Origin of the sequence: Vibrio ichthyoenteri ATCC 700023, assembly GCF_000222605.1 — a bacterium.
GTDB classification, from domain to species: domain Bacteria; phylum Pseudomonadota; class Gammaproteobacteria; order Enterobacterales; family Vibrionaceae; genus Vibrio; species Vibrio ichthyoenteri.
Window position 1 is genome coordinate 1 of the sequence record NZ_AFWF01000031.1, and the last position, 57,671, is coordinate 57,671.

Genomic DNA, 57,671 nt, shown 5'->3' on the forward strand with positions numbered 1-57,671 from the left:
GGCCTTTAACTCTGAAGAAATAGAGATTCTTCGGAGACTTTGCCGTTTAGAGAATAAGGAATAACGATGGCGACATTAGCATTTACCATCAAAATTAATGGATTAGAAGATAATAGCTTAGTCGTACGCAGCTTTGAAGGGCATGAGACGCTCTCTGACGGTGAGTTTGCTAATCAGTCTTGTTATGGCTTTCGCTACCAAGTTGAGCTTGCCAGTCCTCGTTCAGACTTAACGCCGGATGACATCGTCGATCAACCCGTCGAGTTAACAATGTATCGTAATGGCCAATATGTGCAGCGCGTGCATGGCATTGTACGCAGTTTCTCTCAAGGCTATATCGGCCACCACCACACCTTTTATTCTCTCACGATTGTCCCTGCGCTAGAGCGGTTATCTCTAAGGCAAAACAGCCGTATTTTCCAGTTGCAAACCGTACCTGAAATCATCTCGGTGTTGTTGCAAGAGATGGGTATTCAAGATTATGCCTTCGCTTTAACACGAGAGTGTTTGCCACGAGAGTTCTGCGTTCAATATCGAGAAACTGATTTAGCCTTTATTCAGCGCCTCGCCGCTGAAGAGGGGTTGGTATACAGTTTTGAACATGTTGATGGCAAACACTCGGTAATTTTTAGTGATGCAACTGACTTGTTGCCGAGTTTGGAAATGCCGGTTACCTATAATGCGCAGGCTGGTGGGGTTGCTGACACGCCGTATATCCATGCCCTACAAAGCCACACGCAAGCAGAAGTGGCGCAAGTGACGCTGCATGATCGTAGCTTTAAAAAACCAACCTACCGTTTTGCCCAACATGCCCAAGCAAGCGAGCTGGATTATCAGCGTGATGACTACGAGCACTTTGATTACCCAGGGCGTTATAAACAGGATCAAAGCGGTAAGGCGTTTAGCCAGATTCGATTAGATTACCTGAGAAGAGAAGCGCACACCGCCAATGGACAAAGTAATCAGCCTTTGCTTCGAGCGGGCTACCGATTTGATCTGCAAGATCACCTAAACCCAGAGTTTAACCGCGAGTGGCTGGTGGTTTCAGTGACGCATAAAGGCGAACAACCACAAGCACTCGAAGAAGGGGCTGGCAGCGGCGCAACAACTTATACCAACAGTTTCAAATTGATCCCCGCCACACAAGTATGGCGCGCCGTCCCTCAAGCAAAACCACAAGTGGATGGGTCGATGATTGCCCTTGTAGTGGGGCCAGAAGGTGAAGAAATATACTGTGATGAACATGGGCGCGTAAAACTGCATTTCCCGTGGGATCGCTATTCCAACGGTAATGAACACAGCTCATGTTGGGTACGAGTTTCACAAGGGTGGGCGGGTTCGCAATATGGCATGATGGCAATACCGCGTATTGGCCATGAAGTGATTGTTGAGTTTCTCAATGGCGACCCCGACCAGCCGATTGTGACAGGCCGAACTTATCATGCCACCAACGTTTCCCCCTATACGTTACCTGATCACAAAACCAAAACGGTGCTACGTAGCGAAACCCATCAAGGTGAAGGCTTTAATGAACTCAGTTTTGAAGATCAATCAGATGCAGAAAAAATCTACCTGCATGCGCAAAAAGATTTTGAAGCGGATGTGCTTAACGACAGTACCACCCACATTAAACATGATAAGCACCTCACCATTGATAACGACCGTTTTAGCGAAATAAAAAACAATCATCACCTAACAGTAGCAGGCGAAAGCCGCAGCAAGATCAGCAAAGATCAGACGCTGATTGTTGATGGCTCAATGCACATTAAAACCGGTAAGTTATGGGTCAATGATGTCGGCAGTGAAGTGCACGTCAAAGCCGGGGAAAAAGTCGTCATAGAAGCGGGCAGCGAGATCACCGTCAAAGCAGGTGGCAGCTTTGTAAAAATCGACCCCGCGGGCGTGCACATTGTGGGTGCAGCAATCAATCTAAATTCAGGCGGCAGCGCAAGTAGCGGTAGTGGCTATGCAGGGCAAGTGGCAGCGCTGCCGCTGGGGGTAGCACCATTGGCTCCGCCATTATCGGTTACTCCAGAATTTGGTGCGGCAATTTTGAAAGCGGCGCAAGCTGGCGTTTATATGCTACCCATCTGTGGACAACAAAGTGATGGTTCGTGCACCTTGGGCGAAGAGTGCCGTTGCAAATGATGACAACGACAGACCTATTAACCCGAATTGAACAAGGCGCGTCTTTGTTTGCCATCGTTGACCCGAATCAATACCAAGACTCACTGGCTCTTTTTAAGCTCATCGATGGGATGGAGTTTCGTCGTCTTTTTCGAGGTACGCCTTATCAAGAGTTAATTCCCCACAGCCCTAAGCTCGTTAAATTGACGGAGCAAAGTCGCGCGCTTATTGATGATGTTTTTAAGTGCTTGTCTGGTTGTGTTGTCGCAAGTAATGACGATATAGATCAACTCAACCAAACGTTAGGTGAAATGCTACTCGCTGAGCATGATTCTGAGGGAAAGGTATTTATGCGCTTTTTTGCACCTGCAATGGCACATGTAATATTGAATAGCCCAGAACTTTCCCATTGCTGGCGAGGTTGCAGTCAGGTTTGGTTGCCCTGCTACAAAGGTGAACAATGGCTTGAGTTTGACAAAACAGACTGTATCAAACCATCAACTCTTCGGATTGCACCAGAAGATTCTCAAGCGGTGATCGCCGAACATCTTGCCTATTTGTTGGCAAAAACCAAAGCATGGCAAAACTTAACGTTGGTTGAGGTAAAACTGGCGGCGCAATCATTAGCAAAACTGACGACTCAAGAGACTCTCTCTGCGAAGAAAATGATGCAGTGGGCAGAGTGGCTTGCACTAAATACGTCAATCATGACTGAACCATCATGGCTTTCGCTATTAAACAATCCAATTTCAAATAATGAAAAGTGGCAGAGCGCACAGGCGCTTGTTAGTCAATCTGCGGAGATTACTCATGTCTAACTCTAAAATAGAATTACCTAGTATTGACGTTGCCCCGAGCAGTGGTCCTTTCCCGCTAAACCCCGCTTTACCGATTTCTGTATGTAAACCTGAAAAACAACCGAAGAAATATAAAGATATCGCCTATTTGATGGATGGCGATTATTTCTATTTATTGACTGAAGACGCTTGTGATTTTCTTGATGATGCAGAAAAAAAACTGCAAAGCGTGATAAAGGACAGAGGCAAAGATAATGTTATGTCCGCATTGGCGCAAGCAGGCGTGATAGATGGATTACTAAGCACTGAACCAAGCAGTTTTTTATCCGATCAAGATAAGGCTGATTATTTAGAAAAAAAGCAGTGGCTAGCAGAGGCACCTAAAAACGCCGCGAAGTATCACGAGTCACAAGGTCAATTTGCTACAGGACAAGGATGGCAAGATTTATACATTTATCACACAGAGCAGATTGAACATTATCAAAAAAAAGGCCGAAAAGCCGCAAAAGAGCAAGGTTATGTGTGGGACAAAGAGACTCTTTATTCGCCGAAAGAAACCAAAATCAAACAATTCATCGCACAATATAAACAGGCGCGACATGTCTTTGCTGAAGAGAGAGAAAATACACCGCAAGAGCAAATTAATAATCTAGAACAACGCATCATTCAGACCAAAGCTTTTATTGAAAGCCTTCCTAAAGGCTATGATGTACATAAAGCGGCGGAATTGGCACTGAGTAGAAGTGAATTATCGTTAGCAAAAAAATCACTGATGTTAGAAAAGTTAACCGACGCAATAGAACATTTAGCCTTGGCCGGTATTGCGACGCCAGAATTCGCTTTGGCGAATATATCTGGTGACGATGGCCATAGCTTGCTGGCTGAATACCATCGCTACATGATTGACGCGGATAACTTTGAACAATCACTCCAAAATAGGCTGAAAGCGTTAGACAGTTCGACCAATCATTACGCTATCCCGCCAAAAGACATTTTGCGTGAAGAGTATGAGGTGCTTAAGAGTTTAAGAAGTAAAGCGAAGCAATTGCATCAACAAGCTCAAATAGCGATAGCGAAGATGGGCAACCCTTGTTTTTTGCTTTGGAACCCATCGGATTATAAAACCAAGCCCTCAGATAGAGTGTTTACCGATCAATTTCCGCTACGTGAATATTTACGAGGGACGCCTAACCCAAAAAGTAGAGAGGGGCAGTTCGAACAATTACGTTACTTCAGTTTGGCCTATTTGGCACAGCCTGAAGTGGATGGAACGACAGCAAAACCGGATTGGTCAGCAACGCTTAAAAATGATACCGCTTTTTATACGGCCATGAGGCAGTATGTCGACCGCCTTCCAATAGAGAAGGGCTGGTTTGATGAGCGTGGTCTGTTTCTTTATGATGAATTTAAACACTCGCTCACTAAGAATAATATTCAGATTGAAGCTTTAGGTGAAGACTACGGTCAGGCGAAAGAGTGGCAGGCCACATTAGAACAAGTGCTTTACTCTGATGAGCTGAGAAAAAGGATCGACCCATTTGATGGCTCACTTCAGGGGCAGTTTTTCCGTTTTGTGACCTTAGATGTGAATGCTGGCGCTGAGATAAACACTAAGCTTGAAGTAAAGAGTGATCTTTTTTCAAGCGAGAGTGCTATAGAGAAAAAAATGGAAGTGAAAGGTGAAGTGGTACTTGCGCGCGGAGAAATAAACCTAGTGCAAGCTATGAGCGGCCAAAAATATCTCTACTACCCTTCAGCCGCTGATGTTAAGCCAAACCGTGAACTTGATGTTGACTACATGGACAACGGCGAACAAAAAACAACAATCTTTTGTTTTGGTGCATTACAAAACCGGATTTCTATTAAAGCGTATGGTTTTGCGGGTGCGAACTTGGCTTTAGGAGCGGGCGTTAAATATGGCTCGAATGGTTTGGAGTTTAGTAACGTTTATCAACAGAAAAAGCATCTAGGTAGCGAAGTACTCACAACAGAGCTCGTTGAACTGAAAGCGGAAGCTCAATTGGGTGTTGAGTTGGCCTGCTACATCGACTGGCATTTACCTCAAGGGAAGCACGCGATTCCTGATTATCTTATCGATGATCAATCGCAGCCGATGACGTTAGCGAAAATGGCCGCGAAAGCAGAAGTGTCCAAAGAGATAAAATGGCCGTTTTATTTTCGATTAGCCGATAAAAAAATACTCATTGGTATGCAAGTAGAGAATGTCGGGGCAAAATTTATCGTCGAAGGTGCTATCAACCCAGATGGCCTCAGTGCGTGGGTTTGGCAGTTTCAAAGGTTATTAAGGCAATGCAATTATAAACGTATTGAAATTGCTGACAGCGAAACCTTTAATACCATGAGTATGCTCAGTCGTTCAATGTTGTATAGCCAGTTGCAGATCGGGCTATTTTTAGCCAAAGGCAAAGATACGTTAGATAACATTTTGAGTGTGTTTGATAGTGACCGCGCAGGCGTTGTTGCTTACACACTCTATCAAGGCGATGAAACTTTCTTGAGAGATTGGGTTCGTTTGATGCACCCAGAAGCTCTAGGGCCGTTGATTGGCACGTTGTTGAGAGAGCCGAAGGAAGTCGATATTGAAAGTATGGGTACCATTGTTAACTATAATAAAACAGCTGTTTTAGCAATGCAGCAGATTGCATTGGCGAATATATTACGTTGGCTGGCGACGGATCCTGCAAAGGTAATTATTCATCGTTTGGTGGAAGAAGCGTTTGCGCGCACAGAGCCAAATGAAACCTCAGAATATAAAGAAGGGCGCTTGCTTGATTTTAAAGATGTTACAGAGAACGTTGAGTTATTTTTAATTCGAAAGGTGGCGTTAGATAAAAAATCTTTACTTAATCAAGAGAGAGAAAAGGCTTTAATAACGGCTGAGCGAAATCTAGTTGAGATCACCTCACCTTTGTATAACTATGTTTGTGTACATGAGGACGAGTTTAAAATGAAAGTAGCGGATTACAAGCGAAGCAAAATGAAAACATGGGGAGCGTACTAATGAAATGGTTAAATTGTTATACATTTATTTTAGTAGTTTTTGTGTTTGGTTTCTCATCGCTACTTCATGCAAACCAGCCAATCGACGAACTAACCCCTGAACAGGCTTATCAACAAGGATCATTGTTGTATCAACAGAATAAATACAATCAAGCCAAACCACTATTAAAGTTTGCGGCAGACCATAATCATTCTCCGGCGGCAGCAATGTATGCTTCAATGTTTTTCTCCAATACATTTATCCAGTCAGAAGGAGAACATGAATACACTTTAAAATCTGCGGAACTGGGTAATGTATTTGCGATGGTTGCCGCATCGAGCCGGCGAGCATTGGCAGATAGAGAGTATTGGAGAAATAAAGTAATCCCTATACTAGAACAAAGAGCTGCTCAAGATGATGGATTAGCGATGCGTTTATTTTATGTATTGACTATCTTTCAAGATAAAGCGGAAGCGCTTAGTTGGCTGGAACAAGCAGCAGAGGCTGGAGATGCATTCTCACAGCATGAGCTAGCCAAACGATACGAAAATGGTCATGACTGGTTTCTAATTCCCGGTAAGCGTGAGAAAGAAATTGAACGCCTTTTAAAAACAGCAGCAGATTCAGGTTATCGACCAGCTATGCTTGACTATGCTTACCGGTTAGAAAATCGAGGTGACATTGAAGGGTATCAATACATTATCGATAATCTTGTGGCTATTGGTGATGCGGAGGCTATTCGAGGCCTCGGAGCACATTACCGAATGGCTAAAAAAGCTGAACTATCAGCTTATTATTATAAAATATTCTTAGATACGATGGGTAACGAAGGGCAAAATAATGGTTACGAGACAGTTCAGTTTTTTTATGATGTAGTTATAAAAGAATTGACGCCTTTGCAAGTAAATCAAGTAAAGAAAAAGGTTAATAAGTATCTGAAAAACCACACGGTGCATTTTCAAAAAAGAATCAAAGATTATGAGTATACCGTCGATTCGTTTAAATAGTTCAATGCTCTCTAAGGCCGTATGTAACGGGCTTTTTATCCTTGTATGATTTTTTAAGGAAGAATGAAATGCTTAGGATATGGCGATTATTAATATTGGCACTTTGTATTAGTAGTGCTTCAATGGCATTCCCTAATTCGGCTATTGATGAGCTAACACCTGAGCAAGCTTACCAGCAAGGTATGCTGCTCTATCAACAAAACAAATATACGCAAGCGAGACCACTCTTAAAGCAGGCTGCTAATCGCGGCTATCCAGCAGCAGCATTGATGTATGCCGATACATTTTATGCCAACTTGTTTATTCAAACGGAAGAAGAATCAGAATACATTGTTAAAGCCGCGGAGATGGGCAGCATAATAGGTATGTTAGAGGCAGGAAGCGCACGTTCCATAAATGGTAAGAGTCACTTATGGAGTGCTAAGAGTGATCGTGTACTAAATGACCTTGCAGATAAAGGTAATGCGTTTGCTATGAGTCTTTTATCTGGCAGCTCTGATAGTCATGATGAGAGATTCGATTGGTTAAAAAAAGCAGCAGAAGCGGGGGATGCTTTTGCCCAACATGAGCTAGCGAGGCGTTATGGAAGTGGCGATGACTGGTTTCTTATTCCTGGCAAACGAGAAAAAGAAACCGAACGTTTTTTCAAAGCCGCTGCTGATTCAGGTTATTGGCTAGGTATGCTCGATTATGCAGATCGCCTTAAAAAGCGCGGTAATATTAAAGGCTATCAATCAATCATCGATGAGCTAGTTGAAGCTGGAGACGCATTATCAATTTTGGGGATTTCGGGTAGCTATGTTGATGCCAGGGAATATGAGTTAGCTGCGTATTACAGCAAAATTTATCTCGATTCTATGGGCAATGAAGGCAAGCAAAGTGGATATAAAGCAGCTCAGTCAATCTATGATGAAGCGGCTCTACCTCTTACCCCTGAACAGATTAAACAAGTCGATGTTAGAGTCCAACAATACCTAAAAACTCACACGGTTCGTTATCAAAAACGCATCAAGGATTACGAGTACACGTTAGATTCTTTTCAATGATTCAATCCCCACCAAGGTCGCACATCGCGGCCTCTTTTGTACTTAGCGTCTGACCCCTATGGTTTTTTAGCCAAAGGCAAAGATACGTTAGATAACATATTGAGTGTGTTTGACAGCGACCGCGCAGGCCTTGTTGCTTACACACTCTATCAAGGTGATGAAACATTTTTACGAGATTGGGTTCGATTAATGCATCCAGAAGCTCTAGGGCCGTTGATTGGTACTTTGTTGAGAGAGCCAGAAGAAATTTATGTGAAGTTAGCGAAAGGTCGAGACATTAAATACTTGGAAAACCAAGTATTAGCGATGCAGCAAATAGCACTCGCAAATATATTACATTGGTTGGCGACGGATCCTGCAAAGGTAATTATTCATCGATTGGTTGAAGAGGCGTTTGCACGCACAGAGCCTGATGAGACCTCAGAATATAAAGAAGGACGCTTGCTCGATTTTAAAGAGGTTAAAGAGAAAGTTGAATTATTTTTAAAAAAAGGTGTGAGTCTAACAGCAGACGATAAACTCACCGATGATAGGCAACGAGCATTGATAAAAGTTCAACGATATTTAGATTATATTGTCTTGCCATTGTACTCGAATGTCTGTGCACAAGAGGATGAACTTAAAATGAAAGTAGCAAATCATAAGCGAAGCAAAATGAAAGCATGGGGAACGTACTAATGAAATCGTTAAATTATAGATTTATCTTAGTCGCTTTTGTTTTGGTTTTTCATCGCTACTTCATGCCAACCAGTCAGTTGATGAGCTAACACCAGAGCAAGCTTACCAGCAAGGTACGCTGCTCTATCAACAGAATAAATACAATCAAGCCAAACCACTATTAAAGTTTGCGGCAGACCATAATCATTCTCCGGCCGCAGCAATGTATGCTTCAATGTTGTTCTCCAATACATTTATTCAGTCAGAAGGAGAACATGAATACACTTTAAAATCTGCGGAACTAGGTAATATATTAGCGATGGTTGCCGCATCGAGTCGAAGAGCATTGAGTGGCCGCGAGTATTGGCGAACAAAAGTGACTCCAATACTAGAGCGACAAGCAAATAAAGATGATGCGTTGGCGATGCGCTTGCTTTCAATGCTAACCGCTTTCGAAGATGAATCGGTTTCGTTTGATTGGTTAGTTGAAGCCGCTGAGTCGGGAGACGAATTCTCACAGCATCAACTTGCACGACACTATGAGATGGGCGATGGTTGGTTTCTGATTCCCGGTAAGCGTGAGAAAGAAATTGAACGTCTTTTAAAAACAGCAGCAGATTCAGGTTATTGGCCTGCTATGCGTTCTTATGCTTATCTACTTCAAGACCGAGGGGATATCAAAGGGTATCAGGCTATTATTGATGAGCTTTTGGAAGTCGGTGATGCTGCTGTTATTCGAGCTCTCGGATCATTCTATCGAACCAATAAGAACGAAGAATTGTCAGCCTACTATTATAAAATTTATGTAGATGCTATGGGGCAAGAAGGGAAAGAGAGCAGTCACGAGACTGTTAAGTTTTTTTATGATGAAGTATCGAAAATTTTAACACCCGAGCAGATTAAACAAGTCGATTTAAAAGTCCAACAATACCTAAAAACTCACACGGTTCGTTATCAAAAACGCATCAAAGATTACGAGTACACGTTAGATTCGTTTAAGTAAAACTTAATCCATTGCAAACTAAGGTCGCACATCAGAGGTGGCCTTTTTTTGTGCCTATTTTTGGTAATTAGGCGACCAAAGAACACATTCCTTGGTGTGATATGAACGTAGTGCGGCTTGGAAAATATCGTGTTATGTACTCGCTGAGGGGGTTGTTTTCATGTGAATTTTAGAAGTTCAATGAATAATAAATCGGTCTGCAACATTGTTGGTTTTGTTGACGGTATTTGTTTGAAAATTGGTGTTAATTTGGTGGTTAATTGACCGTGAAACCTTAGTTTTCACCAAAGTATGGATAAAAGGCTTATTTTATGTGATTTGCATCCAAATTAATTGTGTAACAAAGAGCAATTAACGTTAGAATTAAGTGATAAAAATTAAATAGATTGATGTTGTTTTTCATCGCTTATGCTGCCCAAATCTCGAAAAATCACTGGTTTCACCTTAGTTGAGCTGGTGGTGACGATAATTATTCTGTCTATCTTAGGAGCCGTGGCCTACACGAGGCTTCCGTCTATCTCGGGTTTTGCACTGCCTAGTTACTGTCATGTGGCAAAAGCAGCAGTGCGGAGAGTTCAAACCCAAGCGATGAATGATGTCGCGACCAGCTCTGCTTATCAAATTATTGTTATGCCAACTGTGTTGAAGTGGCATAACGCCAATCTGGCTCTTAACGATAATCCTAATTGCACTGGGCCATTTTGCAGCCGTTTGGTGACGATCAGCGATAAAGATCAGCAGCGTGGTATTCGTTTCTCACCACAAACTTTTTCATTTGATTCGATGGGGCGCTTTGTCAGTGCTGCGCATTCCAGCAACAACCAAGCTTTGATTAATCTTTCCTCACCGCAAGAAGCGAGTAAGCAGATCATTGTCTACCAACAAGGATACGTCGATGGCTGTCTATAAATCTCATCGAATGTTATCTGTGAAAAAACAACGCCAAAACGGTTTTAGTTTGATTGAGAACATCATGGCCATTTGTTTGGCCGGATTTTTGATGATTGCTTTTTCTTCATTACTCGCACCTGCTGCGGTACAAGGCGCTGATGCGCTCACGCAACAGCGAGCTTCACAACTGGCAACATGGTTATTGCAAGAAATGTATTCGCGTGAGTTCGACGAGATCAATATCCAACATATCGAGCGCTGTGGAAGTGAATTGCTACCGTGCTCCACTCAATTTGGACTCGATAGTAATGACGTCAATGGATTACGTGATGACTTTGATGATTACGATACGAAAGGCGTGGCTCTACCCATTAATGCTTTTGGGCTTAATGTTGCAGGACCTTTTCAAGGCTTCCTTGTCACTATCACTGTTCGTTATGCCAATGATCAGTTTCAAGCGTTGCCATTGGGGAGTGCGCCGACACCGACCAAGCAAGTTTCACTATCCATCCAGCGTGGTGAAAATGGTCAGCCCTTAACGTTCAATGCGTTTAGGAGTAACTACTGATGAAGAAGCTGCAAGCTTTCACTCTGATCGAAATGGTGGTGAGCATGATCATCATCGGCATTATTAGTATTGGTTTAATGAACTACGGCGTAACCAGTTCAACGCTATATATGGACTCAAAATATCGTTTGTCGGCATTGGAAGAAGCACGTTTTGTGTTGGCGCGTTTCATGCGTGAGCTGCCTAACACTGTGCCGTTAAGCCCAAGAGTTTTAGACCAAGGGCAATGTATTGAATACATTCCGCTGCTGTATGTGGGGGAGTTTATTCCTGAACAACTGGATCTGAATGTTCGTCATACCGATACGGTTATTCCTCTGGCTCACCCGATTCGCCAATCTCTATTGGCACAGTGTTTTACTGATTCGGCACAGCCTTGCTTAGTGAGTATTTATCCTAAGCAGTCTGATGAGTTGTACTTAGGAGCCAACGTTGATAGCCAGATTTACAGTTTGAAATCGGTAAATGCTCAATCACTTACCGTCAGCGAAAGCATTTTTAGAAGGCCGGTCAGCCCATCAAACCGGTTGTTTGTCTATCGGCCGTTTGCACGACAAATGTGTGCTCAGGCCTCGCTATTACGTTACTACCCTGATTATCCGATCGATGTTGCAGGACAAGGCGTTTCAAATGGTCAGGCATGGGTGCCTTTTGCCCGAGGTGTAGACACAAGCCAAGGCGTTTTTTCTTTAGGATTCAATGGAACCTATTCAAGCACCGCTAGCATGAAATTCTCGCTAAAGGTTAATCAAGGCACTGAAACAGTGGAGTTTATGCAAAATGCACAAATCCTCAATGGCCAATAGATCACAGCAAGGGAGCGCGTTGATGGTGATTTTGTTTGTCATGATCATCGCGACCTTTTTTGCAGCGCAATTGTTTCAGCTTAATCAGCGTTCGACGGAGGCCAATACTTATGAAGTATTGAGCACTCGCGCATATTGGGGAGCACGCTCATTAGTTGAGCGCTTGGTATATGAGCTGGTTCCTGTAGATGGCGGTGAAAGGACGGGCGAGTGCTTACCTAGTTATCAACTAGCGGCGTACCCCAATTGCCGTTTTGAGGCGACATGTACGCCAAATGGCGAGGCGACGATAGTCACCTCCACTGCCATATGTTCCGAGCAGGCGTATCGAGTGAGCCGTAAATTTGAAGTAGAGGTTAGACCGTGAAAAAGAAGCTGTACTTGTTGATGTTAGGGTTATTTTTCTCACCGTTTATCTTGGCGAAAAATAACCACAATCAAGGCAATAGCAATCGTCATTATTATGGTTATTCGGTTTCCGGTTTTGTCTTTGAACACTATGATTTCGGTGGCCAATCGCGTGATTTCTATCCTGGTGCTAACGGTATGGTGGCGATGGACAGAATGTCTATCGATGTTAAGTTGGCCAATTATTACAACCAAAATCGAGTTTTTTACGCTCGTACGGATGGTCGCGGCCAATTTTGGTTTAGCGACATTCCTAATGGAACTTACGTTTTAACGTTGCCGAACGTTCGTCCTATGGGCGCTGATAAAGATGGGCAAATTTATTCAGAACGTGGTGACTGTAATGAGTGTCTTCCGGTTCAGGTGTGGCCGTATGTAAGCGATAGCTATCAACGTACAGTCGTGGTTCGTGGCGGAAATGTTTTCGATGCCAATATCGGTTTTAGCTATAGCGTCGTGAGCAATAATCACGACTCAGGCGTGGGCTCATTGCGTCAGTTCTTGCTTAATACTCGTTACTTAACCACAGGGCGCAATCCTACTCGTATAGAAAAAGAAGAGCTGCGTCAAGATTGGCATCCAAGCGGCGTTGATAATGCGATTTTTACCCATCAATTGGGTGAGATTGTCCTGCAATCACCGCTGGAAATTTACGATACTGACGACACTTATGTCGATGCTCGTGTTCGTTTAGGTAGTGGGCGACCACTTACACTCAATAACCGTCGAAACACACCTCAGCAAGGTGATTACGGGATAAAAATTACCAACAGTGAAGATATTCGCATCGCAGGGATGAACTGGAATTATTTCGATGATGCCATCTATCTAGATCGAAGCGAAGAGGTCGAAATTATTGAAAACAGCTTCAACCATACTCGTGACTCGGGAGTGAAGCTGTTACGTAGTGACGAAAACATCATTTCACGCAATATATTTAACGACACTGTGAATGCTGAGCTACATGAAGACCAAGCCGCCGCGGTATACCTGTACGCATCTGATAACAACCAAGTGACTGGCAATGCATTCTTTGATACCGGAAAAAACCACCCCGCTCCGGCACCTGCTAGCTGGCTAGTCTCGGGTGTGCGTGTGTATTACGGTCATAGTAACCGTATTAGCCAAAATACATTTTCTAATACTCGAGGTTTGGCGATCGATCTACGTCTAAATGAGGCTATTGGCCAACATTCGGAAAATGATGGTCACTATTCTTGGGGGGGCGATATCAGTAATGAAGGCATTGACTATCCTATTTTAGAAAATGTGTCGGAATCCGGAATCGTCACAGGGCGAGTTTCTTTAAGTAACATCGGTGAGCATTATCTAAGTTGCAAAAACCAAGATATAACGGATGTGACCGTTGAACTTTATAAAGCTAACGGTCAAGCCAGCAATTCGACGATAGAAGGAAGCGCATTTCTCGGTAACTGCCGTTTAAATGGTCGCGGTGAAATTACCAGCTGTAACCTCGATAATTCGCGCTTTGCTGCTGGAGACCCTGTCACCTCAATTTCTATTGATAAGTGTGGCAATACTTCAGAAATGGGTCAGGTGATCATTGCAGGTGGGGATGGTCACTTTGACTATGGCGATGCGCCCAACGACGATTTACGAACCGGTTGGGGACATGCTCGCTTTGAGGTTTTGAAAGCAGATAACGGCGCGCGCCATGCGATAAAAACGGATACCTGCTTATTACCGGTTGGTGCAAGCAACAGTGCCTGTGCGTTTCATATTGATGAAGAAAGTGATGGTCAACCGTCACGTTACGCGACTGCCGATCAAGAAGACGATGGTGTTGTTATTAATCCGTATAACAACGAAGTCAATCAATCGTCAATGCCTGTGTTGATCACAGGTTACTTGGATAAAAATGGTCATGAGCAGCAAGTTAACAACCAAATTCTAATTAATGCATCAAAAGCCGGCTTTGTTTCTATTTGGTTAGATAAAAATCAAGACGGGAGCTGGCAAGGTTTTGAACGAAATCGCCGCTTTGTATCTGAGCAATTACTTGCTAGTCAGGCTGTGCACGCCGGTTCCAATCTAATCAGTGATCTACACCTTTCCGCCTATGATGTGCATGGCGAAAGTTGGTTGCGAGTACGTTATTCCACCGATGAAGAGACAATTTCTCAGCCTACTGGACCCGCGCCAGATGGTGAAGTGGAAGACTATCGAGTATGGATAGCAGCGCCTTCATTGGAAGTGGCAGGTTGTGAAGCTGGCTTGCAAAATGGTTCTTTTGAACACTTCTTTACGGAAAAAGAGCATAACGGCTGGGATACGCCAGAAAGTTCGGTTGCAGGTTGGTCGATTGAACAACTTGATCCGACACTCAACCCACAAGACTATCTTCCAGTTGAACCGCGCCGGAGCAATATTGAGTTTAACCGTTATGACTATTATGTGAAGCAACCTTCGTCGGATGGTAGCTACAATGTGGCGGAAATGAACGTTTATAACCCAACTATGATGTATCAAGACATTGTAACGAAACCGGGTGACAAAATTCGTTGGTCGTTTGATTACTCTAATCGTACCGTGCCAAATGATCGTAAAAATGATCAAATATCATTGCTGTTTGGCAGTCCTAATAGTCAGTTGGTTGAAGAGAAAGTTATTGATGGCCAAGATCAGTGGGTTAAATATGCCGGTGTTTACACTGTGCCTTCGGGTCAGCATGTCACTCGTATTGCCTTCCGCTCTAACCTCCCGAGTGTCGCGTCATCTGGCAACATTTTAGATAACGCCAAATTTGGTTGTGAAATTGGTTACGATTATGGTGATTTACCTAGCCGATATGGCCAATTAAATCAGGTTCGTTATGAGGTTGCTCCTCATCTGTATATTGGCGAAGAAGCACCTGATACCGAGGTAGCCGCGCAAATCTCTGAATCTGCCAGTGGTGATGATCAATCTGGATTTAATGATGAGCGTACTTTCGCAAGCCCTGTGATTCTGAAAAAGCAGCATCGAGTTGAAGTTACTGATCTGACAGTGGTCAACAACACGGGAAAACCCGCCAAACTCTATGCGTGGATTGATTTTAATCGTGATGGGGTGATGGAAAATAAAGAGCAAGCTGCACCACAAAACATTCCGTCAAAAGCAGGTATTCAAAGTGTTACCTTGACGTGGAATGGCATTAATCCCAACAAATGGACTGCGGAAGACTCATCGTTTATGCGGTTGGTTTTATCGCAAGGCTCGTCGTCGAGTAGCCAATATGGCGAGGTGGAAGATCATCTAGTTTATTTTACCGATGAAGATCTGATGCCTCAACCGGGACGCTGTGATGGCTTTATTCAGGTAAAGGAAGCGGGCAATCAAGGCCGTTATCAATACGCTAAATGGGTTGCAGATGGTGGTCAGTTAGCGATTGAAGATATCAACTCTGCGCTATCTACGGATGAAATCAAAGTGGTGGGGTTAAACCCAATCGATGGTCTCACTTATGGGGTTGGTTCTGATAGCCGTTATGGCTGTGCATCGGGCAGCCGATCTGGGTGTGAGGTGCACCTCTTTGTTGCCGATCAAAGTCGCAATCCAGCCGCCGAGTTTATTCATCTCGTCCCTTTGAGAGCGGCGCATGATGGGGTGATGATTGAGGATAAAAATGGCAATCGTTATACCTTCAGAGCAAATGAAGTCTTTGAAACCAAAAAAATGGCTGATAACAGCAATAGTCGCTTATCTCGACCGAATTCAGGGGATGTGAGTCTTGACGGCCGTTATCTTATTGTTGGCAGAGGTTCGTGGCACACGTTGGTGCGTATTGATTTAGCTACGGGGGTGTTTGACACCATTCCACTCGATATCCCAAGTAAGCAGAATACACCTTGGAGCGCTGACTTTGCTTTCAACCCGCAAAGTAATGATAGCCGCTACGTGTATGCTTTGTCGGCAACATTTAAGCATTTATATCGCATCGCCTTACAAGATATCTCTGCTGCTGAAAAAGCGGGTAGTTACATCAGTTTGCCATTAACGCTGGTGCTGAATTCTGATCATGGTGGCGCAGCTATTTGGCCGAAAAGTTACGATGGAAAACTTGGTGCGGGCGGGATAGGCATTAACAAAGGCGGTATTTTGTTTGCAATGGCCAATGGTGGACTCCATGACTTAAACCAAAATGGCAAATTGGATCAAGTTGAAATTGATACGCCAACCACGGCGCTGTACTCGGTTGACATCGCCAAACAACAAATTCGATTTGAACTGCGCGGGCTTGAGGAGTCAACCACCAGTAACGATGCCGGTGGCTGTGCGATTCACGCCGATTATGGCGATGTTCCGGAAGTCTTAGAAGGTGGCAATCCGGCTAGGCATTTAGGAACCAATGATGCATTGAGGTTAGGACATGCTTGGTCAGCCGATTTAGGCCCTGGTCATGATGTTTATGCGGCTTCAGACCTTTCAGATGACGGTGTAAAAATTAAAGATAAAGCGACAGGTAACGTGATTGATTTACGCAATGAATCACTGATCCCACAACGCAGTTACGCCGTGGAGGTGGATAAGCGTGGTGGAGGGCATGCTTCTGCTTGGATTAACTGGGGTAATGACAATCAATGGCGTCCGATGCGTTTAGAACAAGGTCTGACCGTGCCAAGTAATGCGGGCTCTCGTGGCTATATTCGTGTGCGCTATGCCAATCAACCGGTGAATAGCCCTTATGGCGAAGCACCTGCTGGGGAAGTGGAGGACCACAGCTTCACGATTGGTACGCCAATCAAAGGGATTAAAGTGACGGCACCAGGCTCTCCATTGACTTGTGAAGTCGCGGAGTATCGTATTGCATTGGATGTTGATGGCGGGCAACTGTCTGAAGATGTCAATGTGGAGGTCAGTTTTGAAAATGCGCCGAGTGCATGTTGGTTTGATGCTGCGCCTTTTGGACGAGGGCAAGCAAGTGGTCATAGTCGCTGTTCTGGCAACGGTAAAACGATCTTGTTTAGCAAAAATGGCAGCCTGACTCGTTCAATTTGGGTCGCGACGGATTCAGAGATGGGCCCGGTAACGTTGAATGCGAGTGCAACCAATGTAGGTCAAGACAGCGATTCTGCGCAGTTTAGTAAGACCGGCTTTAAGATCGTTCCAGTTCAAGCGCCACAATTTTACAAGGCAGGGGAAGAATTTAAGCTGCAACTGATGCGTAAAATCGCTTTGGAAGATGAGGCGCGTTGTGGCATTGATACTGATTATCAGGGTGACCAATCCTTTAAATTAAGCTACAACCAAGGCTTAGATCCTTTCCTTGGCAATCTCGTAATGCAAGGAAAGGCGCTAAATGCAGGTGGTGAAACAAGGACTATTTCATTTTCGAATGGGGTGAGTGAAGTTTTACCGGCGAGTTACTCAGAAGCAGGCTCTTTGAATATTGAGGCGAATTACCAGTTACCCGAAGGTTTGCCAAAAGCGGCCGATATCAGCTTAACAGTGAACCCTTATGCATTGGTGGTGAAGCGAAATTATCAAGCGACTAATAGTAAGCTTGAAAGCCAAGGACGCAATCAACCGTTTGTTTCCGCCGGTTCCCCATTTGTGGTTGAAGTCGCGGCGGTTGAAAAAGGGGGGGACGTTACCCGTAACTTCGCTACGGCACTCGCCAGTGGCGAAAAAGGGTTTAGTGACAAGGTGCTAGTGCCAAGTAGTCAAGCGGCGAGTACGGTGAGTTTAAGCTCGCCAAATGGGTTTAATCGAGTGTTTACCCAAGGCGTTTTAAGTAATCAATTTGAATACGATAATGTTGGTAGCATTGAAACTCGTTGGGCAGTAGATAGCTATCATGGGCAAACGGGTTTAAGCCAATTTTTGGATACGCAAAAAGCGCCTGAAACGTTGAAAAATCAGCGAGAAGTTGGCTATTTCTACCCACACTATTTGTCGCTTGCTAGTCACTATTCAGCGCCGATGACACACGATGGTCAGCCATGGACGTACTTTGGTAAACCGGATGTTGATGTTGCCGTTTCAGTGTTGGCAAAAAGCGCCAACAACAAGGTGCTTTCATTCTATGATGCGAGTAAATTAAGCGCGATAGAAAAGCCCCAGCTCGCGACGGTTAGTCTAGATTATGGCGATACTGCCGTGCCAAGTTGTCATCAACTTCTTTTGGTCGATGAAAGTAATCAACCTATGGATATTGATCAGCCTTGGTTACAAGGGCAATGGCAGTTAGCCAATCACGCTTATGCTTTTTATCGAGATGCTGGTTGTAAGCAACCACTTACTGATGTGACGTTACAGGCAAACGTTTCTAGCAATGTCGCGGGACGCTCAGTACCAGTTTATCATACCAGTGATCTCAATCATGATGTTGGTAGTGAACCGATTCCTCTTGGCGAGTCTATCGATGTGCGTTTTGGCCGTTTAGTGATTAAAAATACTGCAGGTCCGATCGAGCAATTATTGCCAATGGCAATTCGAGCCGAATACTGGCATGACAATCGCTTTGCGGTTAATGAATGGGATAAGTGGTCGCAAATCGGTTCTAGCGGTATAGCCTCCTTACCTAAGGTCACTGACATTGAGGTGCACCCTGCCCAAAACGGCGAAGCGACACCCACGATCCTTACCGGCTCGATGGAGGTTGGTGGCATTTCCAGCGGAACCATGACGACCTATATCGGTGGTGATGCACCGGGCTACGCCAAAGTACCATTGATGTTCAGTGAAGGGAGTGAAAAATGGTTGGGTTATTGTTGGCAAATTGATGGTAGTGCATCAAGCAGCGCACCAAGTGAATGTGGTAGTCAATCGAGTTATTGGCAAGCGCCGCAAGCAATGGCAACTTTTGGGGTGTCATCTGGATCGAACAACGTGATCTATTTTATGGAAAAATATCAGTAGTGAGTCATTACTCACGTTGAGAATAAGAGAGCAAAAGCCCCATAAAATGGGGCTTTTTTGTACGTCACATCGCCATTACTGCAGGGCATGATTGTGGCCACGAGTCAGATGGTCAAACGCTCAGATTAAGGGGCGAACGCACGGATGATGGTGGTGACAATCGTTGCGACTTTTTCCTCAAGCTCTTCATCTTTTGGTCGCGGTAAAATATCGAGCACCTGCGGCCAAAATAGTAATCCTTGGAATATGCTGACATAGACACTGGTAATGGTTTGCGCATCGATAGCGACCAATTGTCCACTGGCGAGTGCTTTTTCAAACCATGTGCTGACTGAGCGAGTCCGATAGAGGCGTTGGGTAACACTTTTGGCTAAATCCGGCTGACGGAAAAACTCCATGATGATGGTACGTGATAGAGCAATACCATAGATGTTATACATCACATCAATTTCACGCAGTGTGACTAATCTTAGTTGCTCTTCAAGCGGTGCGTTTGCATCAAAAGGATAGTCAATATTACGCACAACACTCTCCTGTATTTGAACCAGTACCTCTTCAAATAACAGCTCTTTGCTTTCGAAATGGCGATACAAAGTCCGCTTAGATACCTCTGCCGCTGTACAAACATTATTCATGTTGGCGGCTGAAAATCCATATTGAATGAACTCTTCTTTAGCAGCCTCAATGATGGCAAGTCTCTTTTGTTCTGAGCGGGTCATCTTGTTCCTCCCTAAGTGCGATGCGAGCAATGGCTTCAGTCTAACAATATGCATCTCAAAGGTAAACTTTTGAGTTTACTTTGCTTGCGAGCTCAAATAAAATCCAAAAATAAACTCGCGAGTTTACATTTACTGGCTCTAATTCAGAGCAGATGCAATCTTTGCCTCTTAGGAGAACAACGTGAAAAAAGCGCACAATACCGTCACTGCAGCCAAGTTTAAAACGCTCGCATTGGCGATTAGTATCTCTTTATCTGGTGTTATGTTGTCAGGCTGCGGTGCTGAAGCCGAAGTCGCAACGGTTAAGCCTTCGGTCAAACCGGCCTTAACGGAAACGATCACCGCTAGCCGTGGTGACAACCTGAGCTTTAATGGTGTTGTTCGCGCGGCTGAACGAGCGGATTTGTCGTTTCGTATTGGTGGCCGTTTGACAGACATTTTGGTTAAAGAAGGTGATCGCGTTACCCAAGGTCAGCTGTTAGCGCGTTTAGATTCTCGTGATGCAGAGATCGCATTGGCCTCTTCAAAGCTAGAGCTGAATAACGTTGAAGCAGAATATCAGCGTGCAAAAGCCATATATGAAAAGAGTAAAGCGATTTCAAAAAGTAGCTTAGATGAGTTAACCACTCGTTTTAACCTGGCTAAAAACCGTCGCGATGAAGCGCAACGTCAATTAGATTACACCCGCATTGAAGCACCATTTGATGGCATTATTGGCCGTAAGCTCGTCGATAATCATATGCAAATCCAAGCCAATACTCCGGCGTTCACTCTACATGATTTGAACGATATGGAAGTGGTGATCCACATCCCTGATAGCGTGATGCTTTCTGGCTTAAGCAGCACTAAAGCTCAAGCCGAAATTAGTGCTATTCCAAGTCAATTATTTGATTTGAATCTGCGTTCGTATGCCACTCAGGCGGACCCTATTTCACAAACTTACGCTGTGGTTTTAGGTTTTGAAAACCTTAACGGCTACCGCGTACTTCCAGGTATGACGGTGAAAGTGTTACCGGCGGAGCAAGACAATAATCTTGATAACCCTCTGATCACTCTACCAATCACCGCGGTCGTTCCAGATAATCAAGGTAAGCAGTTTGTTTGGCTGGTAGGCGCTGACAACAAGGTGAGTAAACGCTTTGTTGAAGTGGGGGCTTTAAGCCGCGATCGTGTGGTGATCAATAACCACTTAACATTGGGCGAAAAGGTTGTGATTGCGGGTGTCTCAAGCCTGCAAGATGGGATGGAAATCCGCCCGATGAGCAATGATAACCAAGGTAATAACGAGGCTCACTAATGAATATTGCTCGCTATACCATCGCCAAACGCACCAGTGTGTGGGTGATGATTGCCCTGATTTTATTGGGTGGTTACATCAGCTACTTAAAACTGGGCCGCTTTGAAGACCCGGAATTTGTGATTCGCCAAGCGGTCATTAACACGGCTTACTCTGGCGCTACGGCACAAGAGGTGTCTGATGAGGTAACGGACTTAATTGAAGGCGCGGTGCAATCGCTGCAAGAGCTCAAAGAAGTTAAATCCGTTTCTAAGCAGGGCATGTCGGAAGTCACGGTTGAGATCAAGCTGGAATTTGCCAAGAGCTCTGCTGAACTGCAACAAGTTTGGGATAAGCTAAGACGCAAAATTGCCGATGTGCAGCGTCAGTTACCTCCAGGTGCAGGGCCATCAATTGTTAATGACGACTTCTCCGATGTTTACGCGTTGTTCTTTGCGGTAACCGGAGAGGGTTACAGTGACAAGCAGCTGCAAGATTATGTTGATGGCTTGCGCCGCCAACTCGTGCTTGTGCCGGGGGTGGCGAAAACTGCTACATTGGCTGAACGTCAAGAAACGATCTTTGTTGAGATCTCAAGTGAACGCTTAGCCAAATTTGGTGTTTCAGCGCAGCAAGTGTTCCAAGTATTGCAAAAGCAAAATTTGGTGACCGTTGCGGGTGCGATTGAAACCACCGACATGCGTATTCCGGTGATTCCTGATTCAAACATTCGTTCGTTTGATGATCTGCGCAATTTGCAAGTGGGCGTTGGCCAAGGTAATACAGTGATGCGCTTGGGCGACATCGCAACGGTGACCCGTGGCTATCAAGAGCCTGCTAGCATGTTGATGCGCTACAACGGTGAGCGTGCGGTTGGTTTTGGTATCTCCAATGTCACTGGCGGTAACGTAGTGGATATGGGCGATGCGGTTAAAGTGCGCCTTGCTGAACTTGATGACCAACGTCCTCTTGGTATGGAATTGCATGTCATCTCGATGCAGTCTGATTCTGTTCGCGCTTCGGTGGCGAACTTTATCGATAACTTAATTGCGGCGGTTGCGATTGTATTTTTAGTGTTGCTGCTGTTTATGGGCGTTCGCTCTGGTGTGATCATCGGCTTTGTTCTTTTACTGACAGTCGCGGCAACGCTGTGCATCATGTTCATCGAAGATATTGCCATGCAGCGAATCTCTCTGGGAGCACTGATCATTGCGCTCGGCATGCTGGTGGACAATGCGATTGTGGTGACTGATGGTATTTTGGTGCGTTTGCAACAAAATCCAGAAGAAGACAAAGAAACCATAGTGTCCGAAGTCGTTGATGCCACCAAATGGCCACTGCTTGGCGGTACGGTTGTGGGTATCTGTGCGTTTAGTGCCATTGGTTTGTCACCGTCTGATATGGGTGAATATGCGGGTTCGTTATTTTGGGTCATTCTCTACTCGATGTTCTTGAGTTGGGTGTTTGCCGTCACGATTACCCCGATGCTTTGTTTTGACTTTTTGAAGGTGAAAGCCAACAAAGGTGAAGTGAAGGTTGGCCGCATGATGGCGATGTACAAAGTCTTGTTGGCTTGGGTACTGAGACATCGTCTAGCGAGTCTGATGATGCTATTTGGCTTGATGGCTGCGGCAGTATATAGCTTAAAATACGTACCACCTGGTTTTATGCCTGACTCGCAGCGTCCGCAATTTGTGGTTGATGTTTATTTGCCACAAGGGTCGGATATCAGTCGTGTTGAGCGCATGATTGCCAATATTGAGCAAGATGTAAAAGCCAAAGAAGGGGTGACCAACATTGCCAGCTTTATTGGTGGGGGCGGTTTACGTTTCATGCTGACTTACTCTCCAGAAGCGCGCAATACGAGTTATGGTCAGCTGTTGATTGACATCGACGACTACAAAAAAATCGCACCATTACTGGTTGAGTTGCAAGATGAGCTAGCCGTGAAATACCCAGATGCGTCGATCAAAGTGTGGAAATTCATGCTCGGTCGCGGGGGGGGTAAAAAAATTGAGGCGGCGTTCAAAGGCCCAGACAGTCACGTGTTGCGCCAATTAGCTGAGCAGGCTAAAGCGGTCATGCAAGCCGATAACAATTTGATTGCGGTACAAGATGATTGGCGTCAACAAGTACCAGTGCTTCGTCCTGTTTATTCGGCAGAAAAAGCACAGCGCTTCGGTTTAACTACGCAAGAGATTAACCAAGCGATTGCACAGACGTTGTCAGGCCGTAATGTCGGTGTTTACCGTGAAGGGGATGACCTGATCCCTATCGTGGTGCGTTCACCTTTGAATGAACGTAACCACCAACGTGCGGTTGAAAATACCGAAGTGTATAGCGCAACCGTTGGTGGCTACATTCCGGTTAGCCAATTGGTCGATTCCGTCGATGTGGCGTGGCAAGATGCGATTTTACGTCGTGTAAACCGCACTCCTACAATTATGGTGCAAGCAGATCCGGCTCCGGGCGTTCTAACGTCAGATGCCTTTAACACGGTGCGCAGCCAGATTGAAGCGATCGAATTACCAGCAGGTTATGAGTTGGTTTGGTACGGAGAATACAAGGCATCAAAAGATGCTAATGAAGGCTTGGCGATTTCTGCTCCTTACGGTTTTGCGGCGATGATTTTGTCAGTGATCTTTATGTTCAATGCTGTGCGTCAGCCTTTGGTTATTTGGCTAACTGCACCGTTAGCGGTGATTGGCGTAACGGTTGGATTGATAGTATTCCAGACGCCATTTGAGTTTATGGCCATTCTAGGCTTCTTGAGCCTCATCGGCATGATGGTGAAAAATGCCATCGTACTGGTGGACCAAGCTGATGTGGAAATTGCTCAGGGTAAAGCGGCTTACTTTGCGATTATTGATGCCGCAACCAGCCGCGCTCGACCGGTGCTATTGGGCGCATTGACCACGATTCTCGGCGTCGCGCCATTGCTGATTGACCCGTTCTTTAAGAGTATGGCGGTGACCATCATGTTCGGTTTGTTGTTTGCAACCATTCTGACCTTGATTGTTATTCCACTATTCTATGCGTTGTTCTTTAGAGTGAAAGTTGAGCAAGAATAAAACGTATTGAACTGCTCATTGATTGAGAAACAAAAAGCCATCGCAATTGCGATGGCTTTTTATTAGTCGTGGGCACTCGGCAGCTTAGGCGAAATTAGTGATTTTTAATCAGAGAAATAGTGCCGATGTAACAGCTAGAAAGATACTCACCGTAGCCATTACAGTGTGCGTTAAGCTTGGGGAGTTGGTTTTCTTGCAGTTCAATTGCTTTACTAGAACAGTCCTCTTGGCACTCTGCACCGCTGCCGAATAAACGCGCATTGCAACTGTTGCGGCTTTTTTGATCAACTAACATCCAGAAAAATGGATAAAAATAGAGTGTTCAGAGTTATTTATACGAGCTTTATATCGAGTAAAGTAGGCTGGAGCAGAAAGGTGTTTTTGGTGGCGAGAGCCGTAAAGCTTTTAGACGATACTCCCGGCGTAATGATTTGGGAGTATCGCTTTTTCAATTCCTTGAAAGGCTGGTTACAAAACCCAAGAAAGGCTTAGTAACAAAACTACTGCCGAAGTCGCGAGGAACATCGCGGTAAGCGTTAAGATTTCAGCAAAAGTTGAAATTTGTTGCTTACTGCTATTATCGACTTGGGTAGTTTCTTCAGTGTCCAACATTGATTGAGGTGCTGAGTTCATTTTTCACAACCTTATGTAATCATGTTTCAAAAGACAGGTTGAATTCTATCAATTATGTGATCTTCGTCAAACTATTTTGGTAATTTAATTACAAAATATTTTTATCAAACAAGGCCTAAGAGAAATGATTGGCTGACTTGCTAACGTTGATTCGTACGGCCAGCCCGGTGTCGGTTGTACACGAGATGGCTATTTGACTAGTGCACTTAGCTGGCTGAGGAAAGCGGCTTTATTGTGTTCTTGTTCATAATTTAGCTGATATGTGTTGTGAAAGCCGATCGACAATTCCACGCCGTGTCCCTTTAAGTAGACGTTATAGCCGTCATAGTCGGAAAAGGCTTCTATGCCTTGGTAGCGTCTACCTAACTCTGTTGGAATTCCGTTACGCATAACACATTCATACGCCAGTAAAACGGTGTTGGGGTCGAGATCGTTTTTCATCGTACTCTCCTTCCATCGTGGTTTCGCGGTGGAATCAGGATTTGCCGAGTTCTCTATTTAGTATGGTTAACGAGTACTTAATCTGCCAGTGAAGGGTAGGGCTGCAGTTACGAGTATAAGTGAGAGATGACACTTCAGGCTGTGGGAAATTTAGAAACAAAAAAGCCCCCATCTCTGGAGGCTTTTTAATGACTCAATTCAATAGTGAATTAGGCAATAATTATTTGTTCACTTGGTCAGCTTGATCCGCTTGGATAGCCGTTAGAGCTACAGTGTACACGATATCGTCTACTAGAGCGCCACGAGACAAGTCATTTACTGGCTTGCGCATACCTTGAAGCATTGGACCGATAGAAACTAGGTCAGCAGAACGTTGTACAGCTTTGTAAGTCGTGTTACCAGTGTTTAGGTCTGGGAATACGAATACAGTTGCTTTACCCGCTACTGGAGAGTTTGGTGCTTTAGAAGCAGCAACGTTTTCCATGATAGCAGCGTCGTACTGTAGAGGACCGTCGATGATTAGATCAGGACGTTTCTCTTGAGCTAGTTTGGTTGCTTCACGTACTTTATCAACGTCTGCACCCTTACCAGATTCACCAGTAGAGTAAGAGATCATTGCTACGCGTGGTTCGATACCAAATGCCGCTGCAGAGTCAGCAGATTGGATAGCGATTTCAGCAAGCTGTTCAGCAGTTGGATCTGGGTTGATCGCACAGTCACCGTAAACCAATACTTGGTCAGGTAGTAGCATGAAGAACACAGAAGATACGATAGACGCATCTGGCGCTGTTTTGATGATTTGGAACGGAGGAACGATAGTGTTTGCAGTGGTATGAACCGCACCAGAAACTAGACCGTCAACTTCGTTGTTCTCAAGCATCATTGTGCCTAGGAATACTGAATCTTGTAGCTTCTCACGAGCAACAACTTCAGTCATGCCTTTCGCGCCACGTAGCTCAACTAGACGAGCAACATAGTTTTCACGAACTGCATCTGAATCGATGATTGTTACGCCAGCACCTAGTTCAACGCCTTGTTGCGCAGCAACGCGACGGATTTCTTCAGGGTTACCTAGCAGCACACATTCTGCGATACCGCGCTCAGCACAGATTGCAGCAGCTTTCACTGTACGTGGCTCGTCACCTTCAGGAAGAACGATACGCTTACCTGCTTTACGAGCGAACTCAGTAAGTTGGTAACGGAATGCTGGTGGGCTTAGACGACGAGACTTTTGCGTGCCTTCAGTCATAGACTCAATCAAGTTGCCGTCGATGTGACCTGCAACGTGATCGTTGATGAACTCGATACGCTCTTTATCGTCTGCTGGAACTTCAATGCTGAAGCTTTGTAGGTTCAGCGAAGTCTGCCAAGTGTTACCTTGTGCTTTGAAGATCGGCAGGCCAGTATCGAATGCAGGCTTACATAGACCTTCAATTTCTTGAGGGATGTCGTAACCGCCAGTCAATAGGATTGCGCCGATTTCTACGCCGTTCATTGCTGCTAGTGCCGCTGCAACGATAACGTCAGGACGGTCAGCAGAAGTAACAAGTAGAGAACCTGGTTTAAAGTGCTCAATCATGTTTGGTAGTGAACGTGCACAGAACGTGATGCTCTTGATGCGACGAGTGTTGATATCACCAGCGTTGATGATGTCAGCATTCAGGTGTTGAGCCATATCGATCGCGCGAGTTGCGATTAGATCGATTGACCAAGGCACACAACCAAGTACACGAATTGGAGAAGTGTTGAAGATCTCCATCACTTTCATTTGGTTGGTTTGTGCGCTGTCTGCATCGTCAAACATTTCTGATAGATCTGGACGAGTACGGCCAGCTTCATCAACAGGTGCGTTTAGCTTGTTGATGATAACGCCAGAGATGTTTTTGTTCTTAGTACCGCCGAAGTTAGAACATGCTACTTCGATACGCTCTTTAAGTTGCGCAGGGTTATCAAGACCAGGAGTTGCAACCAATACGATTTCAGCACCAAGTGTTGCCGCGATTTCTGCGTTCACTTGGTTAGCGAATGGATGCTTACGAGTTGGTACTAGACCTTCGATTAATGTTACGTCCGCATCTTTGTTGATTTGGTTGTAACGTTCTACGATAGTTTCTAGTAGCTCGTCCATGTTGTCGTTACCGATTAGGCTTTCAGCAACAGACATTTGCATTGGAGTGCCGATCTGCATATCGCTGTTTGCGCCAACGATAGTAGAAGTTAGATCAGGCTGATCGCCGCCAGAACGTGGCTGAGCGATAGGCTTATAGAAAGAAACTTTAACGCCCTTGCGCTCCATAGTGCGAAGAACACCCATGCTAACACTAGTAAGACCAACACCAGCGCTAGTAGGGATAAGCATAATAGTACGAGACATCGACTAATTACCTTACATTATTGGATTAAAAGCTCAATTACGTATTCCATGAAATCTCATGGAATAGGAGTTGAGCCCCTAAATTTCTATTTATAGAAAAAACTGGCCAGCCCGAAGGCTAGCCAGTTGAGTCAATTACAGACCTGCTAGACGTGCAGTGTCTTCAGCGATAACTAGCTCTTCGTTAGTAGAGATAACCATTGCTGGGATGCGGCTGTTTGCAGTAGTGATAGTACCTTCACCACCGAAACGTGCTTTAAGGTTTGCTTCGCTGTCTACTTCGATACCGAAGATAGCTAGACGGTTAAGAACCATTTCACGGATTGGGCCAGAGTTCTCGCCGATACCGCCAGTGAAAGTGATTGCGTCTAGACGACCTTCTAGAGAAGCAGTGTAACCCGCTACGTATTTAGCTAGACGGTGACAGAACACGTCCATTGCGCGAGTTGCTTCTTCTTTCTCACCGTAGTTGTCTTCAACGAAACGACAGTCTGAAGTCACTTCAGTTAGACCTTGTAGGCCAGACTCTTTAGTTAGCATGTTGTTGATTTGCTCAACAGAGTAACCTAGTGCGTCGTGTAGGTGGAAGATGATCGCAGGGTCGATATCGCCACAACGAGTACCCATTACTAGACCTTCAAGAGGAGTTAGACCCATAGAAGTATCTACAGATTGACCGTTCTTGATTGCACATACAGATGCGCCGTTACCTAGGTGACAGTTGATGATGTTAACTTCTTCAACTGGCTTGTTTAGTAGGCCTGCAACTTCACGAGTGATGAATAGGTGTGAAGTACCGTGCATGCCGTAACGACGGATACCGTGCTCTTTGTATAGGTTGTATGGAAGAGCGTATAGGTAAGACTCTTCAGGCATAGTTTGGTGGAACGCAGTGTCGAATACAGCAACGTTTTGTAGCTCAGGGAAGTTGTGTTTAGCAGCTTCGATACCGATAAGGTGAGCAGGGTTGTGAAGAGGTGCAAAAGTTGCAGCGTCTTGGATGCCCTTAAGAACTTGATCACAAATAAGTGCTGATTGAGTGAACTGCTCGCCACCGTGAACGATACGGTGACCGATCGCGCCTAGGTTAGCTTTAAGCTCTGGCTTAGAAGCAAGAATAGTTTCTACCATGAAAGATAGTGCTTCTTCGTGTGCTGCGCCTGCGCCTAGTTGAGCTTCGTGCTTGCCATCAAGTTTCCACTTCATACGAGCTTCTGGAAGACCTAGACACTCAGCAAGACCTGTTAGGTGCTCAGCACCAGTCTCTGCATCAACAATTGCAAACTTAAGAGAAGAACTACCGCAGTTTAAAACTAAAACTAGCTTTGACATGTATGACTACCTGTTAATCGTCTGATAAAAATCAGTTAGGATGAAATTTAACCACAAGAATAGTCGAGTCTAGTATAACTGCGTACCATTCTTGCTTAAAAAGCGCTTAAATCCATGTATAAAAAGAGGTCGCTTTACCATGAAAGCAACTTGTGCAATCCTTGCAGATATCTCTCAACGTTGCCTAAATTGTAAATAAGAGCAACAATGAGATTGAGGGCATGCCAAGGATAGCGATAATAGACAAATATAACAAAAAAAATTTGAAAGAATATTAACTTTCGTCAATTTTTTACGCGTTTAGTTGAAAGTTTCAACTTATTTTGAAGTTAAGTGCCTTGTACCGGAAGTGAGAGAGTAATATGAATAATAAAGTCGGTCTCGTTCACAGCTTACGTGATGGTCAAAAGTACATGGATACTTGGCCTGTGCGCAAAGAACTCGCGCCACTGTTTCCAGAGCAGCGCATTATAAAGGCAACACGTTTTGGTATGAAGGTAATGCCAGCCGTTGCAGCGATTAGTGTACTTACGCAAATGGTCTTTACCAATCACCAAGCACTACCGCAAGCAGTGATCGTGGCTCTGTTCGCGATCAGTATGCCGATTCAAGGCATGTGGTGGTTAGGCAATCGTGCCAATACGCAATTGCCGCCTTCATTGGCTGGGTGGTATCGTGAGTTGCACCAAAAAATTATTGAAAGTGGTTATGCTCTAGAACCACTTAAAGCGAAGCCTCGTTATAAAGAGTTGGCTCGCATTCTAAATCGCGCGTTTCGTCATTTAGATAAAACGTCACTTGAGCGTTGGTTCTAAAAACCGAGCTTTAGAAACACAGCGTTTCGCTTCGTCTCACGTCGAGGGACAAGATCGCTTGGGGATTCGGCAAGGCGGTTGACGATATTTAACTAACAAACGATATTCCGATTAGTGGTCATATAGGTCGTTATACGAACAAAAAGGGTTGGCATTGCGCCAACCCTTTGTCTTTTTAGTCGTTAATGTTTATTGGCCAGTGTTTAGCGGCCAACGTTGAGAAGTCTTACACTCTCGACTCTCTGATCTCTTTTCTCGACTCTTTCACCTCTTTTCTCCAAGCGAAGTGCTCTCACTTCTATTGCCGCTTCTTGATGCTCTTAAATCAGTTAAACATCTCAATCGCTTTCTCTGGCTCAATGAATTCAAGGTTAAATGCTTCTGCCACTTCTTTGCAGGTCACTTTTCCGTGGATTACGTTCAAGCCTTCTAAGAAGCCTTTATCTTCGAGCAGTGCTTGGCGATAGCCTTTATTGGCCAGTTTGACTATATAAGGAAGCGTGGCGTTGTTGAGGGCAAAGGTTGAAGTGCGAGCCACTGCGCCTGGCATGTTGGCGACGCAGTAATGAACCACATCATCGACAATATATGTTGGGTCTGCATGGGTCGTTGCATGTGAGGTTTCAAAGCAGCCACCTTGGTCGATGGCGACATCGACAACCGCCGCACCGGGCTTCATTTTTTTGATATGCGCTTTAGTGACTAATTTGGGAGCGGCGGCGCCGGGGATTAATACCGCACCAATAACAAGATCGGCTGCGACAACGTGTTTTTCGATGGCGTCTTCAGTCGAATACACCATTTTTGCCCTTCCTTGGAACTCTTCGTCTAATTTGCGAAGCGCATCAATGTTTCGATCGAGAATCGTTACATCGGCACGCAGGCCGACGGCCATACGAGCAGCGTTGGCACCGACTACACCCCCACCTATTACTACGATTTTGGCTGGTTCCACTCCAGGAACACCGCCAAGTAATAATCCACTGCCGCCATGGGATTTTTCCAGAGTTTGGGCGCCTGCTTGTATCGACATGCGTCCTGCGACTTCCGACATTGGTGCAAGTAGTGGCAAGCGACCCATATTATCTGTTACAGTCTCATATGCTATACAGACGGCTTTACTCTTGATTAGCTCATCAGTTTGTGGAAAATCTGGGGCTAGGTGTAGATAAGTAAATAATATCTGCCCCTCGCGGAGCATTGAACGCTCGGAAGCTTGAGGTTCTTTTACCTTAACAATCATTTCTGCTGTCGAAAAAACGTCAGCAGCAGTAGGAAGAATGGATGCGCCTACAGCGATGTAATCATCGTCTGAGAATCCGATGCCAGATCCGGCTAGGGTTTCAACAAAAACTTGGTGACCTTGAGACACTAGCTCGCGGACGCTGGCTGGAATCATGCCGACGCGATATTCGTGGTTCTTGATTTCCTTTGGTACGCCAATGATCATCCTGACTCCTCATTTTTTTTTGGTTGTAATAACTGTGTGTAGGGTAGTATTGTCGAATTAATATCTAGTATAAGAGCAAATGTTTAACATTTGATACTAAATATTAAAAAGATGTAGTATATATTTTTGCAAGGAAGTAATAAGGTGGAATAAAAAATGGCAGACAACAATAAGAAGCCGTCCAAGGATCTAGACCGTATCGATCGCAACATTCTTAATGAATTGCAGAAAGATGGTCGAATTTCAAACGTAGAGTTATCAAAGCGTGTGGGCTTGTCACCAACACCATGTTTAGAACGTGTTCGTCGTCTCGAACGCCAAGGATACATCACGGGTTACACTGCGCTACTTAACCCTCAGTATCTTGATGCGTCTCTATTGGTGTTTGTTGAAATCACGTTAAATCGTGGTGCGCCAGATGTGTTTGAACAGTTTAATACCGCAGTACAGAAACTGGATGACATTCAAGAGTGCCACCTAGTATCAGGTGATTTTGACTATCTATTAAAAACGCGAGTTGCTGATATGGGTGCATATCGTAAGCTGCTTGGCGACACATTACTGCGTTTACCGGGTGTGAATGACACACGTACTTACGTAGTAATGGAAGAAGTAAAACAAACTAACCAACTAGTGATCAAAACCCGCTAATTTTGTTTATCAGTGGATAAGGGCCACCCAACAAAGTTTGATTAATAGACGATATGCGTCATTAATTAGTGTCTTTTTTGGTCAGTGTCCACAATTGTTATGCACGTAGAGTGACAGAGGTGGAATACCTTTCGATATTCTGACGTTAGACAATTGGGTTTTTAGCTTCGATATGGTTAAATCTATAGTCCGAGTAGCTTTGCTGCTCGGGCTATTTTTTTCCTAATAAAGATAAGTAAGTTATGTTCAAAAAGAACAGCAGTAAAGTCGAAACAATTATAAAAACCGGGGAAGAGCCTCAGTCTACCCGTTTGTCGGGGCCTGATCGCCTGAAAGAGTGCAGCCTTATTGTCGCTGTACTCGCGTCTATTCTGCTCTATGTTGCTCTGTTAACCTTTAGCCCTGCCGATCCATCATGGTCACAAACGGCGTGGGGAGGGGATATCGCCAATGCCGGAGGCATGTTAGGTGCATGGTTTGCAGACACACTGTTTTTCTCCTTTGGATCATTAGCTTACACCATCCCATTATTAATCGTCGTGACGGCTTGGGTGTGCCTACGCAAGCGTGATGAAGATGACCCTCTTGATTTGATGCTGTGGGGCACGCGTTTTCTTGGCTTTACCATTCTGGTACTTACCAGCTGTGCGCTGGCAGATATCAACTTTGATGATATCTGGTATTTCTCTTCAGGTGGTGTGATTGGCGATGTTCTGACGAGTATTGCGCTGCCAACCCTAAATGCTTTGGGCACGACGTTAGTATTGCTGTTCTTGTGGGGAGCAGGGTTTACGCTGTTAACGGGTATTTCTTGGTTAACTATCGTTGATTGGCTTGGGCATTCAGCGATTAAGGCGTTTACACGTCTATTTAATCGCGTTCGCGGCGAACAAGATGAAGTCATGGAGCCACAACTAAAGCAAGTTGATGACTTCGATTCTGTACCGGTTAAGCCAAGTGCTCAAGTAGACGTGCAAGAGAGCCAAGAGCCGCCACGTCGTTACAACATTCATATGCCAGAGGCAGCAATAGCAGCGGCGACGAGCCAAGCAGTCGCTCAAGCGCCTTCTACGCAACAAGAGAGTGAGTTGGCTCAGCCAGCAACAATAGCGGCTGAAGCGCCGATTGAGACCTACCAGACCATACCTGAGCCTGTTGAAGTGGTTGATGTGCCGCAACAAAGCGTGTTTAACCAGCAAACGACGCCATACCATGCCAATAACGTTACTGCGGATGAAACCTCGCAAATTGAGCGAACTCGTCAGTTAGGAGCGACGATTGAGCAATTGGAACAAGACGCGACTCAAGCCGATGATATGGCGGATCAGTTCATCCCGCCTTGGCAGCAAGATGTTGCTATTGCTCCTGAAACGGCGGCGGCTATTGCGAGCACTGCGGCTCTGCAGTACGCAGAAAATAATCAAGTGGAAATTAGCCCAGCTACGAGTGAGGTTTTTGACAGTTCTCGATTAGAGAATTCGTCATTAGGCCAAACGTCATTAGAAGATAGCCCACTGCCAAACGAAGCGCCTTGGCAACAAGTTGAAACCGCAGCCACGCCTGAGATTAATCAAACTCAGTTGGATGATATTACGCAAAATGTTGAGGTTAGTTCGAGCCACATCGAGCCAACGATTAGTTCATTTGACGTTGCAGAGCCGATTGAAGACGCTCAAGTTTCTCCGGTCATGTCTATCGATGAATCTGCGATCCCTGAAGCGGAAACCCAAGATCAAGACGTTTCAGCATTCCAGTCTATTGTGGCGGATGCACAAGCAAAAGTGGTGGCGAAACAAAATCCATTCTTGGTTCAGCAAGATTTGAATTTACCTAAACCAACGGAACCGTTGCCGACATTGGAGCTGCTGTACCATCCGGAAAAACGTGAAAACTTTATCGATCGTGAAGCGCTAGAAGGCATTGCTCGTTTGGTTGAGTCCAAATTGGCTGATTATAAAATCCAAGCGACCGTGGTGGATATTTTCCCTGGTCCCGTGATCACCCGTTTTGAGCTTGATTTAGCCCCGGGTGTCAAAGTAAGCCGTATTTCCAGCCTCTCAATGGATTTAGCTCGTTCGTTGTCTGCGATGGCGGTGCGTGTGGTTGAAGTGATCCCAGGCAAGCCTTATGTCGGCCTAGAGTTGCCTAATATGAGCCGTCAAACCGTATTCTTCTCTGATGTGGTAGGTAGCCAAACCTTTATCGATGCAAAATCACCAACCACAGTTGTGCTAGGTCAAGATATTGCCGGTGAAGCGGTTATTGCCGATATAGCTAAAATGCCACACGTTTTGGTGGCCGGTACGACAGGTTCAGGTAAGTCAGTGGGTGTGAACGTGATGATCTTGAGTATGCTCTACAAAGCATCACCAGAAGATCTACGCTTTATCATGATTGACCCGAAAATGCTGGAGCTTTCAATTTACGAAGGTATTCCACATCTACTCTCTGAAGTCGTAACTGATATGAAAGATGCGTCCAACGCACTGCGTTGGTGTGTAGGGGAAATGGAACGTCGTTATAAGCTGATGTCGGCACTAGGTGTACGTAATATCAAAGGCTTCAATGACAAGCTGAAAATGGCGGCTGATGCTGGTCACCCAATCCATGACCCATTGTGGAAACCGGGCGATAGTATGGATGAAGAAGCGCCATTGCTAGAAAAACTGCCTTACATCGTGGTTGTGGTCGATGAATTTGCCGACCTTATAATGGTCGTGGGTAAGAAAGTTGAAGAACTGATTGCTCGTTTGGCGCAAAAAGCCCGTGCGGCAGGTGTTCACTTGATTTTGGCCACTCAGCGTCCTTCGGTGGATGTGATTACTGGTCTGATTAAAGCCAACATACCAACTCGTATTGCCTTTACCGTTTCAACCAAAACGGACTCGCGCACGATTCTTGATCAAGGTGGCGCGGAATCGTTGTTGGGTATGGGTGACATGCTCTACCTAGCGCCAGGCTCAAGCCATACTGAACGTGTGCATGGCGCCTTTGCTTCAGATGATGACGTGCATGCGGTCGTCAACAACTGGAAGGCGCGTGGTAAGCCTAATTACATTGAAGAGATCATTAGCGGCGAGCAAGGGCCTGAAAGCCTACTGCCGGGTGAATCGATGGAAGCGGATGAAGATACCGATCCATTGTTTGACCAAGTGGTTGAGCACGTAGTGCAGTCTCGTCGTGGTTCGGTTTCAGGTGTGCAACGCCGCTTTAAGATAGGTTATAACCGTGCGGCACGTATTGTGGAGCAACTTGAAGCGCAAGGCATCGTGAGTGCTCCAGGCCACAACGGCAACCGAGAAGTCTTAGCACCAGCGCCAGGGCGTGACATGAACTAGCAAGAAGCCGGCGAAAACCGGCTTCTTAACTATCGTTTGTAAAAACGTGGTCGAGAGTTAAAGCCTTCGATAGCAAAAGTCCCGAGAGCAGAAGCGCAGGTCATTCCTGCGCTTTTTTATAGGTGTAAAAAAGGGCTGGCATATCGCCAACCCTATCAGTCATAGCAGACCGTTAATCTCGATTCTCGAAGTGCAGCTTTCTTGCTTCTGCTCTTCGCCTCTCGATTCTCAAAGCAAAGCGTTCTAGCTCTTGCTCTTCGCCTCTCGATTCTCGAAGCGCAGCTTTCTTGCTTTTGCTCTTCGCCTCTCGCTTCTCAACTCTTAAAGCTCTTTGCTCTTAGCAAACTGCGCAATCACGATAAACGCTAATGCCACCAGATTACCCGCAAAGATCACCACTAGCCATTGTGGCATCGAAAGCGTTAGGAACTGCCATACCACTTCGGCGCAATCACCGTACGCTTCAAACATGCCCGGAATCCATTTGTTCAGCGGAGCCCAACTAGGGAAGGTAACGAACAGATCGCAGGTAGCAAAAGGTGATGGGTTGAACTGATAGTCAACGTGCTGAAGAGCAAGTTCTAAGCCCTTGTAAGCGCTCGCTCCCCATGCAGCAAGGCCAAGCCAACGAACCCAAAGGTTCTGCGGTGCAATTAACCCAATAATGGCAGCGCCACCAATCCCCATCATTGCAACACGCTCGTAAATACACATAACACATGGGGCTAAATTCATTACGTGCTGGAAGTAGAGTGCACAGGCTTCAAAGATAACAATAAAGAAAAGTAAAAGAGACCATGACAGTCGCCCTTGAGAGAATGTTTTGAGTGTGGATAAAAAATTCACGAGTAATGTCCTTTACAGAAATAAAAAAGCTCTGAATACTCAGAGCTTTTTAACGTGTAACAGTTCCCTAATCAAGGGAAATTTAATGACCGCCTGACACTGCAGCGCTCACTTCACCCACGTGTTGAGTGATCCAATCCGCATCGTAGAACCAAGCAGTAGCCGGTTCAAGGAAGAACACGATACCTGCAAGACCGACAAGCGCAAGCACGATGGTGTATGGCAGAGCCATGATAACCATGCGACCGTACGAAAGACGAATTAATGGAGCAAGTGCTGATGTAAGTAGGAATAGGAACGCAGCTTGACCGTTTGGTGTTGCAACAGAAGGTAGGTTAGTACCCGTGTTAATCGCAACTGCTAGCAGGTCAAATTGATCACGAGTGATTTGGCCATCAATCAGGGCTGATTTCACTTCGTTGATGTAAACTGTACCTACGAATACGTTGTCCGATACCATCGATAGCAGACCGTTAGCGACGTAGAATAGCGCTAACTGAGTGCCTTTATCTTCAACCGCAAGTACCGCATCGATAACTGGCTTAAATAGCTCTTGGTCAATGATAACCGCAACAACCGCGAAGAAAACAGCCAATAGAGCCGTAAAAGGTAGCGCTTCTTCAAACGCTTTACCCATAGAGTGCTCTTCAATTACACCGGTAAATGCTGTTGCAAGAATGATGACTGACAGACCGATCAGGCCAACAGCAGCAACGTGCAGTGCAAGGCCAACGATTAACCAAACTGCGATAGCACCTTGAATCCAAAGTTTTGCCACATCTTGGTTAGTACGAGTCTTACGCTCTTCGTTGTCAAAATCGACTAGGATTTGGCGCACGCTATCAGGCAATTCTACACCGTAGCCGAATACTTTGAACTTCTCTACTAGCGCACAAGTTAGCATGCCACAGAAAAATACAGGGATAGTCACCGGAGCCATGCGGATCAAGAATTCCGCAAATAGCCAGTCAGCTTGGTCAGCAATAATTAAGTTCTGAGGTTCGCCTACCATGGTCATTACGCCACCTAGCGCAGTACCAACACCCGCATGCATAAGCAGTGAACGAAGGAACGCACGGTAGTTCTCAAGGTCATCACGAGTTAGCTCAGTAATGGTTTCGTCTTGAGTATGGTCATGGTCACCGATAAGGTTACCTGATGCCACTTTGTGGTAAATAGAGTAGAAACCAACCGCCACACTGATAACAACCGCAATAACGGTCAGTGCGTCAAGGAAAGCAGAAAGGAATGCAGCGGCAAAACAGAAGGCCATTGACAGCAATACTTTCGAGCGAATCCCAAGCAATAATTTGGTAAAGATAAACAGCAGCAGCTGTTTCATGAAGTAAATGCCAGCAACCATGAAGACAAGTAGCAGCAGAACTTCAATATTGGCAACCAGTTCATGTTTAACTTGATCGGCACTCGTCATTCCAATGGCGACGGCTTCAATCGCCAGCAAACCACCTGGTTGAAGAGGGTAGCACTTCAATGCCATTGCAAGAGTAAAAATAAACTCTGCAACTAATAGCCAACCTGCTACGAACGGATCGATGAAAAAGAATACGATCGGGTTGATAATAAGAAATGAGAAAATGGCAACTTTGTACCAATCAGGGGCTTTACCAAGAAAGTTCTTAATAAACGCATTTCCGAGTGACATCGGCATGATTCAATTACTCTTATATGTTGTTACAAATAGACACTGCGCACGCTTGAATTCACGTGATCGGTAAACTGATGGCATACCGATGAAACAGCGACTTAGAAAAACAACACTCCGAAAACTGTCATGTGGCCTTGCCAAGTCACTCCCTGAGAAAGACAAGCACTTTTAACTTCGGTCGTCACTCTACTCTTCACCGTTATTTAGTCAATCATTATGTTTATATTGACAAAATACATGGCTACTAATTGTAAAAAACGCGAGCGAAGTGGCGTAAGGCTACCATACGAGTTGTGATAAATTCTGTTTGCTGTCTCACGTCGTGCGAAAGCGAAGAATATGACGTTCTATTGAAGGGAAATAACCCTTAATAGTGCTGGGTTTTTGCGTTTTTGCAAAATAAGATTTAATAGTAATGTCTTTGTTTACGGGTGTTTCAGCTATTTTAGTAGAGGTTAAAGTACTATTTTTTTAGTTTAGAGTTATAAAGAAATAGTGACCCTATCTTAATTGGATTAGTGTTATTACTCTATTATTGTTTTGCGAGAAGTTTACAGTTCGTTTGTTTCCGATACGTAATAAGTAGTGGTATGATGAGTTTATCTGATCCCCTATAAATAGAATATTGGACACAACTCAATGGTCATAAAGGCAAAGAGCCCTGCAGGATTCGCAGAAAAATACATAATTGAGAGTATTTGGAAAGGGCGCTTCCCTCCAGGTTCCATTCTTCCAGCGGAGCGTGAACTTTCTGAGTTGATTGGTGTAACTCGAACAACGCTACGTGAAGTACTTCAGCGACTTGCGAGAGACGGTTGGTTGACGATCCAGCATGGTAAACCAACCAAAGTGAATCAGTTTATGGAAACGTCAGGTTTGCATATTCTCGATACCATGATGACCTTAGATGCTGAGAACGCGACTTCTATCGTAGAAGATTTGCTTGCAGCACGTACTAATATTAGTCCTATCTTTATGCGTTACGCTTTCAAGGTAAATCAAGAAAGCTCACTGCGCACCATGCAAAATGTTATTGAATCATGCGAAGCGCTAATCACAGCAGAATCGTGGGATTCATTTATGACTGATTCGCAATATGCAGACAAAATTCGTCAACATATTAAAGATGACGGTGAAAAAGATCCGCTTAAGCGTGAAGCAATTTTGATCGCGAAGACATTTAATTATTATGATTACATGTTATTCCAACGCCTTGCATTCCATTCAGGCAACCAGATATATGGCCTAATCTTTAATGGTTTGAAAAAGCTGTACGATCGTGTTGGTAGCTACTACTTTTCAAATCCAGAAACGCGTAAATTGGCACTGAAGTTCTACCGTGATTTGTATGAAGTATGTGAAACCGGTAACCGTGAGCAGATCCCAGCGATCGTTCGTCAGTACGGTATTGAAAGTGGTCAAATTTGGCATCAAATGAAAACAACACTGCCAACTAACTTTACCGAAGACGACAGCTAATTGTCCATTTAGTGAGTTAACCGCATAGTGATAAGCCCGCCATAGCCATATGACGGGCTTTTTTGTTTCATGCGAGCTCGCTTCCTTTGAGGTGATCAGCCTATTTGTACTGCAAGGTCACTTTCCACTGTTGAGGAGCAGGCGAGTACGTAGCCTTGCTCGATTTCTGCTGCAGTCAGTGTTTCAAGGCTTGTGCTACGAACTGACCCGGCTATTACTTTGCATTTGCATGACCCGCAAATACCACTTCGACAAGCGACGATCAGGGGCAGGCCTGCTGCTTCCAATGTGTCGGCTAATACAGCGCCTTGCTGAACCGTCATCTCTTTATCAAACGCTTCAACAGAAACGGACACCGTTTTATCTTCGGCGTGATCGTCTGGTTCAAATTCATTTGCTGAGCTGATGGGGGTAAAGCTTTCTTGAACGAAATTGCTCATATCAAATCCCAGAGCTTGCAAGTTGTCGTGAGTATCTTGCATAAACTGTTGAGGGCCGCATAAATAGACCGTACGTTGGATTAAATCTGGTACCAATTGCAAAAGCCATTCTTTGTTTAAACGACCTTGTGGATGCATTGTTCCGCTGGCATCTTTTAGTAGTAGTGACAACGTGAACTGTTCTTCGGTTGCAGCCATTGACTCAAGTGCATCAAAGTAGATGGTTTGTTGAGCCGACTTCGCGACATGCAAAAACTGAACATCAACATTAGCACCATTGGCTAGCCACTGCTTGGCCATTGCATAGACGGGTGTGATGCCGCAACCTGCACTTATCAGTAACGCTTTTGTGTTGCCATTGATGGGCTTTGGGGGATGGTCAACGCTATTAAATTCGCCACTGGGTGGCAAGGCAAATAACAGGTCACCAACTTGTAGGTTGTCGAGCAAATAGTTGGAGACTTTACCGCCTTCCACTCGCTTGATGGTGAGTTGTAAATGAGATTCGCCAGCGATCGAACTAAGTGAATACGCGCGATATTCCATTTTTTGCTCAATTTCTACACCAACCGTAATGAATTGGCCGGGTTTAAAATCGAACTGGATGGAATCAAACGCGGCAAGTTGGCTTTCTAGCGGCGCAAGTTTAATGCTCATAGTATCGGGCGTTTCAACATACTTGTCGATGCAACGTAATTGGACGGGTTGAGAGCCCTGCCATTCAAAATACATAGTTAATCTCGTTTACGGTTAGTACATGATGGTGGTTATGTGATGACCCTATGAGGGCAAGTGGTTCATCAGCTACATAACGTTTGGATTAGAGGGGATGAAACCCAAAAAGGCCGACCCTCAAATAAAGGTCGGCGACTCGATTAAGCGCCTAGAATCGCTTGTAGGTCATCTTCAACGTTAGAGATAGAACGCATATCGAACTTCTCTTGAATGATGGCTAATAGGTTGTCGGTTATGAAGGCTGGTGCTGTAGGGCCGGTGTAGATGCCTTTTACGCCCAAAGCGAATAGAGTGAGTAAGATAACGATCGCTTTTTGTTCAAACCAAGAAAGCACTAAGGTTAGCGGCAGCTCGTTGATGCCACAATCAAACTCGTTTGCCAGCGCTAATGCCAATTGGATTGCTGAATAGGCATCGTTACATTGACCCACATCGAGCAAGCGAGGGATGCCGTTAATATCGCCAAACTGATTTTTGTTGAAGCGGAATTTGCCGCAAGCCAGCGTGAGAATTAATGTGTCTTCAGGCGCATTCGCGGTGAAGTCGGTGTAGTAACTGCGTTCGGCTTTGTCACCATCACAGCCGCCAACTAGGAAGAAGTGGCGAATGTTACCTTGCTTAACTTGATCAATAACCGCTGGCGCAGCGTTCATGAGAGCGTTGCGACCAAATCCAACCGTGATCATCTGCTCAATTTCGTTGTGTTGGAAACCTGGGTGACTTAGGGCACATTCAATTACCGCCGAGAAATCATCACCTTCAAGGTGAGCTACACCTGGCCAACCAACGATGCTGCGAGTAAATAGACGATCAGCGTATTGACCGACATCTGGGTTAAGTAGGCAGTTTGATGTCATCACGATTGCGCCCGGGAAGTTAGCAAACTCTTTTTGTTGATTTTGCCATGCGCTTCCGTAGTTACCAGCAAGATGAGGGTACTTATTCAATTCTGGGTAACCGTGCGCAGGGAGCATTTCACCGTTGGTATAAACGTTTATGCCTTTTCCCTCGGTTTGTTGCAGAATTTTCTCAAGGTCATGCAGATCATGACCAGAGACTAAAATACATTTACCTTGGCGGGTCTTTACGTTGACGCTGGTTGGGGCAGGGTGACCAAACGTCGCGGTTTCGCCGTGATCGAGCATTTCCATCACTTTGTAATTCATCAAACCAATCTCCATTGAGCATTCAAGCAGCTCATTGAGGTCCGTTGGTTCAGTGCCTAACCATGCCATGATGTTGTGGTATTGAGAGACGATCGCGCTATCAGTTTGACCCAATACACGTGCGTGTTCCATATACGCTGCAGCGCCCTTTAAGCCGTATAGGCACAGCAGGCGTAAGCCAACAACATCTTCGTTGACCTGCTCTTTACCGCGGTTCACCGCCGCATTGGGAGCAAATGCAAGGATCTTCTCTGCGTTTTCTGGTAACTCAAACTCTGCTACTTGTGGCGCGATTTCAAGGGTTTGATTGGCAAGAGTTGCTGCTGCGATGGTGCTCTGTTTAAGACGTTCTTTGTAAAGAGCTGCTTGGCTGGTTAGCTCCAAAATACGTTCAGGGTCGAAGTTTACGTTGGTCAATGTGGCAAAGAAAGCGCGTGGTGCCCACATATCAATTTCTTGGTCAACAATGTCAAAACGACGAGCTTGAGAAGCCCAGTAAGAAACCCCTTGAAGTAGGTAAACGAGAACATCTTGAAGATCAGAGACCTCAGCGGTTTTGCCACACATGCCTTGGGCAAATGAGCAGCCTTTGATGGTTGGGGTTTGAATCGTCTGTTCACATTGAATACAGAACATAGGGGCTCTCCAGTTTACTCTAAATAATAATTGCGCTGGCCAGCAATTGTTGGCTCACACATCTGTTGTATGAAGCCTATAGAGCACAGAGCGTGCCAAAAGTTATATCATTGATTTTATTGGGTAAATTTAATTTTTTGAATTGAGTTGTTGTAATAAAGACAACGGTAGTGATGTCTTTATTACAACGATGCGTGATGGATCGTTAGGATTTTATCGACAATTTTTTACCCATTCGGTACAAGTTGCCGCGATCCATCTGAAGAAAATCAGCCGCTTGTGACCAAGTGTTCGACGATTTGTTCAAGGCGTGTACAATTAAATCTTGTTGGTATTGCTCAACCAGCGCTCGCATTGGTTGGCTTTCAGTCGGAAAATAGCGCGATGTGTTTTTTACATCATTGTTCGCGTTTACACCAAATTGGCTTTTTAATTCGTCAAAATGGTCGAGTTGAATAGTGGTTTGATCTTGCTGAATCGCATGCAAGGCCGCGCGTGTTAAGCAGTGTTCAAGCTGGCGTATATTGCCTGGCCAACCCTGATTTTCTAGCACTTGCAGTGCCTTAGGGTGAACATGTAGGTTCGGAGCATTAAATTGCAAACGCACTTTTTCCAACAGGTAACCGGCGAGTACCGCAATGTCGCCCTCACGTGTACGAAGTGGGGGAACGTGAATTGGAAAAACGTTGAGGCGATGATAGAGATCAGCGCGAAAGCGACCCTGTTCAACTTCGTCTTCTAAATGACGATTAGTGGCTGCAATAATGCGGACGTTGACGGTTAAGTGCTGATCACTCCCCACCCGTTGTAGCTCTCCTTGTTGAATCACACGTAATAATTTAGCCTGCAAGATCAAAGGTAGTTCACCGATCTCATCGAGGAAAATTGTCCCGCCATCGGCCAATTCAAACTTACCGGAACGATGGCTGTTGGCGCCGGTGAATGCCCCTTTTATATGACCAAACAATTCACTCTCGGCCAAACCTTCAGGCAATGCTGCACAGTTGACGTAAATCATCGGTTTATCTGCGCGGTGAGATTGCGCGCAACCAACTCTTTGCCTGTACCAGTTTCACCACTAATAAGCACGGCAAAATCCGATTGTGCGACGGTTGCGATATTGGTTTTCAAGCGCTCAAACTGCGGGCTAAGGCCGATCATCTCGCCTTGCTGAGAACGAGCTTGGTGGATCAGCGTTTGGGTTACGCTTCTATGTTTACGGTTTTGCGCTTTGAGGCTATTAAACTGGGCGATATTACGCAAAGTCGCCGCGGTTAATGCAGCAAAGGTCGCCACTTCCACCGGGTCTAAATGATCGAATGCACCTACCGCGAGCGCATCCATGGTTAACACGCCAACCAATTGGCCTTCGACGTATAGGCTGCAGCCTAAACAGTCATGCACATCAATGGTTTGCTCTTCAGTAAGCAATACTCCATCAAAGGGATCGGGCAGTGAGCAGTTGGCATCAAACCGCACCGGTTCGCGGCTATGTATAATTTGTTCAAGGCGGGGATGCGCTGTCGGATAGAAGCGACGGCCTAAAATTGCAGCAGAAAGCCCTTTGACGGCCACTGGGGTGAGAAATCCTTGTTCATCGAGAATGAACAATGCCGCAGCATCACAAGGAAAGACGGTACTCACGCCCTCGACAAGGTGTTGGTATTGCTCTTCGCTGGTTAAGTTAGAGCTCAAGTTTAACGCAATATTGAGTAAGGTCTGTGAAAACGCTGAAGCGGGTAGAGAAGACATAGCGGTGCTCAAATAAGGTGATGCGCTTATGCTAGCGTTGTGATGTCAAAAGTACATCGCCCTAATGTTAGGGATGGCGTACGTTTGATTTTGATCAAACAAAAAAGCCTCGATACAATCGAGGCTATTAGTTAAGTTGCATAAAGCACGTTATGGTAATCGCGTTAACAATCAGAGCAGTCTTCAGAACCGCCGGCCTCAATGAACCATTGCTTGAGGTAGGTTTTAAGATCTTTAAGTTCTTCAGGGCCGATGAGGGCCAAACCAAGATCTTCAGCGCGGGTGATATCGTTATAACGTAACGGGCGGAAGCTGACTAACATGGCGCGAGCTTGTAGGCCGCCCAGTAGATCACGCAATGACTCCAATTTGTACAAGGTGTCATCACCATCATCACGCATGCCTTTGGTTTTGCATTCGATGATGTGTAGCTTGTTGTTCACTACGGAAGCGACATCCAGTTCATTTCGGACTTCACGCTCACCGAGTTGGCGATAAACTTGAACGTTTAGCGAATGGTCTTGGATGCTAGGCATATCTTGTTGAATTTGACGTACCGTGCTGTGTACCAACGTTTCCAGCCACTCACCGTTGGAGAAGCGACGCGCTTCCTCACTAGCGAAGGTCAAAATACCATCTTGATAAGTTGCAATATCGGCTTCGACCAAATCGCTGAGTAGCATATTGAGTTCCCGATACCCTTGTTGTTTATCGGATAGCTCAACACTGAGGCGCTGCTCTTTACGACAGGTTGTCGCTAGATAGTTTAATGTCGCAAGGCCTGGGCCTAATTCTAATGCGTTACTCGCCCAGCGTTCGCCCAGTTCATACAACTTTTGATCGAGCTGAGGAGGGAGGTCATGATCATTGAATTCCCCACGCGCACCGAAGATGGTGAGGTAGTCATCAATAGTGATGCGGTCTTCAACTTGCGTATCGTCTTTGCCTTCTGGATAAAGCCAGCATAGACGGTCACTGTTTGGCTCGACGACAAAAATTGGCCAATGCAAACTGCGGAATACTTCATACACAGAGAGCAAGCGATGACGAAGGCCGCAACTTGCATTGAGTTTGACTTCTTCACCACGAGATTTTAGGTCAGAGGCAAGCTGGCAAACTGCTTGTTTGATCTTGGCGACGTTGGCTACATTAGGTATTTCAAAAAATTCTGAGCTGATGTTACGTTTAGCCAGCACGCTATGAAGACGGTGATAAATCTCTTCTTGAGCTCTCACACCAATAAATACGATGTGCTGACTGATAGTACGATTATCGAGTAGTGGCGTGACTAGTCGAATTGGGTCCTGGTCAATAATGCCAACATGAACGGCCATAGTTGTTCCTCATGTTTGGCTTGCGAAACGGAAGGTGAATATGGGTAAATCAGCAAGCCTTCTTACCATATAATGTTGGACGTATAAAAAAACAAGGGCGATTAATCAAATTAATCGCCCTTGTTCAATTATTTAGCCAAAAATTTACAATCAAACCTTAAATCGATGCACCAACTCTCCTTGCTGGTTGGCCAATTGGGTCAAGTTGCTGCTGGTGCTGGCAATCTCAGCCATTGCACGATAGCTTGAATCAGCGATGCCATTAATTTCTTCAATGCTCAATGCTATTTCTGCTGCGGTTTGGTTCTGTTCAACGGCCGCACTGGAAATATGAGCACTCATTTGGCTGATTTCCATGATCAGTGATTGAATCTCTTCCATCGCGCTATTGGCATTGGAAGCTTGGTCTACTGATAAGGTCATGTCGTCCATACAGCTTTGAATCACACTGTTGGCTGAGGTTGAGCTGCTTTGCAGTGCACTGATCATGTTTTCAATCTCAGAGGTAGATTCAGTAGTACGCTGTGCCAGTACGCGCACTTCATCTGCGACCACTGCAAAGCCACGACCTTGTTCTCCGGCGCGAGCCGCCTCAATCGCTGCATTCAATGCCAGTAGATTGGTTTGTTCCGCGATGTTACGAATGACATCGAGGATAGAGCCAATTTTACTGCTCATATTTTGTAGCTCTTTCACCGCATCAACCGACTCATTTAAGCGCGTTTCAAGCTGATTGATAGTAGTAATGTTGGTGCTCATGATTTGGCGACCTTGTTCAGAGGCCAATTCTACTTGTCCAACCATTTGTAGTGAGCTTTGAGCGCTTTGCGCCACTTCTTCAACCGAGTGCGACATTTGATTCATCGCGGTAGCCACACTTGCAGTTTGTTGACGCTGTTGATTCAACTGAGACTGTGTGCCTGATAACGTTTCTTGGTTGTTATTTGCAGTATGCGTTAGGTTGTCGGATGCGTCGTTTAAGCGCACCAAAATGTTGTGTAGGTTATCTGCCAAGTCATTAATGTGGCCGCTAACACGACTGAATTCATTGTTAAAACGGATTTCGATACGTTGGGTCATATCGCCGCCGCTTAGTGCTTCGAGTGTTTTTAGGATACGAGTCAGTGGGGTACGCACACTGTGGGCGATGTGATAGCCGATCCCTGCAGCCAATGCCACAACCACAAGGCAAAGGAAGATCGAACGGATTAAACCAGAATCGTAAACTTTCCCTGCTTCAACTAAAGATGCGTTCAAGCCATTTTGCGCCGTTTCACTGAACGAATGGAGCAGTGCCATTGATGTATCGACTTCTTTAGTCAGGTTGGCGATATTGTTGTAAAGCGCTTCGCGTGACAGTAGGTAGTTATTGTGTTGATCCAATACCCCACCTTTTTGACCAATGTCGATGGTGAATTGGTTTACAGGTCCGTCAAATTTCTCCTTTAGTGAAGGTAATTGAGTCAGTAAACCACGGTAGGAATAATTGAGGTGCGTAACAGCTTTTTTATTTTTCGCTACCGCTTCGGCAACAAATGTCGTGTCACTGCTGGCAAGCGCGTCTGAGGTGATCACCTCAGCATCTTTCAGTTTTTCGAAATAGCTTCTAGCCATCACTTTAACCGCGATCTTATCTTGGTCATCCACATACTCTTTCATGCCTGTGCTGAGTTCGGCATGAAGTCGCTGAAACTGGCGCGTTGATTGTTGCACTAACTCTTGTGCTTCAAACATATTGCGATAGTTATCCATCGCATCGGCGGCTTCCGCAAAATAACGCTGCTCCATTGCTTTTACTTGTTCGATGCGTTCGATAAGTTCAGGGCTATTGGCACTGGCTTGTTCAAGTTCGATCAATGTTTGGTCGTAATGGGCTTTGGCATCGACAAATTCTGAGCGGATGACATCCATGCGCTCGAAACTTTGCGTAGTCAAGTAGTCCTTGAAAAGTTTGTCAGCTGTCAGCAACGCTACGTTCGTACGATTAGACATTGAAACAAGCGGCAGAGATGTGTTGGTAACGCTAGCGAAATTCTGATGAATTTGTTCCATTCCACGCAATGCTAAAATTGTGGATACTGCGAACATCAGAATGATCAATGCAAAGCCAGCGTACATCCTTCTTATCACTGAACCTTTCATGGACCTCTCCTTATTGGGATAATTTATAGTGAAAATTATCAGACTTAGGACGAGTGTATTGATATCGAGACACACGTTTTATGACGCACAAGACAAAAAAAATTTTTTCGTAAAGAAATTTGAGTGCTTTTGGTTAAATGAACGTTGTTTTTTATTGTGATTTTGAGATGCATGACGCATACTCATCTGATTGTTTAGTTAAGCAAGTTTATGGAGCCAACATGGCCGAAGAGACCATTTTTAGCAAAATTATTCGCAAAGAAATCCCTGCAGATGTTGTTTACCAAGATGATTTGGTAACGGCATTTCGCGATATTAATCCTCGTGCACCCAAGCACATTCTGATCGTGCCAAATAAGCTTATCCCAACCGTGAATGATGTCGAAGTTGACGACGAAATGGCCATGGGTCGTATGTTCACGGTGGCAAAAAAGTTAGCAAAAGAAGAAGGCATTGACCAAGATGGCTACCGTCTCATTGTGAACTGTAATTCACATGGCGGCCAAGAGGTCTATCACATTCATATGCATTTAGTTGGTGGTTGTCCGCTAGGCCCACTTTTGATGAACTAAACTGCACTATATGTGGTCATAAAAGCACGACATTAACAGCGTGCTTTTTATTTCAATAAAATGGAGTACGAATTGAAGATAACTATTCGACTCATGCTGGTGTTAACCAGTTCTTTACTGCTCTCCGCTTGTGCCAACTTCTCCGCAGGCAATTTATTTAGCCACTACAGCGCGCAAAATGAAACCGTATACCAGGCGGTTAAGGCTGGCGATTACCTGCAAGCTAAAGACAATCTACCTGACGACATTGCAGGTGACATATTGGATAACTTTGAGAAGGGTCGAGTGTACCTACTCAATCAAGATTACCCACAAAGCCAATCTGCGTTAGAGCTAGGTGACAACGCCGTTAGAGCTGAACAGGACAAAGCGGTGATCTCTATTTCAGATACCGCCTCAAGCGTTGGCTCTTTAGCCGTCAATGACAATCTCAAAACCTACCAACCTGCTGATTATGAACTTGGCTTTCTCCATCTATACTTAGGTTTGAATTACGTCAAAGCCAATAAATTGGATGATGCGCTGGTGGAAATGCGTCGCGCAAATCAAGTACAAGAGCAAGCCAGAAAGGATAGGGAACGTGCACTAGAGTCGGCAGAAAAAGAGATGAAGTCGCAAGGTTTAACACCGAACCTTGGTAGCGTATTAGCCAAATACCCTGACGCAGGTAAGACACTTCAAGCGGTACAGAATGCCTATTTAATGTATTTATCCGCGTTATTGTATGAGGCGGATAATGACCTAAATAGTGCGTATGTTGATTATCGTCGCGCATTGGCAGTGATGCCCGATAACCGCGCGGTGATAGACAGCACGATGCGCGTCGCTAAGCGTTTGGGTATGAGTGATGACTTGCGTCAGCTTGAACAACGTTATGGTAAAGCACAAACCTTGGCCACCGGTAAGGCGAGAGTTATTGTTTTACAAGAGCAAGATGTGGTTGAAGCACTGCAAGGGTGGAAATTATCTTTACCCCTGTATGACAGTCGCGGGAATGGTGCATTGTATTCTTTAGCGTTGCCTTATTATCCGGAAAGTAATCAGTTTCGTTTTTCAGCGCCAAAGCTTAATCAACAAGGTCTGTCTCAAGATCTGTTAGCGGATGTTAACTTGATGGCTCAGCGTGATTTAAGTGAACGCATGCCAAGCATTGTGATTCGTCAGGCATTAAGAGTCGTGGCGAAAGATCAATTGCGTAAAGAAGCGGCGAATGGCGACGATGTCGGTAACTTAATTTTTAATGTCTGGAATACGCTTACTGAGCAGCCGGACACTCGTAGCTGGCAGACTTTGCCTGCAGCCATTTATAGCAGCTCGACGGTAGTGAATGCTGGAGAGCAGCGACTTGATATTAATGGACAGACATACAACTTCGATGCGCCTCAGGGGCAAACGGTGTTGGTGTGGCTGTCTCGTCAAGGCAACAATGCCACCTTGTGGCATAAGCAACTAGGAAGATTGTAATGAAGAAATTCGTTTTAGTGGTCTTATCAATGTTTGCCATTGTAGCTTGTAGTACCAATACATCGGGTCTGCGTATCAATGGTGATTCGCAGACGGTGTTGTTTGCTGATTCATCTATGTCTCGGAGTATAAGTGTTGATGACATTACCACGAGAGTCGTTGATGGGCATACTCAGGGCATTGTCAGCGTCACCAACAACCTAAGCAGCGATCTCGATTTGTTGTATCGTTTTTATTGGTACGATGATCAGGGCCTTGAAGTGAACACCAAGGTAAGCAACTGGCGACGTTTGATTGTTCGTGGTGCAGAAACACGCTCTATTTCTGAGGTGTCAGTCAATCCATCGGCAACCCAATTTCGAGTACAAATTAGAAGAAACAACGATTAATACCAAGTGATCATTTAAGTTGATTAGCTTTGGTTACATTGAACAATATTTAAGGAAAGTCTCATGAAAAAAAGTGTCATTGCGCTGTTGGGTTTAGCGGTTGTTTTGGGCGGTTGTTCAAATCAAGTTAGCTATGGTGATGCTCAAGCAGTAGAAACAACTACCATCGATTTCGGCTCTACCGATTTGCAAACTATCGCAGGGGAAATGGTTGATAGCATGCTGAACTCGGGTTCTGTTGCAGCGATTACTCGTGATTCACGTCCTATTGTTTTCGTTGAGCGCATCAAGAATAAAACCAGTGAGCATATTGATACTGAATCCATTACCGACAGTATCAGCACTAAACTGCTTAACTCAGGCAAGTTCCGTTTTGTTGATATGGATCGTGTCGAAGCGGTTCGTGATCAGCTGAACTTCCAAAACAATGACGAATTAGTGAATCAAAGTAATGCGATTCAATTTGGTAAAATGGTTGGGGCGCAATACATGTTGTACGGCAACCTATCAAGTATCGCTAAATCGGCAGGTAGCGACAAAGATGTGTATTACAAAATGACCATGCGTTTGATGGATCTTGAATCAGGCCTTATCGAATGGGCTGATGAAACCGAAATTCGCAAACAAGAATCTAAAAGCTTTTTAGGCTTGTAACGTAATTTTTAAGTACCATTATTATTACTAGAGCAAGGAACGACGTATGGCGCGAATGTCATGGAATGAAGCTTGTCAGCTCGATAGCTCTTTGCTGTCGTTAGATCGTTTCTTTGCTCTGCCCCCTGAGTATGGGCAAACCCTGACAGGGGGCTTAACGAACCGATGTTGGAAAGTGGTAGAAAGTAGTGGTAAAGCCTATGTATGGCGCCCCAATACACATATCACCAAGGCATTTTCAATTTCGCGCTTTCAGGAATATCAAATACTGACTTCAATCGAAGCCTCTGGTATCGGTCCAAGCCCAATTCATATTAATGATCAAGGTTTGCTGGTTGAGTGGCTTGAAGGTCAAGCGTTAACGGATTCGCTCAGTTTTGAGCAACTGCTGGATGCGCTTGTCGCTGTTCACTCTCTGCCAACCACTCGTATTCCTGTTGCACCATTTAGTTTCACTGCGCGTGTTGACCACTATTGGATGCAACTCAAAGCTGAGCTTAAGTCTGAGCCGTATCAGGCGATTTATCGTGATTGGCGTAATGCTCCTAGTTTGGCGGATGTTGGTCAAACGCTTTGTCATTTTGATTTGGCCGGTTACAACATGGTCGATACCGAGCAAGGCGCTAAAATTATTGATTGGGAATATGCAACGATTGGTGATCCGCGTTTGGACCTTACCTTGAGTATTGATGTTGCCGAGATTGATGAAATGGAAGCGATTCAGCGTTATTGTCAGTTGCGCCAACTTGATGGTATTGATGATTGGGTTGAAGGCGTGAGAGCTTGGCGACCGCGTGCAACCATGATGGCCATGCTTTGGTATTTACTTGCTTATCAACTTTGGGGAGATGAGCATTACTTACAGCAGGCTGAGCAGTTAAAACAGCAGTTTGGTTAAGTCTGTTTTGTTGCTGAGATCACTGTTTCGCTGCAGGCAAGCAAGAATCTGATCACTTGCGCTTTAAAACCTTAGCTTTCGTGTTAGATTAAATTAAGTTTGTTGCATTTTAGTGGGCTTTTCGTGAGCTAGCGTTTAAACAAACTGATTAGAATAAGGAAATAACATGATCATCTATTTACATGGCTTCGACTCTACCAGCCCTGGTAACCACGAAAAAGTTCTTCAATTGCAGTTTATTGATGATGATGTTCGTTTCATCAATTACAGCACTCTTCATCCTAAGCATGATATGCAGCATCTATTAAAAGAAGTGCATAAAGTGATTGAGCAGTCGGACGATAAAAATCCTATCATCTGTGGCGTAGGCCTTGGTGGATTTTGGTCAGAGCGTATTGGTTTCTTGTGTGGCATCAAACAGGTTGTTTTCAACCCTAACCTGCACCCAGAGCGCACGATGCAGGGACGAATTGATCGACCTGAAGAGTATGAAGATATTGCGACTAAATGTGTGCAAGAATTCCGCGTTAAAAATAGCAAGCGTTGCTTAGTGATTTTGTCTCGCGAAGATGAAATCCATAATAACCAAGTCACAGCGAAAGAGTTGGAAGGGTATTACGATGTTATTTGGGACGAAAAACAAGCGCACAAATTCAGTAAGATTTCCCAACACTTGCAAGCAATGAAGGCCTTTAAAGAAGGCTAATTCTTCCGCTATACCAAGTTTGACTTAAATGAAACGACGTTGAACCAACGTCGTTTTTGTTTCTATCGTGACTGTCTCGGCAACGAGAACGATTCAAGTTAAGCACCTCGTTACATAAAACCATACAGATTATAGTGAGTTTTTCTCATTCTCTGGTTGCGCAGTCCGTTTTGCTCTATATAATGAGTAAAATAAAATTTATTTGATAAATATCAAAAAAAATTGAGAGCGAGTGAAAAAACTTGCCCAATATTGCTGGTTGAGACATGTTTTTCGTCCGACAAGCACCTGACTGATACAGTCTTTCAATCCAAATACGTGTTTCAATAAGTGAAACCTCTATCGCAGCGTAAGCGCGAGCTAAAAATATTTCCTCAGTTTGCAGTGCGAGCTGACTCAATTTCTTAGTTTTTTAATTTTAGAGGATAGTTGCTGTGACACGAATTATCGTAGTAGGTGGTGGCGCAGGCGGTTTAGAGCTTGCGACCAAACTAGGTCGTACTCTTGGTCGCAAGGGTCGTGCTAACATTACTTTGGTTGACCGTAAGGCGAGCCATTTATGGAAACCACTGTTACACGAAGTGGCGACCGGTTCACTTGATGAAGGTGTTGATGCACTGAGCTACCGTGCTCATGCAAAAAATCACCATTTTGATTTCCAACTCGGTAGTCTGCAAAACATCGATCGTGAACGTAAGGTGATCATCCTTTCTGAACTGAAAGATGAGCAAGGCGAGTTGTTGATGCCAAGCCGTGAACTTGAGTACGATTTGTTGGTACTTGCGATTGGCTCTACATCAAATGATTTCAACACGCCGGGTGTACGCGAAAACTGTATCTTCCTAGACAGCCCTGAGCAAGCGCACCGCTTCCGCACCAATATGAACAATGAATTCCTAAAGCTGCATGCCAAAAATGGCCAAGGCACGGTGGATATTGCGATTGTTGGCGCAGGTGCAACGGGTGTTGAATTGTCGGCTGAGCTACATAATGCAGTGAAAGAGCTACGTACATACGGCTTTGGCGATCTAGATTCAAGTAAACTGAATGTTAGCCTTGTTGAAGCGGGTGAGCGTATTCTACCTGCGCTACCACCACGCATTTCAGGCGCAGCACACCAAGAGCTAACTAAGCTAGGTGTTAATGTGCGCACTGCGACCATGGTAACGCAAGCGGATAAAGATGGTTTAACGACCAAAGATGGTGAAAAAATCCACGCACAAATTATGGTGTGGGCTGCGGGTATTAAAGCGCCAGATTTCATGAAAGAAATTGGTGGACTTGAAAGTAACCGTATTAACCAACTTGTCGTAAAAGATACCTTGCAAACCACACGTGATGACAACATTTTTGTTATTGGTGATTTGGCGCAATGTACTCAGCCTGATGGTTCATTTGTACCGCCTCGCGCGCAAGCTGCTCACCAAATGGCGAGCCGTGCGTTTAGTAACATTGTTGCGAAGCTGACGGGTCGTGAGTTGAAGGCGTATGTTTACAAAGACAACGGCTCTCTTGTCTCTCTGAGTCGTTTCTCAACCGTAGGTAGCCTAATGGGTAACCTGACGAAGGGCTCAATGATGATTGAAGGTCGTATTGCGCGTGTTGTGTATATTTCACTTTACCGCATGCACCAAATGGCGCTACACGGTGTGTTTAAAACCGCACTGATTATCTTGATGGGTCGTATTAACCGCGTACTACGTCCGAACTTGAAGCTCCACTAAACGCTTGTTGAACAAGAGACATCACGATTATAAAAAGAGTGCCTTTGGCGCTCTTTTTTTGTTTCTGACGACGCATTGTTTTTCAGTAATGGTTTTAGTGTAACCATTACCATCATTGTGTTGGTCTGCGTTGGTTAGCTGGGGATAATAGAGTAAACCGCACCGCATTTAGGTTTGCCGTTGAAGATAAATCGATTGGCGGCGTAGGTTTCAAATTGTGCACCACATGCGAGTGCCAGTTTTTGGCTCGCAAGATTGTCTGGATCACATACTATTTCTAGGCGGGTCAGCTTTAAAATACCAAAACAAAACTCGATCAGGGCATCGAGAGCTTTATATCCATAGCCTTGCTGTTGGAATTCATCCGCAATCCAATACCCTAAACTGGCCATATTAAATGTTTGGTAGAACTCATTGATGGCAACCATGCCGACCAATGCATCATCACTTCGACGGAAGATACCAAAACCGTAGGCTTCGGATTTTACCCAGTTCAAACGGGTGGCTAATAGAAAATCTTCGGCTTCTTGATGGCTAAATTGTTGGTGACACCAATCAACCCAGTGGTGAAGGTTTGGTGAGCGAGCGATGAGTTGTTCAAGTTGGGCACTTTCTTCGTTATCAATTAAGCGTAAAGTGAATTCGGTGGTAATAATTTGGTAATCAGGACTCATAGATGGTCATCATCAACAGCAGTGATTGGTGAGTATATACCGAAATCAAATTGTGTGTTGTGAACCACCCATAGTTACCAAAGCGTTGATGAAAATGACCGTTGTTGGGAGGACATACAAAGATGCATGCTGACTTGTGTTTGTTGATGTTGTGATACTGGGTTTTGATGCGTGGTTATAAAATTGGCGTAAAAAAACGCCCTCGTTTAAAGAGGGCGTAGAGATGATTTTTTGAATACTGATGATCAGTTGACGCGACGAACTTGTATGATCATGCCAAGTAACGGGTGGTCAAGAAAGTGTGTTTCACTGCTGCGCATGCGACGCTTTTGATCCATACGATAACTTTTTAAGAACTCTTCAGTATGCACTGTTGGCGTAATTTCAGTCATCAAACCTGCTTGAACATTGCTCTCGGTGCTAAATGTCGCCGTTTCACCAATTTCAATTTCGCGATCTTGTAAGACGACTTTACGAACACTTGGCTCTTTCAAATCAAGTTCTACATCAGCATAGAGGTAATGCTCAACATAGATCTGCAATTTACCGTCTAGTTCATACAGTGGTTTGGGAATCGACTGTTCAGTAACACCATCAATAACCGACTCGTTGATGGAGCCAATTGGTGAACCGTCGGGATTAAATTGGCCCGAATAGTCTCTTCCGCCCGTAATATGGAATACAGGGGCTGATAAACGACCTTTATCACCTTGGCGCCAAGCTTTATGCATAAGCACTTGAAAACCGGCGTGGTTACGCAGTTTTTGTGCTTGTGCATCGAGCTTGTAATTGGCGCGTGAAAGCATTTGTACGCCTTTACGAGCACGGTAGTTGGTATCGCCAAAACTACCAACTTTGTCCATAGTGATTTGTGGCAAAGTGTTTGGCCACGATTCGGTAACTTTCTCTGCATCCACTGCGCGTTTAAATATGATCACTTCGACATCAAATTGTCGCTGCGCCAAGCTTGGCGTAGCCACAAAGAAGAGAAGCAGTGCGATCAGCTTTTTCATCACAACTCCGTATTTGGGTAGCGTTACCCAAAAATCTAATCTTGTTTTGGTAATAAATTTTGCTGGAATTCTGCCAGCATGTCAGTAACAAATTGAATTCTTTGCCGTCTATCCACTAATGATACAATAAACTTGAACTTAGTTGGTCCTTCCATTGCGAATTTCTGTGGCTGAGATTGTAACAGTCTAACCAAATACATCGGATTAATGTCAGCATCAGGATAGAACTCAATATATCCGCCCTTGTCATGAGCTTCAATTTTCTTCACTTTTAATTTCGCTGCAGAGAGTTTGAGCTCTGAAACGGAAAGTAGATTTTTGGCGGCATCTGGCAACAAACCAAAGCGGTCAATAAGCTCTACTTTTAAGTTATTCAACTCATCATTATCAGCCACGCTGGCAATCTGTTTGTACATCGACAGGCGTGTATTCACGTCTGGGATATAATCTTCAGGTAGCAGGGCAGGGATGCGCATCTCAACTTCAGTCTGCTCGCGTAATAGGTCGTCTAGCGATGGCTCTTTGCCTTCACGTAGCGCTTCTACGGCTTGCTCTAGCATTTCCATGTAAAGCGTAAAACCAACCGACTGAATTTGGCCACTTTGCTCATCACCGAGTAATTCACCCGCACCACGAATTTCTAAATCGTGGGTTGCCAGAGTAAAGCCAGCCCCCAAGTCTTCCAATGAAGCAATCGCATCAAGGCGCTTGATTGCGTCTTTGGTCATCGCCTTAGGATGAGGCGTGAGTAAATAGGCATACGCTTGGTGGTGTGAACGTCCTACACGACCGCGCAATTGGTGCAACTGCGCCAAACCAAGGTTGTCCGCGCGATCCATAATGATGGTGTTGGCGGTTGGTACATCAATACCTGTTTCGATAATGGTAGTACATACCAGTAAGTTAAAGCGTTGGTGATAGAAATCATTCATCACTTTTTCAAGTTCGCGCTCGCGCATTTGCCCATGAGCGACAGTGATTCGTGCTTCTGGTACTAGCTTTTCGAGATCTGCGGCTACTTTATCAATGGTTTCAACCTGATTGTGCAGGAAGTAGATTTGGCCACCACGCATGATTTCACGCAAGATCGCTTCGCGGATCACGGTATCTTCACGTTCGCGGACAAATGTTTTGATCGCTAAACGACGCGCTGGTGGTGTGGCGATGATTGATAGATCACGCATACCACTCATGGCCATATTGAGCGTACGAGGAATAGGCGTTGCGGTTAAGGTCAGGATATCGACATCGGCACGCATCGCTTTCATCTTCTCTTTTTGGCGCACGCCAAAACGGTGTTCTTCATCGACAATTAATAGGCCGAGATCTTTGAATACGATGTCATTTGATAGCAGTTTATGAGTACCCACCACGAGATCGACCTTTCCATCGGCGATATCTTGCAACACCACTTTTTGCTCTTTAGCACTTTTAAAGCGCGATAGCACTTCGACGCGAATGGGTAAGTTGGCAAAACGGTCGCGGAAGTTTTCAAAGTGTTGCTGAGCAAGTAATGTCGTTGGTACCAGCACCGCGACTTGCTTACCGTTGTCGGTGGCGACAAACGCCGCGCGCATCGCCACTTCGGTTTTACCAAAGCCAACATCACCACACACTAAGCGGTCCATGGCTTTGGCTTGGCACATGTCTGACATCACCGCATTGATTGCCATGCTTTGGTCGTCGGTCTCCTCAAAGGGGAAACCGGCTTTAAAGGTGGCGTATTGGCCACGATCAAGCGCAAATTTGTAGCCGGGCTTGAGCTCGCGTTTCGCGTAAACATCGAGTAGTTCAGCCGCAACATCGCGTACTTTTTCAGCCGCTTTACGACGCGCTTTAGTCCACGCTTCTCCACCCAGTTTATGCAGCGGCGCGCTGTCTTCAGCACCGCCAGAATAGCGGCTAATTAGGTTCAGTGAGGCAACAGGAACATACAATTTGGCTTCATTTTGATACTCAAGCGTCACGTATTCAGTGATCATGCCGCCGGCTTCAAGTGTCTGTAGCCCGAGGTAGCGGCCAATGCCATGGTCAATGTGTACCACAGGTTGACCAGGTTTGAGTTCAGCAAGGTTGCGGATAACCGCATCGCTATTGGTCGCTTTGCGA

General features: G+C 45.0%; 41 protein-coding genes and 1 pseudogene (1 of these 42 running past the window's edge). 25 read left to right on the forward strand and 17 right to left on the reverse strand.

What is annotated here, in order from left to right; all coding sequences use genetic code 11:
- Positions 1 to 66 precede the first annotated feature (66 nt).
- The 6 genes from RH85_RS03430 (at position 67) to RH85_RS03455 (ending at position 8,656) form a co-directional block, all read left to right on the forward strand.
- Entirely contained in the window at positions 67 to 2,148 is a 2,082-nt protein-coding gene (locus tag RH85_RS03430) for a type VI secretion system Vgr family protein (protein ID WP_006710803.1), read from the forward strand.
- Positions 2,145 to 2,945 carry a DUF4123 domain-containing protein gene (locus RH85_RS03435; protein WP_006710804.1) on the forward strand — a complete coding sequence of 267 codons (801 nt, stop codon included), beginning with the start codon at positions 2,145 to 2,147 and terminating at the stop codon, positions 2,943 to 2,945. Before RH85_RS03430 ends, RH85_RS03435 begins: the two co-directional genes overlap by 4 nt.
- Entirely contained in the window at positions 2,938 to 5,946 is a 3,009-nt protein-coding gene (locus RH85_RS03440; RefSeq protein WP_006710805.1) for a hypothetical protein, read from the forward strand. Before RH85_RS03435 ends, RH85_RS03440 begins: the two co-directional genes overlap by 8 nt.
- Positions 5,946 to 6,932, forward strand: a complete 987-nt coding sequence (locus tag RH85_RS03445) for a tetratricopeptide repeat protein (protein WP_006710806.1) — start codon at positions 5,946 to 5,948, stop codon at positions 6,930 to 6,932. Before RH85_RS03440 ends, RH85_RS03445 begins: the two co-directional genes overlap by 1 nt.
- 41 nt (positions 6,933 to 6,973) lie before the next feature.
- On the forward strand, positions 6,974 to 7,978 hold the full coding sequence (locus tag RH85_RS03450) for a sel1 repeat family protein (RefSeq protein ID WP_241210350.1): 1,005 nt from the start codon (positions 6,974 to 6,976) through the stop codon (positions 7,976 to 7,978).
- 189 nt (positions 7,979 to 8,167) lie between these two features.
- Positions 8,168 to 8,656, forward strand: a complete 489-nt coding sequence (locus RH85_RS03455) for a hypothetical protein (protein ID WP_241210351.1) — start codon at positions 8,168 to 8,170, stop codon at positions 8,654 to 8,656.
- A 26-nt stretch (positions 8,657 to 8,682) separates the two neighbouring features.
- Here RH85_RS03455 and RH85_RS23390 read toward each other — a convergent pair whose 3' ends face one another.
- A complete protein-coding gene (locus tag RH85_RS23390; protein ID WP_006710809.1) occupies positions 8,683 to 8,871 on the reverse strand; it encodes a hypothetical protein in 189 nt (62 codons plus the stop codon).
- On the opposite strand from RH85_RS23390, the gene RH85_RS03460 reads away from it, so the two are divergent.
- The 6 genes from RH85_RS03460 (at position 8,871) to RH85_RS03485 (ending at position 19,172) form a co-directional block, all read left to right on the forward strand.
- Positions 8,871 to 9,638, forward strand: a complete 768-nt coding sequence (locus RH85_RS03460; protein ID WP_006710810.1) for an SEL1-like repeat protein — start codon at positions 8,871 to 8,873, stop codon at positions 9,636 to 9,638. The two genes, RH85_RS23390 and RH85_RS03460, sit on opposite strands and share 1 nt — an antisense overlap.
- Positions 9,639 to 10,046: 408 nt before the next feature.
- Entirely contained in the window at positions 10,047 to 10,547 is a 501-nt protein-coding gene (locus RH85_RS03465; protein ID WP_006710811.1) for a pilus assembly FimT family protein, read from the forward strand.
- Positions 10,534 to 11,097 carry a type IV pilus modification PilV family protein gene (locus RH85_RS03470; RefSeq protein ID WP_006710812.1) on the forward strand — a complete coding sequence of 188 codons (564 nt, stop codon included), beginning with the start codon at positions 10,534 to 10,536 and terminating at the stop codon, positions 11,095 to 11,097. Before RH85_RS03465 ends, RH85_RS03470 begins: the two co-directional genes overlap by 14 nt.
- Positions 11,097 to 11,903 carry a prepilin-type N-terminal cleavage/methylation domain-containing protein gene (locus tag RH85_RS03475; protein WP_006710813.1) on the forward strand — a complete coding sequence of 269 codons (807 nt, stop codon included), beginning with the start codon at positions 11,097 to 11,099 and terminating at the stop codon, positions 11,901 to 11,903. Before RH85_RS03470 ends, RH85_RS03475 begins: the two co-directional genes overlap by 1 nt.
- Complete coding sequence (locus RH85_RS03480; protein ID WP_039948494.1) at positions 11,878 to 12,270, forward strand: hypothetical protein; 393 nt, start codon at positions 11,878 to 11,880, stop codon at positions 12,268 to 12,270. The genes RH85_RS03475 and RH85_RS03480 overlap by 26 nt, the downstream gene beginning before the upstream one ends.
- Positions 12,267 to 19,172, forward strand: a complete 6,906-nt coding sequence (locus tag RH85_RS03485; RefSeq protein WP_138956441.1) for a DUF6701 domain-containing protein — start codon at positions 12,267 to 12,269, stop codon at positions 19,170 to 19,172. The genes RH85_RS03480 and RH85_RS03485 overlap by 4 nt, the downstream gene beginning before the upstream one ends.
- A 125-nt stretch (positions 19,173 to 19,297) precedes the next feature.
- Here the strand turns inward: RH85_RS03485 and RH85_RS03490 are convergent, their stop codons facing one another.
- Complete coding sequence (locus RH85_RS03490) at positions 19,298 to 19,891, reverse strand: TetR/AcrR family transcriptional regulator (protein ID WP_006710816.1); 594 nt, start codon at positions 19,889 to 19,891, stop codon at positions 19,298 to 19,300.
- Positions 19,892 to 20,072: 181 nt separating this feature from the next.
- Here RH85_RS03490 and RH85_RS03495 point away from each other — a divergent pair, with 181 nt between their 5' ends.
- Both RH85_RS03495 and RH85_RS03500 read left to right on the forward strand, forming a co-directional pair.
- A complete protein-coding gene (locus RH85_RS03495) occupies positions 20,073 to 21,188 on the forward strand; it encodes an efflux RND transporter periplasmic adaptor subunit (RefSeq protein ID WP_006710817.1) in 1,116 nt (371 codons plus the stop codon).
- Positions 21,188 to 24,238: an efflux RND transporter permease subunit gene (locus RH85_RS03500; RefSeq protein WP_006710818.1), complete on the forward strand. Its 3,051-nt coding sequence runs from the start codon at positions 21,188 to 21,190 to the stop codon at positions 24,236 to 24,238. Before RH85_RS03495 ends, RH85_RS03500 begins: the two co-directional genes overlap by 1 nt.
- A 468-nt stretch (positions 24,239 to 24,706) precedes the next feature.
- Here the strand turns inward: RH85_RS03500 and RH85_RS22895 are convergent, their stop codons facing one another.
- From RH85_RS22895 to RH85_RS03520, 4 genes are all read right to left on the reverse strand, one after another.
- A complete protein-coding gene (locus RH85_RS22895; protein WP_006710820.1) occupies positions 24,707 to 24,871 on the reverse strand; it encodes a hypothetical protein in 165 nt (54 codons plus the stop codon).
- Positions 24,872 to 25,060: 189 nt separating this feature from the next.
- Positions 25,061 to 25,312: a DUF3081 domain-containing protein gene (locus tag RH85_RS03510; protein ID WP_006710821.1), complete on the reverse strand. Its 252-nt coding sequence runs from the start codon at positions 25,310 to 25,312 to the stop codon at positions 25,061 to 25,063.
- Between the two features lie 220 nt (positions 25,313 to 25,532).
- A complete protein-coding gene (gene pta, locus RH85_RS03515) occupies positions 25,533 to 27,686 on the reverse strand; it encodes a phosphate acetyltransferase (protein ID WP_006710822.1) in 2,154 nt (717 codons plus the stop codon).
- A gap of 135 nt (positions 27,687 to 27,821) precedes the next feature.
- Complete coding sequence (locus RH85_RS03520; protein WP_006710823.1) at positions 27,822 to 29,018, reverse strand: acetate kinase; 1,197 nt, start codon at positions 29,016 to 29,018, stop codon at positions 27,822 to 27,824.
- 362 nt (positions 29,019 to 29,380) lie between these two features.
- On the opposite strand from RH85_RS03520, the gene yfbV reads away from it, so the two are divergent.
- Positions 29,381 to 29,833, forward strand: a complete 453-nt coding sequence (gene yfbV / locus RH85_RS03525) for a terminus macrodomain insulation protein YfbV (RefSeq protein ID WP_005594701.1) — start codon at positions 29,381 to 29,383, stop codon at positions 29,831 to 29,833.
- A gap of 325 nt (positions 29,834 to 30,158) precedes the next feature.
- On the opposite strand, the gene ald is transcribed toward yfbV, so the two are convergent.
- Entirely contained in the window at positions 30,159 to 31,283 is a 1,125-nt protein-coding gene (gene ald, locus RH85_RS03530; protein WP_006710824.1) for an alanine dehydrogenase, read from the reverse strand.
- A 156-nt stretch (positions 31,284 to 31,439) separates the two neighbouring features.
- Here ald and lrp point away from each other — a divergent pair, with 156 nt between their 5' ends.
- Together lrp and RH85_RS03540 are read left to right on the forward strand one after the other, a co-directional pair.
- Positions 31,440 to 31,934, forward strand: a complete 495-nt coding sequence (lrp, locus tag RH85_RS03535; protein ID WP_006710825.1) for a leucine-responsive transcriptional regulator Lrp — start codon at positions 31,440 to 31,442, stop codon at positions 31,932 to 31,934.
- A gap of 242 nt (positions 31,935 to 32,176) precedes the next feature.
- The gene (locus tag RH85_RS03540) at positions 32,177 to 35,272 is read left to right on the forward strand and encodes a DNA translocase FtsK (RefSeq protein WP_006710826.1); all 3,096 of its coding nucleotides are present in this window, start codon (positions 32,177 to 32,179) and stop codon (positions 35,270 to 35,272) included.
- 321 nt (positions 35,273 to 35,593) lie between these two features.
- Here RH85_RS03540 and dsbB read toward each other — a convergent pair whose 3' ends face one another.
- Complete coding sequence (dsbB, locus tag RH85_RS03545) at positions 35,594 to 36,118, reverse strand: disulfide bond formation protein DsbB (protein WP_006710827.1); 525 nt, start codon at positions 36,116 to 36,118, stop codon at positions 35,594 to 35,596.
- 82 nt (positions 36,119 to 36,200) lie between these two features.
- A complete protein-coding gene (nhaB, locus tag RH85_RS03550; RefSeq protein WP_006710828.1) occupies positions 36,201 to 37,787 on the reverse strand; it encodes a Na(+)/H(+) antiporter NhaB in 1,587 nt (528 codons plus the stop codon).
- Between the two features lie 636 nt (positions 37,788 to 38,423).
- Here nhaB and fadR point away from each other — a divergent pair.
- On the forward strand, positions 38,424 to 39,263 hold the full coding sequence (gene fadR / locus RH85_RS03555) for a fatty acid metabolism transcriptional regulator FadR (protein ID WP_006710829.1): 840 nt from the start codon (positions 38,424 to 38,426) through the stop codon (positions 39,261 to 39,263).
- 95 nt (positions 39,264 to 39,358) lie between these two features.
- Here the strand turns inward: fadR and RH85_RS03560 are convergent, their stop codons facing one another.
- From RH85_RS03560 to RH85_RS03580, 5 genes and pseudogenes are all read right to left on the reverse strand, one after another.
- A complete protein-coding gene (locus tag RH85_RS03560) occupies positions 39,359 to 40,435 on the reverse strand; it encodes an FAD-binding oxidoreductase (protein WP_006710830.1) in 1,077 nt (358 codons plus the stop codon).
- A gap of 143 nt (positions 40,436 to 40,578) precedes the next feature.
- Complete coding sequence (gene hcp, locus RH85_RS03565; RefSeq protein WP_006710831.1) at positions 40,579 to 42,240, reverse strand: hydroxylamine reductase; 1,662 nt, start codon at positions 42,238 to 42,240, stop codon at positions 40,579 to 40,581.
- 205 nt (positions 42,241 to 42,445) lie between these two features.
- A pseudogene (norR, locus tag RH85_RS03570) lies at positions 42,446 to 43,992 on the reverse strand (nitric oxide reductase transcriptional regulator NorR).
- Positions 43,993 to 44,156: 164 nt separating this feature from the next.
- Positions 44,157 to 45,326, reverse strand: coding sequence for a DUF1887 family protein (locus RH85_RS03575; RefSeq protein WP_006710832.1), 1,170 nt, complete (start codon positions 45,324 to 45,326; stop codon positions 44,157 to 44,159).
- A 150-nt stretch (positions 45,327 to 45,476) separates the two neighbouring features.
- The gene (locus tag RH85_RS03580) at positions 45,477 to 47,468 is read right to left on the reverse strand and encodes a methyl-accepting chemotaxis protein (protein WP_006710833.1); all 1,992 of its coding nucleotides are present in this window, start codon (positions 47,466 to 47,468) and stop codon (positions 45,477 to 45,479) included.
- A 221-nt stretch (positions 47,469 to 47,689) separates the two neighbouring features.
- Here RH85_RS03580 and hinT point away from each other — a divergent pair, with 221 nt between their 5' ends.
- The 7 genes from hinT (at position 47,690) to RH85_RS03615 (ending at position 53,875) form a co-directional block, all read left to right on the forward strand.
- Positions 47,690 to 48,040 (forward strand): purine nucleoside phosphoramidase, encoded by a 351-nt coding sequence (gene hinT, locus RH85_RS03585; protein WP_006710834.1) that lies wholly within the window; start codon positions 47,690 to 47,692, stop codon positions 48,038 to 48,040.
- A 60-nt stretch (positions 48,041 to 48,100) separates the two neighbouring features.
- Positions 48,101 to 49,504: a COG3014 family protein gene (locus tag RH85_RS03590; protein ID WP_039948498.1), complete on the forward strand. Its 1,404-nt coding sequence runs from the start codon at positions 48,101 to 48,103 to the stop codon at positions 49,502 to 49,504.
- Positions 49,504 to 49,893, forward strand: coding sequence for a YcfL family putative periplasmic lipoprotein (locus tag RH85_RS03595; protein WP_006710836.1), 390 nt, complete (start codon positions 49,504 to 49,506; stop codon positions 49,891 to 49,893). The genes RH85_RS03590 and RH85_RS03595 overlap by 1 nt, the downstream gene beginning before the upstream one ends.
- 63 nt (positions 49,894 to 49,956) lie before the next feature.
- Positions 49,957 to 50,547: a penicillin-binding protein activator LpoB gene (gene lpoB, locus RH85_RS03600; RefSeq protein WP_006710837.1), complete on the forward strand. Its 591-nt coding sequence runs from the start codon at positions 49,957 to 49,959 to the stop codon at positions 50,545 to 50,547.
- A 46-nt stretch (positions 50,548 to 50,593) separates the two neighbouring features.
- On the forward strand, positions 50,594 to 51,445 hold the full coding sequence (locus tag RH85_RS03605) for a phosphotransferase (RefSeq protein WP_006710838.1): 852 nt from the start codon (positions 50,594 to 50,596) through the stop codon (positions 51,443 to 51,445).
- Between the two features lie 166 nt (positions 51,446 to 51,611).
- Positions 51,612 to 52,151, forward strand: coding sequence for an alpha/beta hydrolase YcfP (gene ycfP, locus RH85_RS03610; RefSeq protein WP_006710839.1), 540 nt, complete (start codon positions 51,612 to 51,614; stop codon positions 52,149 to 52,151).
- A 434-nt stretch (positions 52,152 to 52,585) separates the two neighbouring features.
- Positions 52,586 to 53,875: an NAD(P)/FAD-dependent oxidoreductase gene (locus tag RH85_RS03615; protein ID WP_006710840.1), complete on the forward strand. Its 1,290-nt coding sequence runs from the start codon at positions 52,586 to 52,588 to the stop codon at positions 53,873 to 53,875.
- A 134-nt stretch (positions 53,876 to 54,009) separates the two neighbouring features.
- Here the strand turns inward: RH85_RS03615 and RH85_RS03620 are convergent, their stop codons facing one another.
- From RH85_RS03620 to mfd, 3 genes are all read right to left on the reverse strand, one after another.
- Positions 54,010 to 54,549: a GNAT family N-acetyltransferase gene (locus RH85_RS03620; RefSeq protein WP_006710841.1), complete on the reverse strand. Its 540-nt coding sequence runs from the start codon at positions 54,547 to 54,549 to the stop codon at positions 54,010 to 54,012.
- 245 nt (positions 54,550 to 54,794) lie between these two features.
- The gene (locus tag RH85_RS03625) at positions 54,795 to 55,562 is read right to left on the reverse strand and encodes a peptidoglycan binding protein CsiV (protein WP_006710842.1); all 768 of its coding nucleotides are present in this window, start codon (positions 55,560 to 55,562) and stop codon (positions 54,795 to 54,797) included.
- Positions 55,563 to 55,597: 35 nt separating this feature from the next.
- Positions 55,598 to 57,671, reverse strand: the 3' portion of a protein-coding gene (gene mfd / locus RH85_RS03630) for a transcription-repair coupling factor (RefSeq protein WP_006710843.1). 1,391 nt of this gene lie beyond the right edge of the window; only the last 2,074 of its 3,465 coding nucleotides appear in the window; its start codon lies beyond the right edge, outside the window; it ends in the stop codon at positions 55,598 to 55,600.

Bases quoted from the DNA above. Each gene is read 5' to 3' on its own strand.
- RH85_RS03430 (WP_006710803.1), top strand. From the start codon at position 67: ATGGCGACATTAGCATTTACCATCAAAATTAATGGATTAGAAGATAAT.
- RH85_RS03435 (WP_006710804.1), top strand. From the start codon at position 2,145: ATGATGACAACGACAGACCTATTAACCCGAATTGAACAAGGCGCGTCT.
- RH85_RS03440 (WP_006710805.1), top strand. From the start codon at position 2,938: ATGTCTAACTCTAAAATAGAATTACCTAGTATTGACGTTGCCCCGAGC.
- RH85_RS03445 (WP_006710806.1), top strand. From the start codon at position 5,946: ATGAAATGGTTAAATTGTTATACATTTATTTTAGTAGTTTTTGTGTTT.
- RH85_RS03455 (WP_241210351.1), top strand. From the start codon at position 8,168: ATGCATCCAGAAGCTCTAGGGCCGTTGATTGGTACTTTGTTGAGAGAG.
- RH85_RS03460 (WP_006710810.1), top strand. From the start codon at position 8,871: ATGTTGTTCTCCAATACATTTATTCAGTCAGAAGGAGAACATGAATAC.
- RH85_RS03465 (WP_006710811.1), top strand. From the start codon at position 10,047: ATGCTGCCCAAATCTCGAAAAATCACTGGTTTCACCTTAGTTGAGCTG.
- RH85_RS03470 (WP_006710812.1), top strand. From the start codon at position 10,534: ATGGCTGTCTATAAATCTCATCGAATGTTATCTGTGAAAAAACAACGC.
- RH85_RS03475 (WP_006710813.1), top strand. From the start codon at position 11,097: ATGAAGAAGCTGCAAGCTTTCACTCTGATCGAAATGGTGGTGAGCATG.
- RH85_RS03480 (WP_039948494.1), top strand. From the start codon at position 11,878: ATGCACAAATCCTCAATGGCCAATAGATCACAGCAAGGGAGCGCGTTG.
- RH85_RS03490 (WP_006710816.1), bottom strand. From the start codon at position 19,891: ATGACCCGCTCAGAACAAAAGAGACTTGCCATCATTGAGGCTGCTAAA.
- RH85_RS03500 (WP_006710818.1), top strand. From the start codon at position 21,188: ATGAATATTGCTCGCTATACCATCGCCAAACGCACCAGTGTGTGGGTG.
- RH85_RS22895 (WP_006710820.1), bottom strand. From the start codon at position 24,871: ATGAACTCAGCACCTCAATCAATGTTGGACACTGAAGAAACTACCCAA.
- RH85_RS03510 (WP_006710821.1), bottom strand. From the start codon at position 25,312: ATGAAAAACGATCTCGACCCCAACACCGTTTTACTGGCGTATGAATGT.
- pta (WP_006710822.1), bottom strand. From the start codon at position 27,686: ATGTCTCGTACTATTATGCTTATCCCTACTAGCGCTGGTGTTGGTCTT.
- RH85_RS03520 (WP_006710823.1), bottom strand. From the start codon at position 29,018: ATGTCAAAGCTAGTTTTAGTTTTAAACTGCGGTAGTTCTTCTCTTAAG.
- yfbV (WP_005594701.1), top strand. From the start codon at position 29,381: ATGAATAATAAAGTCGGTCTCGTTCACAGCTTACGTGATGGTCAAAAG.
- ald (WP_006710824.1), bottom strand. From the start codon at position 31,283: ATGATCATTGGCGTACCAAAGGAAATCAAGAACCACGAATATCGCGTC.
- lrp (WP_006710825.1), top strand. From the start codon at position 31,440: ATGGCAGACAACAATAAGAAGCCGTCCAAGGATCTAGACCGTATCGAT.
- RH85_RS03540 (WP_006710826.1), top strand. From the start codon at position 32,177: ATGTTCAAAAAGAACAGCAGTAAAGTCGAAACAATTATAAAAACCGGG.
- nhaB (WP_006710828.1), bottom strand. From the start codon at position 37,787: ATGCCGATGTCACTCGGAAATGCGTTTATTAAGAACTTTCTTGGTAAA.
- fadR (WP_006710829.1), top strand. From the start codon at position 38,424: ATGGTCATAAAGGCAAAGAGCCCTGCAGGATTCGCAGAAAAATACATA.
- RH85_RS03560 (WP_006710830.1), bottom strand. From the start codon at position 40,435: ATGTATTTTGAATGGCAGGGCTCTCAACCCGTCCAATTACGTTGCATC.
- hcp (WP_006710831.1), bottom strand. From the start codon at position 42,240: ATGTTCTGTATTCAATGTGAACAGACGATTCAAACCCCAACCATCAAA.
- RH85_RS03575 (WP_006710832.1), bottom strand. From the start codon at position 45,326: ATGGCCGTTCATGTTGGCATTATTGACCAGGACCCAATTCGACTAGTC.
- RH85_RS03580 (WP_006710833.1), bottom strand. From the start codon at position 47,468: ATGAAAGGTTCAGTGATAAGAAGGATGTACGCTGGCTTTGCATTGATC.
- hinT (WP_006710834.1), top strand. From the start codon at position 47,690: ATGGCCGAAGAGACCATTTTTAGCAAAATTATTCGCAAAGAAATCCCT.
- RH85_RS03590 (WP_039948498.1), top strand. From the start codon at position 48,101: ATGGAGTACGAATTGAAGATAACTATTCGACTCATGCTGGTGTTAACC.
- RH85_RS03595 (WP_006710836.1), top strand. From the start codon at position 49,504: ATGAAGAAATTCGTTTTAGTGGTCTTATCAATGTTTGCCATTGTAGCT.
- lpoB (WP_006710837.1), top strand. From the start codon at position 49,957: ATGAAAAAAAGTGTCATTGCGCTGTTGGGTTTAGCGGTTGTTTTGGGC.
- RH85_RS03605 (WP_006710838.1), top strand. From the start codon at position 50,594: ATGGCGCGAATGTCATGGAATGAAGCTTGTCAGCTCGATAGCTCTTTG.
- ycfP (WP_006710839.1), top strand. From the start codon at position 51,612: ATGATCATCTATTTACATGGCTTCGACTCTACCAGCCCTGGTAACCAC.
- RH85_RS03620 (WP_006710841.1), bottom strand. From the start codon at position 54,549: ATGAGTCCTGATTACCAAATTATTACCACCGAATTCACTTTACGCTTA.
- RH85_RS03625 (WP_006710842.1), bottom strand. From the start codon at position 55,562: ATGAAAAAGCTGATCGCACTGCTTCTCTTCTTTGTGGCTACGCCAAGC.